This window comes from Bradyrhizobium viridifuturi (assembly GCF_001238275.1).
GTDB lineage: Bacteria > Pseudomonadota > Alphaproteobacteria > Rhizobiales > Xanthobacteraceae > Bradyrhizobium > Bradyrhizobium viridifuturi.
In genome coordinates this window covers 57,441-112,307 of the sequence record NZ_LGTB01000035.1, presented here as the reverse complement: position 1 = coordinate 112,307, position 54,867 = coordinate 57,441, and the positions used below count along the sequence as shown (strand labels likewise).

Here is a 54,867-nt window from a genome sequence, read left to right as displayed (position 1 = left end):
ATCCTTCGAGACTCGCTCCGCTCGCACCTCAGGATGACGGGAACGAGTCAACCGCGACACTAGTGATCGGCGACAAACTGTCGCTGATTGCGATCAGCTTCACGCCACACGCTTCGGCGTAGCTCCAACAGGGACTCGTCGCCAGATAGAAAAGCGGCCGGAGTTCCACATCATCAGACCCAATATTCCCGGTCCCCGGAAATTTTAATGGTCAGGTGTCATCCGAATTGCCAATCCCCGCACGGCCCTCGCTGGTTGCCCGGCGGTCTCACCGTGGTATCGTCGATGCCAATCGGCCATTGAGACCGACTTTGGGAGGGGACCATGCGGAGCGTGCAAGCGCTGGCCGTCGCGGTGTTGTCTGTGCTGACCATCAGCGACGTTTCACGCGCAGCCGAGCCGAAATCCGGCGGCATTTTCAGGATCTACCACCGCGACAGTCCCGGCAGCGCCTCGATCCACGAGGGCGCGACCTACTCGGTGAACATTCCGTTCATGCCGATCTTCAACAACCTCGTTATCTTCGATCAGCATATCGCGCAGAACAGCGCCAGCACGATCCGACCCGAGTTGGCGGAGAGCTGGGCCTGGAGCGGCGACCACAAGACGCTGACCTTCAAGTTGCGCAAGGACGTGAAATGGCACGACGGCAAGCCCTTCACCGCGGCCGACGTCAAATGCACCTTCGACATGCTGATGGGCAAGTCGCAGCAGAAGTTCCGGCAGAACCCGCGCAAGTCCTGGTACGAGCAAGTCGACGAGGTCACGACCAACGGCGACTATGAGGCGTCGTTCAAGCTGAAGCGGCCGCAGCCCGCGTTGTTGTCGCTGCTCGCCTCGGGCTATTCGCCGGTCTATCCCTGCCACGTCTCTCCGGCGGAAATGCGCACCAAGCCTGTTGGCACAGGTCCGTTCAAGTTCGTCGAGTTCAAGGCCAACGAATCGATCAAGCTGACCAAGAACCCTGACTACTTCAAGAAGGGCTTGCCCTATCTCGACGGCATCGAGTTCACCATCATCCCGAACCGTTCGACCGCGATCCTCGGATTCGTCTCGGGCAAGTTCGACATGACGTTCCCGACGGAGGTCTCGATCCCCCTGCTCAAGGACGTCAAGTCGCAGGACCCGACAGCGGTCTGCGTGGTGGAACCGAACAACGTCTCCACCAACATCATCATCAATTCGAGCGCACCGCCGTTCGACAATCTCGACGTCCGCCGCGCGCTGGCGCTGGCGCTCGATCGCAAGGCGTTCATCCAGATCATGTTCGAGGGCCAAGGCGACATCGGCGGTACCATGGAGCCGGCGCCCGACGGCCTGTGGGCGATGCCGAAGGAGATGCTTGAGTCGATTCCAGGCTATGGGCCCGATATCGAGAAGAACCGCGAGGAAGCCCGCAAGTTGATGCAGAAGGCGGGCTATGGCCCGGACAAGCATCTGCAGATCAAGGTATCGACCCGCAACATCGCGGTCTACCGCGATCCCGCGATCATCCTGATCGACCAGATCAAGAGCATCTACGTCGACGCCGAGCTCGACGTCGTCGACACCGCGCAATGGTTCCCGAAGATCGCGCGCAAGGATTATTCGCTCGGCCTCAACCTCACCGGCAATGCCGTCGACGAGCCCGACCAGTCCTTCTACGAGAACTATGCCTGCGGCTCGGAGCGGAACTACACCAATTATTGCAACAAGGACATCGAGAAGCTGTTCGACCAGCAATCCGAAGAGACCGATGTCGAGAAGCGCAAGAAGCTGGTCTGGGAGATCGACAAGAAGCTGCAGGAAGACGTCGCGCGGCCGATCATCTTCCATGCCCGCACCGGCACCTGCTGGAAGCCCTACGTGAAGAATGTCACGATCATGTCCAACAGCTCCTATAACGGCTATCGCTACGAAGACGTCTGGCTGGATAAATAAGCCACAAGCGAGATCAGGGAGAGAGCCAGGGTGTTTGCCTATATCGTGCGGCGGCTGTTCCTGATGCTCGTGACCCTGTTCGGGATCTCGGTGATCATCTTCGTGCTGCTGCGCGTCGTTCCCGGCAACATCGTGGACATCCTGTTCGATGCCGCGGGCTTCGTCGATCCCGCCGACAAGGCCAATCTGGAACGCGAGCTCGGGTTGAGCCAGCCGATCGTGATCCAATATCTGCACTGGATCGGCGGCCTTCTGCACGGCGACCTCGGCTATTCCTACGTCTCGGAAAAGCCGGCCCTGGAGGAGATCCTGCCGCGGATCCCGATCACCGCACGGCTCGCGGGACTGGCTTTGCTGTTCTCCGCCTCGATCGGCATCCCGCTCGGGGTGATCAGCGCCGTGCACCAGGGCTCGAAGCTCGACTATGCGCTGCGCGTCGTCAGCCTCAGCGGCCTGTCGCTGCCGTCGTTCTGGCTCGGCCTGTTGATCCTGATGGCCTCGGTCTCGCTGTTCGGCACCATGCCGATCTTCAATCCGAATCCGAAGACCTGGCTCGAGGCGCTGTCCATCTATGCGGTGCCGGCGATGGCGGTCGGCTTCCGCAGCGCGGCTCTGACCATGCGCATCACCCGCTCCTCGATGCTGGAGATCCTGCGCCAGGACTATATCCGCACCGCGCGCGCCAAGGGCGCGTCCGAAGCCTCGGTGAACTATCACCACGCGCTGAAGAATGCGGTGCTGCCGGTCATCACCGTGATCGGCATCGAGGCTGCGTTCCTGATCGGCGGATTGATCGTAACCGAGACCGTGTTCAATATTCCCGGCATCGCCCGCTTCCTGGTCGAGGCGCTGCGCTGGCGCGATTACCCGATCGTGCAGAACCTCGTGATGTTCATCGCCGTCGTCGTCGTGGTCGTGAATTTCATCGTCGACATGCTGTATGCAGCGATCGATCCGCGCATCCGGTTTGGAGACTGACTAGATGGCGACGATCAATTTCGACAGCGAACTGCGGCGCGCCGGAGCCAATGCCACCGGCGGTTGGGGACGGCTGGCCTTCCTGGCGCAGCGCCATGTGCTCGGCACAGTCGGCCTGACCATCATGCTGCTGTTCGTGCTGACGGCAATCTTCGCCGACCTGATCAGCCGTTATGATCCGCTCACGGTCGATTCGGCGCATCGCCTGGCCGCGCCCTCTGCTCTGCACTGGTTCGGCACCGATTCCTTCGGCCGCGATGTCTGGAGCCGCATCATCCACGGCGCGCGGATCTCGCTTGCCGTCGGCATCGGCTCCACAACGCTCGGCGCCACGCTCGGCGTCATCGTCGGTCTCGCCTCCGGCTATCTATCCGGCTGGGTCGACCTCGTGTTCCAGCGGGTCACCGACATCCTGCAATCGCTGCCGCTATTGGTGCTTGCGCTCGTGATGACCGCGGCGCTCGGCCCGTCGCTGCCGAATGTGATCCTCGCGATCGCGATTCCCTTGATCCCGACCGTCGCCCGCGTGATCCGCGCCAACACGCTGGCGCTGCGCGAGCAGCCGTTCGTCGAGGCCGCCAAATCGATCGGCATGAGCGAGGTACGCATCGCGCTGCGCCACGTGCTGCCGAACACCATCGCCCCCTTGATCGTGCTGGCCACCGCGCAGCTCGGCTCGACCATCCTGACCGAGGCGTCGCTGTCGTTCCTCGGCCTCGGTATCCCCGAGCCCTATCCGTCCTGGGGCCGGATGCTGTCGGAATCCGCCGCCGAATATGTCCGCACCGCGCCGTGGCTGGTGATCTTCCCCGGCATTGCGATCAGCCTTGCCGTGTTCGGCACCAATCTGTTCGGCGACGCCTTGCGCGACATCCTCGATCCGAGGCAGCGCGGCTGATGAGCGAGGCACTTCCGGCAGAGACGGTTCTCGACGTGAAGAACCTGCAGACGGTGTTCTTCACCAACTCCGGCCTGTTCCGCGCGGTTGACGATGTCTCGTTCACGGTCCGCCGCGGCGAGACCTTGGCGATCGTCGGCGAATCCGGCTGCGGCAAGAGCGTCAGCGCGCTGTCGATCATGCGGCTGGTGCCCGATCCGCCGGGCCGTATCGTCGGCGGCTCGGTGACGCTCGAGGGCACCGACCTCCTGAAGCTCGATGATGCCGCGATGCGCGACATCAGGGGCAACCGCATCTCGATGATCTTCCAGGAGCCGATGACCTCGCTCAACCCGGTGATTCGGATCGGCGACCAGATCATCGAGGCGGTGCGGCTGCATCAGAAGGTGAGCAGCAAGGAGGCCTGGAAACAGGCGGTCGACATGCTGCGGCTGGTGCGCATTCCAGAGCCCGAGCGCCGCGCCCGTGAATATCCGCACCAGCTCTCCGGCGGCATGCGCCAGCGCGCCATGATCGCGATGGCGCTGGCGTGCAGGCCCGCGTTGTTGATCGCGGACGAGCCGACCACCGCGCTCGACGTCACCATTCAGGCGCAGATCCTGGCGCTGATCGTCGATCTGCAGCAGCGGCTCGGCACCGGGCTGATCCTGATCACCCACGACCTCGGCGTCGTGGCGCAGACCGCGCAGCGCGTGATCGTGATGTATGCCGGCAAGAAGGTCGAGGAGGCGACGGTCGAGTCGCTGTTCGAGACGCCGTTGCATCCCTACACCAGAGGCCTGATGGCCTCGATCCCCGCAGTGCCCTCGCCCGACGCCAGGGAGGACGTGCGGCTGATCGAAATCCCCGGCATGGTGCCGTCACTGACCAAGCTGCCGCCCGGCTGCGCCTTCGCGCCGCGCTGCAAGCTCGCGGTCGATCGCTGCCGTCAGGAGTATCCGCCGCTCGACGAGGTCAAGAGCAATCACTGGGCCGCGTGCTGGCGCGCCGGCGAGATGGCGGAGGCGTCATGACCGAGCAGCGTCCGCTCCTCGAGGTCACCGACCTGGTCAAGCACTACCCGGTGCGCGGCGGCGTGCTGCGCCGGCAGGTCGGCACCGTGCATGCGGTCGACGGCGTCAGCTTCGCGCTCGGCACCGGCGAGACGCTCGGCCTGGTCGGCGAATCCGGCTGCGGCAAGTCGACGGTCGCGCGCACCGTGCTGCGGCTGGTCGAGCCGACCAGCGGCGCGATCAGGCTCGACGGCGAGGATATCGCGCCGCTCAGCAAGACGGCGCTGCGGCCATACCGCCGCTCGATGCAGATCGTGTTCCAGGATCCGTTCGCCTCGCTCAACCCGCGCATGACGGCCGGCGACATCGTGGGCGAGCCCTTGAGCGTGCACGGTATCGCGACCGGTGCGAAGAAGCAGGAGCGGGTCGCGGAGCTGTTCCAGCAGGTCGGGCTGCGCGCCGATCAGATGAGGAATTTTCCGCACCAGTTCTCCGGCGGCCAGCGCCAGCGCATCTGTATTGCACGCGCGCTGTCGCTTGGGCCACGGCTGATCGTCTGCGACGAACCGGTCTCCGCGCTCGACGTTTCGATCCAGGCGCAGGTGATCAATCTCTTGATCGACCTGCAGCGCAAGCAGAACTTCTCCTACCTCTTCATCGCGCACGATCTCGCTGTTGTCGCCCATATCAGCCACCGCGTCGCCGTGATGTATCTCGGCCGCATTGTCGAGATCGCCGACAAGCACGAGCTGTTCGCCAATCCGCGTCACCCTTATACGCAGGCCCTGCTCGCCTCAGTGCCGATCGCCGACCCCAAGGCCAAGCGCTCCGCACCGCTGATCGACGGCGACGTCCCGAGTCCGATCAATCCGCCATCGGGTTGCGCCTTCCACACCCGCTGCCGCTACGCGATCGATCGCTGCAAGTCGGAACGCCCAGCGCTGCAGGCCGCCGGCTCCAGGCATCAGGTCGCGTGCTGGCTGAACGACGGGACAGGGCGAGACGAATAATCCGCTGTCGTCCCTGCGAAAGCAGGGACCCATAACCACCGTCGTTCGCCGTCTCGCGGCGCTGTGGCTCCAGCGCGCTTCAACAGTCAAGATCGGTGGTTATGGTCCCGGGTCGCGCTGCGCTTGCCCGGGACGACAGACTTTAAGCGGCAGCCTCGATCTCCACGACAATCTTCCCCGTCGTCACCTGCTCACCCTCGGCAACGTCGATCGACGACACGGTGCCCGTGACCCCGGCGGTGTGCACGTGCTCCATCTTCATCGCCTCGAGCGTCATCACCGGCTGGCCGGCCGCGACCTTGTCGCCGGCCTTCACCAACACGGCGACGACCCGGCCGTTCATGGCGGCGCGGACCTTGCCGTCGCCGCCCGCGCCCGTCGCGCTCTCCGGCGGCGTGAGCGTGAGGTCGCGGGCCGAAAGCGTGACGCCGCGATGCAGGACAAAGAGCCGATCGCCATCGCGCATGAACCTGGCCTGCTCCATCAAGCCATCATGGTGGAAACGAATACCGTCCTGGTCCAGCTCGTCGATCACGAAGCTGAAGCGATCGCCGTTGCGGGTTACGAGATAGCTGCCGTCGCGTTCGCGGACGATTTCGATCTCCTGCACGCCGTGGCCGAGATCGATCCGCAGCCCGAGCGGGAATGTTGCTGACAGCGACCGGCCGCGCTGCCACGGCGGGGCATGCGGATGGGTGACGTAGAGCAGCAGCGCGGCGAGCGCGAGATCGCTGCCGCGATCGGCTCGCGGCGCCAGCAGCACGTCGCGGTTGTTGCCGATGAAGGCCGTGGTTGCGTCGCCCTTGGCGAAGACTGGATGGCGCAGGCAGTCGATCAGGAACCCCTGATTGGTGGTGATGCCGAACGCCGTGACCTGCTCCAGCGCAGAGATCAGCTTGCCGCGCGCCTCCTCGCGGGTGGCGCCGTGGCTAATGACCTTGGCGATCATCGAATCATAGAACGGCGGGATCTCCGAGCCGGACTGCAGCGCATGCTCGACGCGGATACCGTCAGGCATCTGCCAGCGCGCCATCGTGCCGGATTGCGGCATGAAGTCGTGCCCGGCGTCCTCCGAGCACAGCCGCACCTCGATGGCGTGACCGGAGAAGGTGACGTCCTCCTGCCTGACACCGAGGGGGTCGCCGCGGGCGACACGCAACTGCAATTCGACCAGATCGAGCCCGGTGATCGCCTCGGTGACGGGATGCTCGACCTGGAGCCGCGTGTTCATCTCCATGAAGTAGAAATTGCCGGCCCGGTCGAGCAGGAATTCGAGCGTACCGGCGCCCTCGTATCTAATCGTCTTGACCGCCTGGACCGCGACCGCACCCATGCGCGCGCGCAGTTCCGGCGTCACCGCCGGCGACGGCGCCTCCTCGATCAGCTTCTGGTGCCGCCGCTGCACCGAGCAATCACGCTCGCCGAGATGGATCGCGTTGCCATGGCGGTCGCCGAACACCTGGACCTCGATGTGGCGGGGATCGACGATCGCGCGCTCGAGGATAACAGTGGGATCGCCGAACGCGCCTTGCGCTTCCGATCGTGCGCTGCGCAGCGCATCGGGAAACGCCGCGGCATCCGCAACCAGCCGCATGCCACGGCCGCCACCGCCGGCGACCGCCTTGATCATAACGGGAAAGCCGATCTTCTTGGCTTCCGCCAGCATCGCCGCATCGCCCTGGTCGGCGCCCTGATAGCCGGGCACGCAGGGTACGCCGGCCTTCTGCATGATGTCCTTAGCGCCGGCCTTGTTGCCCATCGCAAGGATCGCCTCCGGCGACGGACCGATGAACACGAGCCCCGCATCGCGGCACGCCTGCGCAAGGTCCTCGTTCTCCGCGAGAAAGCCGTAGCCGGGATGCACCGCGCCGGCGCCGCTTGCCTTGGCAGCGGCGACGATGGCGTCGATCTTCAGATAGGACTGTGCCGGCAACGCCTCGCCGATCCGCACCGCCTGGTCGGCCTCGCGCACATGCAGCGCGTCGCGGTCGGCGTCGGAATAGACCGCGACCACGCCATAGCCGAGCCGCCGCGCCGTGCGCATGATGCGTAGCGCGATCTCGCCGCGGTTGGCGACCAGGATCTTGAAGAACGGCGTCCGCTTCACGATGGAACCGCTCATGGCCGCGCCACCGAGAACTGCATGCGCTGCGGGGTCCGCGCCTCGGCCTCGCGGCAGATCGAAAGCACCTCCGACAGCACCGTCCGCGTATCGCGCGGATCGATCACGCCGTCGTCGAGCACGCGGGCGCTGGTCGAGAACACGTCCATCTGGCTGTCGAACACGCCGGTGATCTGCGCCTTCATCGCCTCCAGCTTCTCCTTCTCGATCGGCTTGCCGCGACGCGCCGCAGCAGCTTCAGTCACGATCGCCATGGTTTCGGCGGCCTGCTCGCCGCCCATCACAGCCGTCTTGGCGTTCGGCCAGGAAAAGCAGAACCGCGGATGGAAGCCGCGGCCGCACATGCCGTAATTGCCGGCGCCGAACGAGGCGCCGCAATACAGCGTGATCTGCGGCACCGTCGCCGAGGTCACCGCCTGGATCATCTTGGAGCCGTGCTTGATCATGCCGGCCTCTTCATAGGCCTTGCCCACCATGTAGCCGGTGGTGTTGTTCATATAGAGGATCGGCGTGCGCGACTGGCAGCAGGCCTGAATGAAATGCGTCGCCTTGTTGGCGCCGGGCACGTCGAGCGGGCCGTTGTTGGTGATGATACCGATCGCTTGCCCCTGGATGCGGGCATGGCCGCAGACCGTGGCAGGTCCGTAATTGGCACCGAACTCGGTGAAATCGGAATCATCGATGAAGCGCGCGATCGCCTGGCGCATGTCGACGGGTCGCTTGTGATCCATCGGCATGATGCCGAGTAGTTCCTCTGCGTCGTAGCGCGGTGGCTTGAATGCGGCAGGTTCCGGGCTCGGACGATCCCAGGGGAGCTTGGCCATGATCTCGCGCGCGATGCGCAGCGCATCGCGATCGTCCTCGGCGAGATAATCGCCGAGGCCGGAGACCTGGGTGTGCATCTCGGCGCCGCCGAGTTCCTCCTCGGTCGCGATCTCGCCGGTGGCGGCCTTGAGCAGAGGCGGCCCGGCGAGGAAGGCGCGGGTGCGGCCGCGCACCATCACGATGTAGTCGGAGAGCCCGGTCTGGTACGCACCGCCCGCAGTGGAGGAGCCGTGCGTCACGGTGACGACAGGCAGCCCGGCGGCCGACAGCCGCGCCAGATTACGGAAGATATTGCCGCCGCGGACGAAATCCTCGACGCGGTAGCGCAGCAGATTGGCGCCGGCGCTCTCGACCAGCTGCACATAGGGCAGCTTGTTCTCCAGCGCGAGCTCCTGCACCCGCAGCGTCTTGTCGAGACCGTAGGGTTGCAGCGCGCCGGCATCGATGCCGGCATCATTGGCGCTGACAATGCAGCGGATGCCGGAGACGAAGCCGATGCCGGCGACCAGCCCGCCGCCGGGCACGCTCTTGTCCGCATCTGCCACATCGAACATGTAGCCGGCGAGCGTCGATAATTCGAGGAACGGCGAGCCGGGATCGAGCACCAGCGCGACGCGCTCGCGCGGCAGCAGCTGTCCGCGCTTGTGGAAGCGATCCTTGGCGGCGGCGGAAGCCGTGCGTGTCCGTTCCTCCAGCCCGCGCATTCGTGCGATCAGCGCCAGCATGCCGTCGCGATTGCCCCGGAAGCCGGCGCTGCCGGTGGAAATCGTGTTCTCGATGATGGCCACTAGGCGCGCTCCACAAAATGCCCGTTGTATTGCTGCCGCAGTTCGACCTTGCGCAGCTTGCCGGTCGCGGTCATCGGCATCTCCTCGAGAATACGCACCAGCTTCGGCACCTGGAAGCCGCCGAGGTGCTTTCTGCAATGTGCCTCGATGCCGGCCTCGTCGGCGACCGCGCCGGGCTTCAGCTTGACGAAGGCGGAGACCGCCTCGCCCCATTGCGGATGCGGCAGGCCGACCACGGCGGCGTTCTGCACGGCAGGGTGCGCCAGCAGCGTCTCCTCGATCTTGACCGAAGCGACGTTCTCGCCGCCCGACTTGATCATGTCCTTCTTGCGATCGAGGAACAGCACCTCGCCATTGGCGTCGATCAGGGCAAGATCGCCGGTATGATGCCAGCCGAACTTGCGCGCCTCCTCGGTCGACTTCGGGTCCTTATAGTAGCCCATCATCACATTGGGCCCGCGATGCACGAGCTCGCCGATCTCGCCGCGCGGCAACAGATTGCCGCTGTCGTCCATGATCGCGGTCTCGTTGACGATCAGCGATTCGCCCCAGTAATTGCCGAACCGGTCGAGCTGCAGCTCCGGGCGCGACATCGTCGTCGCCGGATACATCTCGGTCTGGCCGCTGGTCAGCACGAAGTTCGGACACATGTCCGCCATCGCGCGTTCGAGCAGCGGCTTGCCCATCGGGGCCATGGTGTAGATGCAGCAGCGCAGGACCGACAGGTCATACTCACGCGCGTGGATGATCGAGGATCGCCTGGTACATCAGCGACAGGCCGACGAACACCGTGAGCCTGTCGCGGACGATCGCCTCCATGCAAGCGACCGGATCGAAGCCGCGCATCAGTGCCATCCGGCCGCCGACCGAGAGATAGCTGAGCAGCAGCACATGGCCGGCGCAGTGGAACAGCGGAAATTGGCCGGTGATGCCGTCGTCGCGCGACAGCTGCATCTCGATGCAGTTGCTCATCACGGCCATGACCACGGCGAGGTGGCAATGCATCGCGCCCTTCGGCCGCGACGTCGTGCCTGACGTGTAGATGATCATGGCGAGATCGCGGTCGTTGATCTCGATCTCCGGCTCGATGTCGGACTGCCCTTCCAGCAGGCCGTTGAATTCCTGCAGTCCGGTCTTGCCGGCATTGCCGGCCAGGTCGACCGCGATCATCTGCATGCCACGCGCTTCCAGCGCCGCGCGCCGGTCGGCCTGGGCGTGGAGGTTGTCGTCGATGATGGCAAAGCGCACCTCGCATGGCCGAGGATGTAATCCATGTCCGCCGCTCCGAGCATGGTGTTGATCGGCACCCAGACCAGGCCGGCGCGGTGGATACCGAACAGCGCTTTGACGAACTCGACGGAGTTGTTGCAGATGGTCGAGATCTTCTCGCCCGGCTTCAGCCCGCGCTGCACCAGATGGTTGGCGAAGCGATTGGCGTCGCGCTCGAGTTCGGTGAAGGTGACCTGCCGGCTGCCATCGGTCAGCGCGACGCGGTCGGGAAACCGCCGCGCGGCGCGCTTCAGGAGGTCGCCGATCGCGACGCGCCCGATGCGGCCCGGGCCCGTGACGCCGCCGGTTGCCAAGAGGTTGTCCATCTGTTTCCTCCTCCTCGTCATTCCGGGGCAGCCCGAAGGGCTGAGCCCGGAATCCACAACCACGATCGTGAGTATGGATTCCCCGATGCGCAATTGCGGGTCTGAGGCTCGCGCCAAGAGGCGCGCCCCGGAATGACGGGGTTAGTGCCTGACCCCAAAGATCTGCCGCGCCTCGGCCGGGCCCGCGATCTCGCGTCCCGCGCGCCGCGCGCAGGCGGCGAGCGCTTCGACGAGTTGCCCGTTCGACGTCACCTTGGCGCCGTCGTCGAGATAGAACGTATCTTCCAGCCCGCTGCGCAGATGACCACCGAGATCAGCAGCCCGCTGGTGCAGCGGCCAGATCTCGGCGCGGCCGATCGCGGTGACCTGCCAATGCGCTTCCGGCACCTTCAGCTTCAACAGGATCGGCAACAGCTCCGGATCGGCCGGCATGCCCGAGGCAACACCCATGACGAAATTGTATTCGAGCGGTCCGGAATACATCCCGGTCTGCCGATACATCCCGACGCAGCGCACGATGCCGACATCGAAGCATTCGAATTCGGGGATCGTGCCGGCCACCTTCATCACGTCGAGATAGTCCTGCACTTTCTCGACCGCGTTATCGAACATCATGGGCGGCCACGCCCAGGTGTTGTCGGCCTTGACTTTGAGATAGTTCAGCGAGCCCGCATTGCATGCGGCGATCTCCGGCCTGGTCTCGCGCACGCAGTCGAGCGCGCCCTGATAGTTCGGGCCCGAGGTGCCAGTGGTATGGTTGATGATCACGCCGGGGCAGGCCTCGCGGATCGCTTGCTGGATCTCCTTGCTGACGCCAACGTCCCATGACGGCAGATGGCCCTTGTTCGGCTCCTGCTGACGCAGATGGATATGCATGATGCTGGCGCCGGCGTTGAACGCTGCCTTGGCCTCGCGCGCCATCTGTTCCGGCGTCACCGGGACATTGTGCTGCTTCGGGTCGGTAAGCACGCCGTTCAGCGCGCAGGTGATGACGGCCTTGTCGCTCATGGGTCTCTTGTCCGCTTTGCAGTGCACATGCGCTGCTGATTTTCCCATGATGAGAAATTTGCCTTCGCGCCATCTTGCGTTGACTGGCTAAGTGGATGCGATCACGCCGTAATACGCCGCCAGCCGGTTAACACAAGACGCGACGCCCACCTGTCGCGTAGCCTTGCCGCAAAGCAAAGCGGCGCAACAAGCCGGCATCACGGGGAGAACGTCATGGTCTCGATCAACCGGCGCACATGGCTCACCGGCGCGGCAGGCGCGGGGCTCGCCGCAGTCGCGGGCCTCAAGCCTTCCCTGGCGGAAGACACACCCGGGGTTACCGCGACCGAGATCAGGATCGGCAGCACCACCTCCCTGAGCGGACCGGTGTCGGCGCTCGGCGTGCAGGCGCGCTGCCAGGAAGCCTATTTCAAGATGCTGAACGAGCAGGGCGGCATCGCCGGCCGCCAGATCAAGTACATCTATTACGACGACGCGTTCAATCCGGCGAAGACGGTCGAGCAGGTGCGTCGCCTGATCGAGAGCGACAACGTCGCCTTCCTGTTCAACATGCTCGGCACCGCGCCGAATTCGGCCGTCGTCAAATATATCAACGCCGCCAAGGTGCCGCATCTGTTCCTGTCGGTGAACGGCGACAAATGGGGCGACTACAAATCCTATCCCTGGACCATGGGCTTTGCGCCGAGCGCGCGGACCGAAGCGCAGGTATTCGTCAAATATGCGCTGAGCCAGCACAAGGACGCGAAGATCGCGGTGCTCTACCAGAACGACGATCTCGGTAAGGATTTCGTCGCCGGCACCAAGGACGTGCTGGGCGAGCGGTTCGCGACATCGGCCGTGGTGGCGTCACACGAGGTCACCGATCCCACGATCGATTCCCAGATCGTCGTGTTGCGCGGCGCCAATCCGGACGTGCTGATCTCGGGCACCACGGCAAAGTTCTGCGCGCAGTCGATCCGCAAGATCTATGAGCTCGGCTGGAAGCCGATGCATTTCATCGCCAGCGGCGCTGCGTCGCTGTCTTCGACCATCATCCCGGTCGGCCTCGACAAGGCGCAGGGCACGATCTCGTCAGCCTATATCAAGGACGTCGCCGATCCGGCCTGGGCCAATGACCAAGGTGTGAAGGATTTCCTCGCCTTCATGGAAAAATACTTCCCCGACGGCAATCCGAAGGAAGGCTACAACCTCTACGCCTATATGGTGGCAAACGTGCTCAAGATCGTCCTCGAGCAATGCAAGGGCAACTTTACCCGCGACAACATCATGGCGCAGGCGAATAATCTCAGGGATGTCTATGTCCCGACGCTGTTACCCGGCATCAAGGTCAACACCAGTCCGACCAATCATCATCCCTTGCAGCAGCTTCAGCTGCAGCGGATCGAAGGGCCCGGCTGGCTGCGATTCGGCGAGGTGATCCAGGGCGCGAATTTGTAGCGGAGGTGCACCCCAAGTGTCGTCCCGGCGAAGGCCGGGACCCATAACCACCAATGCCCGTTGCTTCAGGTAGGTCTCTGCCATCCCGCTTCATCGATGAATCACGCGGTATGGGTCCCGGCTTTCGCCGGGACGACAGCGAAGGTTACGTCAGCGCGCGCTCCTGCCCGGTGCGGTAGATCGCAAGATCGCGCGAGCCGGAGAAGATCGCGCGCGGCTTGAGGCCATAGAAGCGGCGGATCGAGTGGCTGAAATGGGTGCTATCGGGATAACCGATATCCTGCGCGAGATGTGCGAGGTTGATGTCCTGATTGGCGAAATGCAGCAGATGCCGCGCCCGCTTCCAGGCGCGGAAGGAGCGGAACGAGATCCCGGTCTCCTCCTTGAACAGATGCAGGAAGCGCGACGGCGACAGCCCGGCCTCGGCGGCACAGCTTGCCGCGGTCACCGGCTCGCCGGAGAATTGCCCGATCCGGGCGATCGCGCGCACTACGCGCGGATCGAGCACCCGCTGCGGCAGTGCGTCGCCGAAGCACATCGTGTCGAACTCGGCATTCGCGATCGTGTCGCGATGCTGCATCTCGGCCAGCGTCGCATAGGCGTTGCGAATGCGGTTCGCGAACAGATGAGAGTCGGGTCCCTGCAAACGGCGGGCAACCGCTTCGAGCGTGCCGTCAGGCACGCTTTCCGGCTCGATCGCGACGCAGATCGCCGAACGATATTCGCTGGTGATGGTGTGGCGGAGGTTCGGCATCGTCACCGCGAGCTCGCCATGGGACTCGCGGCCCTCGCTGGTTGACAGATGCAAGCCGTCGCGGATCGCGACATAGACATGGAATGCGCCGGGACAACGCTCGCGCGGCCGGCCGAGCAGCCCGGCATAGAACACCCGCTCCGGCGTGATCAGCATCCGGTGGCCGGACTGCTGCTGGCCGGACTTCTGGCACTTCGCGTCCACGATCGCGTCCATGGCGGTTCCTCCTCGCGCGGCTCTTTGGGCCGCTGCGGCGGAGCTACCATAGCGCAAATTCGCAAGCTGTCACCGACGCGCTGGATCAAATCCGGGACACATCGTCTCGGGCACGATCAAGGCCGCGCCCGCGGCGTAACGTTCTGTTCCAGCCCGGCTTTCTGCTCGGACGCCACCGCGCGCTTGTAACCGTCGCGCTGCTGCAGCCGCGCCCAATAGGCCGCGACATTCGGCCCGAAATCCTTGGCAAGGCCGATATTGCTGGCGAGCCGGAGCGCGTAGCCGTTCGTGATGTCGGCGGCCGTGAAGCGTTCCGCGCAGAGGAATTCCGATTTGGCGGCGGCGGCTTCGACCGCGCGGAGGCGGCCCAGGAACCATTTTGCATAGTCGCCCGAGACCTGCGGGTTGCGCCGCTCCTCCGGCTCGAGCTGGCTGTAGCGGAGCACCAATGTCTGCGGAAAGGTCAGCGTCGCATCTGAAAAATACATCCAGTTCAGGAACGCGCCATAAGCCGGCTCGTCGACACCGACGATCAGCGGCGTCGGGCCGTATTTGGTGCCGAGGTAATGGCAGATGCCGGAGGACTCCGTCATCTTCGTCTCGCCATCGACCATGAACGGGATGGTGCCGAGTGGGTTGATGCCGAGATACTCCTTGGCGAACACGCGCGGCGGGAACGGCAGTATCTTCAGCTCATAGGGCAGCCCGAGCTCCTCCAGCATCCACAGCGGGCGGAACGAGCGCGCGGCGTCGCAGTGATAGAGCGTGATCATCAGGCGTTTCCCTTTTGCTTCATGCCGGGCAGCGTGCCCATCATCTTGCACAATACCATGAGCATCACCTCGTCGGCGCCGCCGCCGATCGAGGTCAGGCGGCTGTCGCGATAGGCCCGGCTGACCGGGGTCTCGTTGGTGAAACCCATGCCACCCCAATATTGCAGGCAGGCGTCGGTCAGCTCGCGGCCGAGCCTGCCGGCCTTCAGCTTGGCCATAGTCGCGAGCCGCGTCACGTCCTCGCCGGCGACCAGCGCCTCGCCGGCGCGATAGATCAGCGAGCGCAGCAGCTCGACCTCGGTCTGCATCTCCGCGAGCTTGAAGTGCACCACCTGATTATCGAGGATCGAGCCGCCGAACGCCTTGCGGTTGCGGGTGTAGTCGATGGTCTCGCTGATGATGAATTCATGCGCCTTCAGGCAGGCCGCGGCGCCCCACAGCCGCTCCTCCTGGAACTGGATCATCTGGTAGGTGAAGCCTTGGCCTTCCTCGCCGATCCGGTTGCACTTCGGCACCCGGACATTGTCGAAGAAGATCTGCGCGGTATCGGACGAGCGCATGCCGAGCTTGTCGAGCTTGCGCGCGACCTGCACGCCCTTGGTCTTCATCGGCACGCAGATCAGCGACTTGTTGCGATGGACTGGGCCATCGCTGGTGTTGGCGAGCAGGCAGATCCAGTCGGCCTGAGTGCCGTTGGTGATCCACATCTTGCCGCCATTGATGACGTAATCGTCACCGTCGGAGCGTGCGTTGGTCTTGATCGAGGCGACGTCGGAGCCGGCACCGGGCTCGGAGACGCCGATGCAAGCGACCTGGTTACCCGAAATCGCCGGCGCCAGGAATTCGCGCCGCACCTCGTCGGAGCCGAATCGCGCCAACGCCGGCGTTGCCATATCGGTCTGCACCCCGATCGCCATCGGCACGCCGCCGCAGGTGATGGCCCCGAGTTCCTCGGCCATCATCAGCGCGTAGGAGTAATCCAGCCCCTGGCCGCCGAACTCGACCGGCTTGTTGAGGCCGAGGAAGCCGAGATCTCCGAGCTTTTTAAACAGCTCATGCGCCGGGAAGATGTCGGCCTTCTCCCATTCGTCGACATGGGGATTGATCTCGGCCGCGATGAATTTTTGGAGCGCGCGGCGGGGTTCGTCGTGGTCGGCGGTGAAGAGCATGTATCGGTCTATCCCTTGTCATTCCGGGGCGGCCGCGAAGCGGACGAGCCCGGAATCCATTCAACCTCGAATCTGCGGCCCGATGGATTCCGGGCTCGCGCTACGCGCGCCTCGGAATGACGGTGGCGAATGAGAGGCATTCACAACCCCATCTGCCTCGACGCGAGATCCTTCATGATCTCCTCAGTCCCGCCGCCGATGGCGTTGACCTTGACCTCGCGGTAGATGCGCTCGACCTTGACGCCGCGCATGAAGCCGGCGCCGCCGAAGATCTGCACCGCCTCGGAAGCGCAATGCGCCATGGTTTGCGTCGCCTGGTTCTTCATCATGCAGATCTCGGCGACCGGGCTTTCGCCCTGGCCGAGCCGCCACGCCAACATCTCCAGCATCGCCTGCGAAACAGCGACCTTCTGCGCCATGTCGACGATCTTGTGCCTGATGACCTGGTGCTGGGCGATCGGCTTGCCGAAGGTCTTGCGCTCCTTGGCATAGGCGATCGCCTCGTCGAGGCAGACCCGCGCATAGGCCGTGCAGCTTGCCGCCATGCCCATGCGCTCGCTGTTGAAGTTGTACATAATCTGCTTGAAGCCCTGGCCCTCCTCGCCGATCAGGTTCTCGACCGGCACACGGCATTCGTCGAAATGCAACGTCGCGGTGTCGGAGGCCCACCAACCCATCTTCTTCAGCTTGGTGCGGGAGAGGCCAGGTGTAGCGCCCTCGATCAAGAGCAGGCTGACGCCGCCCGGCCCCTCGCCGCCGGTGCGCACCGCGACCGTGAGATAGTCGGCGCGCATGCCCGAGGTGATGAAGGTCTTCTCGCCGCTGACCACATAATGGTCGCCGTCGCGCCGTGCCTTGGTGCGTAGGTTCGCGACATCCGAGCCGCCGCTCGGCTCGGTGATCGCGAGCGCCGAGATCTTCTTGCCGGCAAGCACTTCGGGCAGCACCCGGGCCTTGACCTCGGGGCGGGCGGCGCGCGCGATCGGCGGCGAGCCGATGGTGTGGCTCATCAGGCTCGCGGAGACGCCGCCGGCACCGGCCCGCGCCAGCTCCTGCGAGACCACGATCTTCATGAACTGGTCGGTGGCGGTCCCGCCATATTCCTCGGGAAACCCGAGGCCGAGCAGGCCGATCTCGGATGCCTTGGCGTAGAGTTCGCGCGGAAACTCGCCCTCCTCGTCCCATTGATGGGCGTAAGGCTCGATTTCCCTGGCCACAAAGCGCCGCATCACCTCGCAGAAAGCTCATGCTCGCTGGTGTAGAACGGGTTTGCCATCCGCGTGCTCCGTTGATTCCCGAGTTGGACGATGTCGGGAATCACGTCACCAAACTTGCGTCCAGTAGTCGTGCAAGAGAGAACAGTGCAGCTAGCCGCGCGCCGCTTCTCTTTCTCGAAAGCCTTTATGATGTTGCTCGACCAGCAGGGGGTGCGGCCGATGCGAGCGATGTGCAGGCAAATCTAATGCAATTGCTGCATATGCCTCATATTCGGTCCCTCGAAGGTCCTTGGAAATGTCAAGTACCAGGCGGTCGTCTGAATAGCTAAACGAGAGCAGATGATTATCGAAGAGGGTATGAAGATCGTTTCGCAACGCTATCCCATTACACGGGATGTTCGTCTTCATGCCGTTATATCGACGGATGTGAGCAGCATCGAGTACGCATTGTATCGTGGTACGGGTCACTGCGCAGCGCCCTCTCCAAGCCCACATTACAACCGACCGAAACGCCCCGCTTCCCACGCGGCGAACGCTTTCGCATTCAACTCGGCGTCGCTCATCCATCACGTCTTCTGGATCGAAAGGCAATTCCGATTCCAATTCGTCACCCACAAATGGATGAAACGTCTCTTCGTCTAGGGCGTACCTCGCAACTAATGAAGGCAAAGGAACAACGCCGACGATCTCGCCGTGATCATCGCAATTCACCAAAATTTCTGGGGCCGACCGATTCAAAAGGAATTTGATGCATCCAGCATCCAAAGATCGAATTTCACCATTCGACGAATAAAACGCATACGGGACGGCTCGTCCGAGCCGCAAAAACATCCCTACCAAGGTTTGTTCAAAGAACTCCGTGCGAAGCGTTCTTCCCTCGACGCTATCAGTCAAAGCTCCAAGTTTGTGAAATTTCGGTGCACCTCGCGAGATCGGATGACTAGGAAAAGAACATTCCGGAATGAGGAACGGCAAAGTCTCTATCGACCGTCCTTGGATTCCTTTGGACGCATGGGAGCTAGCTGAAGCGCCTGCGGATTGCCTTTCCCAAGCTAGTCGAACTTTGCGGAATTCTTCCATCCACAGTTCATCCTGGTCTCGCGAATTGCGACCCAGCCTCTTGGCGAGTTTGAAAAAGCCGGCTCCGGGCCTTTTGTCATCCTGATGCACGACCACTACTGAAAGCATGCCTCTCCCGGCTGTGCTTTCAGTAGTGGAAATTTCGTCTAGCAGCTTTGCCAATCGATCGTCATCGGGACTTATCTGGAGGGTCGAAATTCTGGCCGCTAGCTCACCGTAGGAAATGAGAGGGTTATTCGACAAAACTCGTTGAGACAAAATTACCTGAATCTCACCCTTCGCTTTCGTCCAATCATCGTCCGTAAAGCCATTTGGCATGATCAGTCCTTTCGAAACGAAAATTCGTGCCGGGCATTAAATATGGCAAGCCAAAGCGGCGGCTCGGTCGGTTACTAAGGTCTCACTTAATCCGCCTCGATCTGGCCACAACCCAGCCACTAAACGCAAGACAGTATCCCGATACGCCCCCTCCACTGCCAATTCATGGCATCAATCGAGCCAGGGACAGGCGGCGCAAGACTGCCGTTCCAGAGGAGGGACATGTGCCGGTTCGTTACTACGACTGGATCGCGCATCATCGCCGGCGCACGCCGGACAAGATGGCGCTTGTCGATCTCGCAAGCGGACGCCGTTTTGGCTATGCGGAGCTCGATGCCCGCGTGTCGCGGCTCGCCGCCTATTTGCGCGACGGCCTGAAGGTTGCGCGCGGTGACCGCGTCGCGGTGCTGGCCCTGAACACGACGGATACGCTGGAGGTGCAGTTCGCCTGCTTCCGGATCGGCGCGGTCTTCCTGCCGCTCAACACCCGCCTCACCGTTCCCGAATTGCGGTACATCACCGGCGACGCTTCGCCCAAGGTGATGATCCATGACGACGACCTCGCCGAGACCGCGCTTGCGGTCGCCAAGCTCTGCGATGTCGCGTCGACCGTGAGGCTCGGCCCGGGCGGCGCCTATGAAGCCGGCATCGCGGCGGCGAAGCCGCTCGAACGGTTCGTGGAGGTCACGCTCGATGACATCTCGACCATCATGTACACCTCGGGCACCACGGGACAGCCCAAGGGCGCGATCATCACGCATGGGATGACGTTCTGGAATTGCGTCAATCTCGGCGGCCCCGCCTACATCTCGCCGGCCTCGGTGCTGCTGACGGTGCTGCCGCTGTTTCACACCGGCGGGCTGAATTGCTACACCAACCCGGTGCTGCATGCCGGCGGCACCGTGCTGATCATGCGCACGTTCGATCCCGGCGAGGCACTGAAGCTGATCGGCGATCCCGCACAGGGCATCAACGTGTTCTTCGGCGTGCCCGCGATCTACCAATTCATGGCGCAGCATCCTTCGTTCGCAACGGCGGATTTCAGCCGCCTGATGATTGGCGGCGTCGGCGGCGCACCGATGCCGGTGCCGTTGCTCAAGACCTGGGAGGCGCGCGGCGTCGCGCTGCAACAGGGCTACGGCATGACCGAGACTTCGCCGGCGGTGATGGTGCTCGACCGCGAGGACGCCGCGCGCAAGGCCGGCTCATCCGGCAAGCCGGTGCTGCACACGGAAGTTCGCATCGTGCGCCCCGACGGCAGCGATGCCGCGGTCGGCGAACTCGGCGAACTCTGGGTCAAGGGCCCGAACATCACGCCGGGCTACTGGAACCGGCCGGACGCCAATGCCTCCTCGTTCACCGACGGCTGGCTGCATACCGGCGACGCCACGCGGATCGACGAGGAGGGCTTCTACTACATCGTCGACCGCTGGAAGGACATGTACATTTCCGGTGGCGAAAACGTCTATCCGGCCGAGGTCGAGAGCGTGCTGCATCAACTCGCGGCCGTAGCCGAAGCCGCCGTGATCGGCATCCCGAACGAGCAATGGGGCGAGGTCGGGATGGCCGTGATCGCGGTGAAGCCGGGCCATTCGCTGACGCCGACCGAGATCCACGCACATTGCCAGGCCAATCTGGCGCGGTTTAAATGCCCGCGTCTGATCGAATTCATCGATGCCCTGCCGCGGAATGCGACGGGCAAAATTCATAAGCCGACGCTCCGGCAGCAATTTAGCCAGCCGAAGCCAACCGATACTGCCGCATGATCCCGGGCACGCACGTCGCGTCTCCTGGTCATGCCGAGAGTTGCCCGCGACCGTCTGCCGGGACCGGCCGCGGGTTCGTTGCGTAGTCCCCAACCAGAATCAATCGAGGAAATTGCCTTTATGAAAACTACAAAATTGTCGCTGCTGGCCGCCGCCACGGCGCTCTGCCTGCTCTCCACCCAGGCCGCCTTTGCCCAAAAGAAGTATGACACCGGCGCCCCCGACACCGAGATCAAGATCGGCAATGTCGAGGCCTATAGCGGCCCCGCATCCGCCTATGGCGTCATCGGCAAGACCGAGGAAGCCTATTTCAAGATGATCAACGATCAGGGCGGCATCAACGGCCGCAAGATCAACTGGATCTCCTATGACGACGCTACTCGCCGCCGAAGACCGTGGAGCAGATCCGCAAGCTGATCGAGAGCGATGAAGTCTTTTTGGTGTTCAACGCGCTGGGCACGCCGACCCAGACCGCGGTGCAGAAGTATCACAACGCCAAGAAGGTGCCGCAGCTGTTCCTCGCCACCGGCGCCAGCAAGTGGAATGATCCGAAGGAATTCCCGTGGACGATGGGCTTCCAGCCGAGCTACCGCGTCGAGGCGCGGATCTTCGGCAAGTACATCCTCAAGGCCAAGCCGGATGCCAAGGTCGCGATCTTCTATGCCAATGACGATTTCGGCAAGGACTACCTGATCGGGCTGAAGGAGGTGCTCGATAAATCGAGCGTCAAGATCGTCGCCGAGGAAAGCTACGAGACCACGGAGCCGTCGATCGATTCCCATATCGTCAAGTTGAAGGACACCGGCGCCGATGTATTCGTCAACATCTCGACGCCGAAATTCGCCGCGCAGGCGATCAAGAAGATCGCCGAGCTCGGCTGGAAGCCGATGCAGGTGATGACCGACGTCTCGATCTCGATCGGCGCCGTGATGAAGCCCGCCGGCCTCGAGGCCTCCGAAGGCGTGCTGTCGGCCGGCTATCTCAAGGACGCCTCCGATCCGCAGTGGAAGAATGACGAGGGCATGAAGAAGTTCATGGCCTTCGCCGAGAAGTACCTGCCGGGCGCCAATCTGTCCGACGCCAACCTGGTCTATGGCTACGCCGCGGCGCAGACCATGGTGCAGGTGCTGAAGCAGGCCGGTGACAACCTGACCCGTGAGAACGTGATGAAGCAGGCCGCCAGCCTGAAGGACTTCACGCCCGACACGCTGATCCCCGGCATCCGGATCAACACCAGCGCGACCGACTTCGCTCCGGTCGAGCAGCTCAAGATGATGCAGTTCAAGAACGGACAGTGGGAGCTGTTCGGCGACATCATCAGCGCCGAGACCGGCGGCTAGCGCCAGCCGCTCGACGGGTAACGAGTACCGCGAAGCCGCCCACCCGGGCGGCTTCGCTTTTTGGCGTGTATGTGGCTCTCTCACCGTCATTCCCGCGCAACGGTTTCGCCGTTGTGCGGGGGTGACCGGACTCCTGCTTGTGATCCCATCCAAAATTCCTACCTGATCAGAGGGGCCGCGCCGAACCGGACTGCCGAACCGATGTATTCCAACGTTCATTATCTGCCGCTGACGCCGGGATTTTTCTCGATCCTGGTATTCGCGGCCGTGGCGCTGGTGGTCCTGATCCAGCTTCGCATCCTGCGCTACGCCTATATGCGGCTCGGCATCGGTCCCGGCGTCGCGTTGCTGCTGCTGTTCGGTTCGTTGATTGGCAGCTATTTCAACATCCCGATCACCGTGTTGCCCGGAGCGCCGGTGCGATCCGGGCAGATCGTCGACTTTTTCGGCATGCGCTACGTCGTGCCCTATCTCGCATCGCCGAGCACGATCCTTGCCGTGAATGTCGGCGGCGCGGTGATTCCGGCCCTGATGTCCGCTTATTTGATGCTGCGCTACCAGCTCTGGCTAAGAGCCATGATCGCGACGGTGGTCATCGCCGCCATCGTCCATGCCAGCGCCACGCCTGTGCAGGGAATGGGGATCGCTGTTCCCGTGTTCGTTCCGGTCGTGGCGACCGCCATCCTTGCGCTGCTGCTGTCCCGCGAATATGCGGCACCGCTCGCCTATATCGGCGGCTCGATGGGAACGCTGCTCGGTGCCGACCTGCTCAACCTCGACAAGATCGGCAGCCTTGGCGCGCCGATCGCATCGATTGGTGGTGCCGGCACGTTCGACGGCATTTTCCTGACCGGCATTCTAGCCGTGCTGATCGCCGGCGTAGCCGCGCCGCCGCGTCCGAGACCGGCGTAATCCTGTCGGGACTTATCCCGGCAGGAAGATCGCGAACGGCTCGTCGATCGTGCGGCGCAGATGCTCGCGATAGACGGCGAAGTTGGCATCGTCTGCCGATACCCGGCCAAGGCTCGGCTTGGCCACGTTCTTCACCGGCAGGAATGCGATCGGCGCGGCGACCGGGGTCAGCAGCGAGCCGCGACCAGCGAGCAAGGTCGTGATGATGCCGTACATTTCGCCGGAATTGCGCGGGCGCGAGACCGTGATGACGCGATGCTGGCCGTGCCGGTTGGTCACGAGATAGACGAAGCCCGATTCATTGGGCACCGCCACCTCGCCATACTGGGTGTAGTCGGAATCCTGTCGCTCGCCTTCGCGGAAGCCGAGCGATGACGTCGCCTCGTCCCAAGTGATCTCGGTGCGGTAGGCATAGAGCGCGCCCTGCTCGCCGAACGATGGACGCACCGTGATGTAGGTGCCCTCGATCCGCGCCACCGACCGGCGCGAGTAGGATCCGAGGCTGTCGGGCGCGATCCCGCCATTGGCGGGTGCTGTCACCGTGATCGCCTCCGGCAGCTTGCGCAAGGAAACGCCGAGCGCCTGCTCCAGCCGCACGGTGGTTGCGAGCGTGAACGGGCGGCGGCCGCCGAGCACCTTCTCCAATGTCGACAGGCTGAGCTTGGCCTGCTCCGCCAGCGTCTGCCGCGAGATTCGGCGGCGTGCGATCTCCTCGCGGATGGTCTCCGCGACCTGCTGGCTCTGCTCGGCGGAAAGCTGCTTGTCCGGCGTCGGCATTCTGATTCCTGCCCGGTTCCCCTTGATTCCGCGCAGTCTAGCAGACCGGACAATCCATCACAAAACCGCACAAACCCGCCTTGGCCGGCGGCGGGCGGCGCCGGACGGCGGCCAATCATTGCCGATCATTCTGCTCGCGCCAAAACCGCCGCTCTCCATGATTGCGAAGCAGCGAAAGGCTCGCTCGGGAGTGACGACAATGACGATTTACGATGCATGTGAGAGCAGTCCGCAGATACGCATGTCGCGCAGGATGCGCATAGCGCTGTTCTTCCTGGTGGAAGGTGTCGCCGCGCTGGTGATCGGCTTTGCGGCGCTGTTCCTGAGTTTCGATCCGGTGTGGTCGGCCGAACTGCAGCACCAGACGCTGTTGCGGCCGAGTGATGCGCGCTCCGGCTCGCTGCTGTTCAAGACCGACGACGGCTATAGGGAAGCGTTGAGGCTCGGCGTCGATGTCGACCTTACCGTGTCGGGTCCGACCGTCCGCGCTCGCGTCACCCAGATCTTCCGCAACCCGACCAAGGACTGGGTAGAAGCAACCTACGTCTATCCGCTGCCGGCCGGCGGCGCGGTCGACACGCTGAAGATGGTGGTCGGCGATCGCATCGTGGTCGGCGACATCAAGGAGCGGCAGCAGGCCCGCGCCATCTATGAGCAGGCCAAGCAGAACGGCCAGAAGGCCGCGCTCACCGAGCAGGAGCGGCCCAACATCTTCACCAACTCCGTCGCCAATATCGGCCCCGGCGAAACCGTGCTGGTGCAGATCGAATATCAGGAGCCGGTGCAGCAGAACGGCAACGAATTCTCACTGCGGGTGCCGATGGTGGTCGGCCCGCGCTACAATCCGCGTCCCGTCGTGCAGAGCGTCGACCTCCGTGCCGACGGCAACGGCTGGGGCGCCACCACGACCGATCCGGTGCCGGATCGCAACCGCATCACGTCTGAGGTGCTCGATCCAGCCGCAAATGCGCCGATCAACCCGACCAACATCACGGTGCATCTCAACGCCGGCTTCCCGCTCGGCGAGGTGAAGAGCCATTTCCATCAGGTCAGGATCGACAGCCCCGACAGCACCACGCGCGTCGTCAAGCTTGCCGAAGGCCCAGTGCCGGCCGATCGCGACTTTGAGCTGACCTGGAAGCCGGCCGCCGAGAAGGCGCCGTCGGTCGGGCTATTCCGCGAGCATGTCGGCAATTCCGACTATTTGCTCGCCTTCGTCACCCCGCCATCGGTGGAGCAGGCGCAACAGAAGCCGTTGCCGCGCGAGGTGATCTTCGTGATCGACAATTCCGGCTCGATGGGCGGCACCTCGATCATCCAGGCCAAGGCGAGCCTCACTTACGCGCTCGGCCGCCTGCAGCCCGGCGATCGCTTCAACGTGATCCGCTTCGACGACACCATGGACACCCTGTTTCCGTCACCGGTCGCGGCCAACAACGCCAATATCGGCAATGCGATGGCGTTCGTCAGCGCGATACAAGCGCGCGGCGGCACCGAGATGGTGCCGGCAATGCGGGCCGCGCTCTCCGACACCAACCACGACGACGCTGACCATGTCCGCCAGGTCGTATTCCTGACCGACGGCGCGATCGGCAACGAGCAGCAATTGTTCGAGACCATCAGCGCGCTGCGCGGCCGCTCGCGGATCTTCATGGTCGGCATCGGTTCGGCGCCGAACACCTATCTGATGACGCGCGCCGCCGAACTCGGCCGCGGCACCTTCACCCATATCGGCTCGGTCGAGCAGGTCGACGAGCGGATGCGCGACCTGTTCGCCAAGCTGGAGAATCCCGCGGTGACCACGCTCTCCGCAAAGTTCTCCGAGGCCGCAGCCGACCTGACGCCGTCGGCGCTGCCCGACATCTATCGCGACGAGCCGATGGTGTTGGCCGCAAAACTCGACAAGCTCGCCGGCTCGGTCGAAATCAAGGGCCGCATCGGCGACCGCCCGTGGAGCGTGACGCTGCCGCTCGCGAATGCCGCCGAAGGCAAGGGCCTGTCGAAACTGTGGGCGCGCCGCAAGATCGCCGATGCCGAAGTCGCACGCACCACGCGGCAGCAAAGTCCCGAAGACGCCGACAAGACCATCCTGGCGCTGGCGCTGGAGCATCAGCTCGTCACGCGGCTGACCAGCCTCGTTGCGGTCGACAAGACGCCAAGCCGCCCGGAAGGCGAGCCGCTGAAGCTCTCGGAACTGCCGCTCAACCTGCCGGCCGGCTGGGACTTTGCAAAGGTGTTCGGCGAGCGCCCGGGCCTGCCGGCCACGCCGACCGAACGCCGCGCCGACGCAGGCAACGGCAAGATGCAGCTCGCTGCGCTGAAGCGCTCACCGGTCGCAACGCAAGGTCCCGGCACCATCCAGCTGCCGAAGACCGCGACCGATGCGGAGCTGAAGATGATCGCGGGTGTGATCCTGCTCACGGTCAGCCTGCTGCTTCTGGTGTTCAACCGTCGTCAGACGTCGCCCCAATGACGTCGGATGAGAGGAGAAGGTGCCCCCCGACCTTCTCCTTTCCAAGAGCGCGCGCGGCCTTCCCACCCGTCCCCCAGGGGCCGCGCGCGTCACTTCTTCCTCAGCCGTCATCGCGAGCGCACGAGCAATGACGAGGAAAAATGAAGATGCGTCGCTTCATCCTGCTCGCCTTCGCCCTCATCGGCCTGATCCTGTTCGGCCAGGGCGCCTACATCCACGCCAAGGCACTGCTCGCGCAGGTGCTGCTGGAGCGCGCGTTTGCAAAGAGCATCGCAACCGGCCAGCCCGTGAAACCATGGCGCTGGGCCGATACCTGGCCGGTGGCCCGGATCGAGATCAAGCACCTGCACGCCTCCGCGATCGTGCTCGCCGGCAGCAGCGGCCAGGCGCTGGCGTTCGGCCCCGGCCATGTCGAGCGGAGCGTCGATGCCGGCGAGCGGGGCGTCGCGGTTTATTCCGCGCATCGCGACACGCATTTCCGGTTTCTGAAAGATGTCACAATCGGCGACGAGATCGACGTCACGAGGAGCGACGGCAGGATGTTTCGCTACCGGGCCGATCGCAGCGCGGTCGTCCGCTTCGATCAATCCGGTATCGACCCGTTGACCGGCCGGTATGAGCTCGTGCTGTCGACCTGCTGGCCGTTCGACGCGCTGACATCGGGTCCCGAGCGCTATGTGTTGCACGCGACCATGATCGAACCGGATTCGCGGGTCCCCGAATCGGGTTCCTGACGCGCATCGATTTTGCGCCTGCCGGGATATTGCAAGCGACGGCCTGACTTGCGCCAGCGTGAGTTGCTACCCCCTTTCCCTCGCCGTAAAAACAATGAAAAATCATCTCCTGCGGTGATGCGCCGTGGGCCAGAGGAAACAAGCAGAACAAGGATAAAGGTCAGGCTCCATGGAAGCTTTCGCAAGCACCGCGTCTCATGTGTCCCACAAATGGGCGCCGCCCGCTGACGCCGGTGACATCGTCAAGAGCATCCATGCGATGCTGCACCCGCGCAACATCGTGTTGGTCGGCGCCACCGACAAGCCCGGCAACTACGCCGAGCGGATCTGGAACAACCTGGTCAAGTACAAATATGCCGGCGGCCTTTATCCGATCAACGCCAAGCGCGAAGCCATCTGGGGCGTCACCTGCTACAAGGATTTCGCCAGCCTCCCCGAAAAGCCCGATCACGTGCTGGTGCTGGTGCCGGCCCGCTTTGCCGTGCAGGTAATCCGCGACGCGGCGGCCGCCGGCGCGCGCTCCGCAACCATCGTCACCTCGGGTTTCAGTGAGCTGCAAGACGAGGAAAGCCAGCGACTCGCGGTCGAGCTGAAGCAGGCGATCAAGGAGACCGGGCTCGCCGTCACCGGCCCGAATTGTCTCGGCAATCTCAGTGCCGGCGAGAACCTGTTCACCAATATCGACGACCGCATCGTCACCATGGAGCCGGGCGCGGTCGCGATCGCCGGCCAGTCCGGCGCGATCGTGATGGCGATCCGCCAGGCACTGGAGGATCGCGGCGTCGGCGTCGGGTACATGGTCACGACCGGCAACGAGTCCGGTCTCGAGACCCCGGACCTGATGAGCTATTTCGCCGCCGATCCGAGCATCCGCGTCATCGTGGTCTATCTCGAAGGCGTCAGGAACACGAAGGTGTTCCGCGATGCCTGCAAGGCCGCGCGCGCGGCGGGCAAGCCGGTCATCGCGCTCAAGCTCGGCGCCTCCGAAGGCGGCCGCGCCGCGGCGATGGCGCATACCGGCGCACTCGCCGGCTCGATCGAGACATTCGATGCGATCTCGACCCGCGAAGGCGTGATCCGGGTGCGCGGACTGGATGAATTGATCGAAACCACCGAGTGTTTCGTCCATGCCGATCCGCCGAAGGGCAATCGGCTGGCGGCTGTGTCGCTTTCGGGCGGCAAGCGTGGGCTGCTGATCGACGCATTCTATTCCGCCGGGCTGAACTTCGCGCCGCTGAGCCCGAACGCGTCCGAGCAGCTGGCGAAGATGCTCGGCCCCGGCAGCATCGTCGGTAATCCGCTCGACGCCGGCTTCGCCGCGGTGGTCGATCCCTCCGTCTACATGAAGTCGATCAAGATCATGATCGACGATCCCGACACCGACATCGTCATCATCGATGCCGAGCTGCCGAAGGCGCCGCACGAGCTGCGCGAGCGCAATCTGCGTATCGTCGACGAGATGGCCGGCCAGGCCAACAAGCCGGTGATCTATATCAGCGCAATGTCGATCGGCTTCACCGAATTCACCAAGGGACTGCGCAAGTCCCTGCCCAATATCGCAGTCATGCAAGGCCTCGACCGCGCGGTCGGCGCGATCAAGTCGCTGATCGAATATGCCGGCCTGCGCAAGGAAGTGCCCGACATCACGTCGAGCTCGAAGGCGTCGGCGCGCGCCGTGCTGGAGAAGACGCTGAAGGCCGCCAATGGCGCCGCCGCGCTCGACGAGGTCGCTTCCAAGCAGCTGCTCAAGGCCTACGGCATCCCGATCTCGAAAGAAGCGGTCGCGCAGACCGCGGCCGAGGCCGTGAATATCGCGAAGACAATCGGCTTTCCGGTGGTCGCCAAGGTGGTCAGCCCCGACATCCTGCACAAATCCGACATCGGCGGCGTCGTGCTGAACCTTGCCACCGCGGCCGAGGTGAAGAAGGCGTTCAACGACATCACGGCGCGGGTAAAGAAGCTGAAGGGCAAGCCGAAGCTTGAAGGCATCCTGATTGCGCAACAGGTCAAGGCCGACCTCGAGCTCGTGGTCGCGCCTCGCTCGATGCCGAGATGGGCCCCGTGGTGCTGTTCGGCACCGGCGGCGTCGATATCGAGCTGATGAAGGACGTCGCGCTGGCCGGCGCGCCGCTCGATGCCGCCGAGGCAAAGCAGCTGATCGGCAAGACCAAGGCCGGCGTCAAGATGAAGGGCTATCGCGGCAAACCCGCGCTGCACGAGCCGTCGGCGGTGAAGGCGCTGGTCGGGCTCTCCAACCTGATGGCCGACGCCAACGGCCGCATCGCCTCGATCGACGTCAACCCGTTCCTGATCAACAGCAAGCTCGGCGTCGCCGTCGACGGCCTGATCGTGCTGAACAACGCCGCCGCGAACAAAGCGGCGGGGCATTAGGTTACGGCGCGCAACCAATGCCATCATCCCTCCACCCCCGCGCAATGGCGTAGCCATTGCGCTGGAGGTGGCCGCTTCTTCAGCAGCCCTCGAAGGGCGACGGCCCGGCTGGTGGCCGCTCATCCTTCGAGGCGCGCAAGAGCGCGCACTTCAGGATGACGGATTACGAGCGCAAGGCCGGCTCGAAACGCGCTGTAATCTAGAAGCTCGCGCCCCACTGCAGCGCGGTCTGCATCACCCAGTCGCGATAGAGCGTGAGCGGCGTCACGCCGGTGATGCCGCCGCAGCCGGCACTGCCGTTCGGGCCGGTGGACCAGCTCACCACGCCGACGATGACCGGCCCGCCTGGCTTGTCCTCGAACACCGGCGCGCCGGAATCGCCGGTGCAGGCGCCGAGCCCGTCGCGCACGCCCTGCCCGACCGGGTCGACGAGACGGATCTGCAGCGTGCCGGGCTTGCCGCTTGCGATCAGCCCGGCGACGCGAATGCTGCCGCCGCTCTTGCCGTCGCCGCGCACGGTGACGCCGACGCCCGCCACGGTGAAGCGGCCGCCGACCTGGATCGGAATGTTGGGCATGCCGAGCACGGCCGGCGCCTTGCCTGCGGCGGGCGCCGCGAGTTGCAGGAGCGCGACATCGGCGGTCGCGACATGGTTGGTCATCGCCTGCATCCGGAAGCCGGGATGGATCGCGACCGTCCTGACGTCCTGCAGCTTCGGCTGCCGGTCCGCGCCGTAATCGACAATCTTGTAATCGGCGCCGGGCTGCACGCAATGCGCTGCGGTCAGCACCACCTTCGGCGCGATCAGCGCACCGGTGCAGAAATTGCCGCGCGAACCGACGATGGTGACCACGGAGCGCGCGACACCATCGGTCGACGGCGCGCCGCCACCGACGATGGCCAGGGCCGGTGTTGCCATCAACAGGGTCAGAAAGGCTGCCGCTCGAATCAAGCTCGTCATAGAACCCCGTCGGTCTGCATTGGGATTGAGCACATCCGAGGCGCGGCATTGCGTCGCTCGCACCCGGCCTCGGAGAACACGCAATCTTGTACAGAGCATCCGCGCCAGCACGCGTCAATTATCTAAATATCTAGCCGTTTATCTAAATATCTAGCCGTCGCTGACTACGGCGTTGAAGTCACCGCCAGATTTTCCTGCAGCGCCGTGCTGCGCTCACGCTTCCTGGCGCAGTTCTGCCGCGATATCCGGGACATCGTACCGTGCATCGCGCTGTCGGCACGACGTCCGAATGTGAACTGCATCTCTTGATCCTGCGTGGATGGGGGCCGTAATTTCAACGTGATAATAATACAACCTCTGGCAGCACACCGCATACTTACCTTCATGACTTTCTGGATGCCGGTGCCGTCGACCACCAGACGGCTTTTCATCCGCCATTTCGTTGAGTTCGAGGATAATGATGAGGATCGCGGTCGTTACGCCGATCAGGCTGTTCAGCGAGGGGCTTACCTCGAGTTTCCAGAATCATGCCGAGTTTGCCGTCGAGGCGGCGGTTTCCGATCTTGCCGGTCTGCGTGCGGCGCTCGCGACCGGCCGTGTGAACGTCATCCTGATCGACGTCACTCAGGGCATCGATCTCGATGAGGTGCGCGTGATTGCGAGCGAGCATGTCGACATCGCCCTGGTCGCGCTCGGCCTCAACGAGGATCGGCGTGACGTGGTTCGCTGCGGCCGGGCCGGGTTCAGCGGCTACATTTCCCGCAATGCCAGCTTCGACGAGCTCTGCCGCGCGTTGTCGGACGTCGAATCGGGGCGACTAGCTTGCAGCGCCGAGATTTCCGGCGGCCTGCTGCGCGCGCTGTTTTGCATGGAGCGTCAGAGCGATACGATCGACGCGGACCAGGGACTGACGCGCCGCGAAAGCGAGGTCCTCAGGCTCATCGGACAGGGCATGTCGAACAAGGAGATCGCGCGCGATCTCAACCTCAGCCTTGCGACCGTCAAGCACCACGTCCATCACGTGCTGCAGAAGCTCGGCCTGCCGCGCCGGGCTCAGGCGATGCGGCGAGTACGCGAGGCGCCGTGGATCGCATCATCTGCGCCGGCTCCCGACCGTCGCCGCGAGCTCGACTGACACAAATCACCTGAATTCCGCATTCGGCTGACAACAGCACGCGCATGCATTGGGCGCGCGCACGCGTGCGCATCACGCCGTCAGGCCGATCCCGACTAAACCCTTTGATCGATCTTTCGACGCGCAGGGTCGATCTCCTGGATCGACCGATCCGCATCATCGGCTCGATCCTTTTTGAGCCACCGCGGCGAATAGGCCTTTCGCCGCACGCCTGTCACAACAGCACCAACGCAGCGACAGACCGCCGGTTTCGTGCGCTGCGTGAAAAAGCAAATTGCCGTGGAAGACGGATCGGCTGCGTGAACTCGCGGCTGATCGGTCAGGACTGATTTCATGAATCCAGTTGCCGACATCGCTGGTCTGACTGCCTTGTGGCAGAAAACGTCGGGTGGCGACCCCGCGGTGAAGATCGCGATCATCGACGGTCCCGTCGATCTCAATCATCCCTCGCTCCGACAGGCCCGCGTCGCCATGGGCGGCCAGTTCGTCGCACCGTCCTCGCCGATAATCCAGTCCGAGCACGGCACCCATGTCACAAGCGTGCTGATGGGCACGCCCGGCAGCCCGGTGCTCGGCGTCGCGCCGAATTGCAGCGCCACCGTGTTCTCGATCTATCGCGAGAATGCCGCCGGGCAGATCGAGTCGTCCTCGCAGAGCACCCTGGCGCTCGCGATCAACCAGGCGCTCGCCGTGGGCGCCGACGTCATCAACATCAGCAGCGGCCAGCAATCCGCGACAGGACAGGCCGACCGCATCCTCGTCGACGCGGTCCGCGCCTGCGAGCGCGCCGGCAAGCTGATCGTCGCCGCGGCCGGCAATGACGGCTGCCGCTGCGTCCAGGTGCCGGGCAGCCTCGCTTCGGTGCTGGCGGTCGGCGCGTGCGACCTGGCCGGCAATCCGCTGCCGTTCAGCAATTTCGGCGATGCCTATCTCGAGAACGGCATCCTGGCGCCGGGCGAGAACGTCGCGGGTGCCTCACCGGTCCGCAACGTCATTCTCCGGTCCGGAACGAGCTTCGCTGCACCGATCGTCACAGGTGTCGTCGCATTGTTGCTCTCATGCCTGCGCCAGAACGGACGCAAGGCCGATCCGCAAGCCGTCCGTGCCGCGCTGCTCGAGAGCGCGGCGCCCTGCAGCAGCGAAGGCAGCGCCTCGCGCTGTCTCGCCGGTCGGCTCGATATTCCCGCGGCTGTCGCCGCCCTGCTTGGCGAGCAGGCGGACGCCGTCATGCCGTCGGGTGCTACGGCCGCGGCTCCCCGTTTTTGGGGAGTGTCCGCGCGCCCTTTCGTCCAACCGTCATCCGCCGCTCAGCCAACTGCAACCAGAGAGGATTCCATGGGAGATCTATCAGCAATGTCTGCACCATCGGCTCCGCGCATATTCGGGCCGGACGGCTCGGTCCTGCGAAGCAGCGCCGGGATCATGCCAAGTGAGGCGCAGCCCGCCGCGCCGGCGGCACCTGCGGTAATGGCCGTCCCCGTTGATCACGGTGTCGTCGCCGCGCCGATCGCAGCGCCCGCGCCGCATCCGTACCACGCTCCTCATCCGGGCGGCGACATGGTCTGGATGCCGGCGCCGGCTCCGCAGATGGTCATGCCGCAGATGGCGATGCCGGCTGCCGGCATGATGCCGCAAACCTGGCTGCAGCCGCAGCAATTGCCCGCGCTGATGCCGAGCAACGCGCTTCCCCTCGCAATGCCGCAGGCGCTGCCATTGTACGAAGCACCCGCGGTGCGAACCAGCGAGAAGAGCTGCGGCTGCGGCGGCGGCATGCGTCCGCGAGGCGCTGCGGCCGAGCCCACCAGTCAACTCGCCTTCCCGATCGGCCGGCTGTTCTACGATTTCGGCAAGGAAGCTCGCCTCGACTACTTCGTGCAGGCGATCGCCAACTGGCGCGACAGCCTGATCGGACGCGGCGATCCGGCGTTCGGAACAGATCGCGACCGCTCCGGCGATACTTCGGCGCCGTACAATCCGGCGATCATGGCGCGCTATCTGCTGAACCAGGCCGAGGGCGAGACCGCGACACCGGCCGGCGCGGGCAACAACTTCCCCGACGCCGACGCCATCACCTGGACGATGACGATCGATTCGATCCCGATCTACGCGATCAAGCCGCTCGATGTGTTCGGCCTCGGGTTCTTCGCCGCGCTGATCTTGGCGCTGTGGCACCAGGAGGTCTCGCGCGACGACCCCGCGACGGCCCGTACTGTGGTGAAGGCGACAGCGGCCCTGGCCGACGCCGACGCACGACCGACGGCAAACCCGCCATTCCCGCCGCCCGGCGGCGTCGCGCGGGTCTCGATGGCCGGCTGGGTCGACAGCAGCAGCACGACCAAGTTGCTCAACGGCACCGTCGTGCCAACGCTGGTGACCGATTGGCGCGGCTTCTACCAATGGGATTTGTTCACGCTGTTCGGACCACTCCCCTGGCCAGACGGCGCGGAAGGCTTCCTCGAGCGGATCTACAACGAGTTCCGCAACGTCGGTATCTCGCCGCAGGACCGCGCGCTGAATTATTCCGCGATGAATGCCTACAACACACGGAAGATCTTCATTGATGCCGCCAAGAAGGGTCTGCGGCTCGACACAGTCGAGGTCGACCAGAGCGTCATCTGCCGACCGGACTCGGACTGCCATGACGTGACCTACCGCTTCTTCAACCCGACGCAGGTCCTGACCCAGGCGCGCGAAGTCTATCAGTACACGATCGACGTCAGCGACGTGGTGCCGGTGGCAGTCGGGCCGCTGCGGTACTGGCAGGTCTATTGACGCGATTGCTCCTCCGCGTCCGGAGGAGATCAGAACGTGGCGCGAATGAGCGTCACGTGGTCCAGGGGATCGACGCGATGAGCGTGCCCCTGGGCGACGTCCAGCGACGGCTGCTCCGGTCGGTGCCCACCTCCCGTAGCCGCCGTCAATTCAAACCGAAAGAAGGAGCTGAACATGTACGCAAGGAACGACTTTGAGACCTTCGGCAGCGTGCGTAGCCCGATCCAGTGTGAGGGCATCGAGCGCGGTCCGAAGCGGATTGCCGAAGTTGCGGTCAACGGGTCCGTCAACCCGCAGGGCTGGGGCGACATCCTCGGCGGGATCGCAAAGGTCGCGATCCCCGCCCTCAGCGGCGTCCTCGGCATCTGATCGCCAAACTCGGGGCCCGGCGCTGTCGGGCCCCACCCCATCCTCGAGGAGGCCGATATGATGCAGAAGTCCACAGCCAGGAGCCCGCAGCAACAGCAGCAGAACGGTCGCCGGATCGAGCCCTCCGGTAAGATCGTCGTGTCGTCAGTCGTGACCCACGCCTCGCTGCTCGCCGCGATCAGCGACCGCAACCCGATCATCGCCAAACGCACCACATCCGACGAGGACAAATCCTGACGTCCAAATCCTGAAATCATCGTGATCACCGAACCTATGGAGCCGATGCCATGGCAAGAACGCCCGCCAATCCGGATCTGGCAATGCAGCCCCGCCGCCGGCGGAAGCAACAGCCTCAGCCTCAGCCGTTGCCGAGGCACGCGCCCGCTTGAAGCGGCCGTTGTCGCCCGTCCGAAGATCGCCACCACGCCTGCTCCGCCGACAACGTCGGCCTACATGGCACCGCCGCAGGGCCCCGGCGCCCCCCAGCAGATGCGCCATGACGGCTCGCCGAGTTCGGAGGAGAGACTCAACACCGCGATGAAGATCCTGCTCGATCCGGCGGCGCGTGCGCTGCCGAGCAAGGTCTATTCCGGACAGGCGCGAAATTGGACCCGCCGATCGTGACCGGTTTTGCACGCTGAGGCTCGCTTCGATTCGTTACCAGCGCAACGGCCCGCCCGATCCGGTGGCGCGGCCGTTGCCGTTCGCCGGAGAGAGAGATGGACGAGAACGGTAATCATCCGACCATCAATTTGCGCGGCGCCGTCTTCACGTGCGTGGGCCTCGGAACGCTCCTGTTTCTCACGGCCGGCACCATGCGCTGGACCGGCGCCTGGCTGTTCCTTCTCGAGATCACGATCGGTGGACTGATCACTGAGGCCTGGCTCGCCAGACATGATCCGGGGCTGCTGGCGGAGCGGCGCAGCGTGCGCGGCCAGGCCGAATGGGATCGCGTCATCACGACGATCATGCCGCTGTTGTGGCTGACATGGCTGCCGCTGATGGCGCTCGACGCGGTGCGGTACCAGGCATCGCTCGTCCCGCTCTGGCTGCAATGCGCCGGCGCGCTGATGATCGCCGCATCGTTCTACATCGTCTACCGGACCTATCGCGAAAACAGCTACGCCGCGCCGGTGGTGAAGATCCAGCGCGAGCGCGGACATGCCGCGGTGACCACGGGGCCATATGCCTACGTGCGACACCCGATCTATGCCAGCGGCCTGTTGACCTATGTCGGCACCCCGTTGCTGCTCGGATCCTGGTATGGCCTTGCCATCGTGCCGGTGATGGCGGCGTTGCTCGGCCTGAGGTCGATGATGGAGGAGCGGATGCTCGCCGCCGAGCTCGACGGTTACGCCGAATATCTCGGGCGTGTGCGCTATCGCCTGGTTCCGATGGTCTGGTGAGCCCGTTCCGCGCGGCGGAGTTTGCCGCGAACTGGCGGCTTGCCTGATCGGCGGCAATTCCAATAAAGAAGGCGTGACGCGCGTTTCCCTGTCTTCGGTCAAGCGGCCGGACGACCCGAGGCGAAGCCGCCGCTTTGCAACGGGCAGGATTATGATGATCGAGGCAGTGATCTGGGATTTCGGCGGCGTCTTGACCACCTCGCCGTTCGAGGCATTCGCACGCTATGAGACCGAGCGCGGCCTGCCGATCGATATCATCCGCCGCACCAACGCCGCCAACCATCTCGAAAACGCGTGGGCCAAGTTCGAGCGCGCCGAGATCGGGATCGACGCGTTCGACGAGCTGTTCGCGACTGAGTCGAAGGCGCTCGGCGCCGAGGTGCGCGGAAAGGACGTGCTGCCGCTGCTCTCCGGTGACCTGCGCCCCGAGATGGTCGAGACGCTGAAGCGTATCAAGGCCCAGTTCAAGACCGGCTGCATCACCAACAATCTGCCGTCGAACGCAATCGGTAGCCACAGCGGACGCACGCTCTACGTCGCCGAGGTGATGGCGCTGTTCGATCACGTCATCGAGTCCGCCAAGATCGGCCTGCGCAAGCCCGACCCGCGCATCTACCAAATGATGGTGGAGACGCTCGAGGTGAATCCTGCGAACTGCGTCTATCTCGACGATCTCGGCGTCAATTTGAAGCCGGCACGCGAGATGGGCATGACCACGATCAAGGTCGCGAATGCCGCGCAGGCGATCGGCGAGCTTGAGGCCGCAACCGGCCTCACGCTGAGGTGAAGCGGTTCACGCGCCTATTCACGCCGCATTCAGGCGGCGGCGCCTAATTGTCGGCCTCCCCGTGGATCACGGCGCGATCGCAAGATCGCATCTTGATCCTTCCCTGGTCCGAGCATGACGTTCCGGAAAACCGATATCCACTTCTCCGGATCATGCCCGCGGAGGCACATCCCATGAAACGTCTTGTCGTCGCCCTTTTCTCGGCCGGCTCGCTGCTGGTCTCAGTCGCAGCATTCGCGCAGTCAACCTCGACCCCCGCGGCGGCGCCGGCAGCAGCTCCCGCACAGGAGAGCACGGCGGCGGCGCCCGTGCCTGGTGCGAAGCGCGCGGCCTGCCAGAGCGCGGCGAAGGCGCTGAAGGGGCAGGAACGGCACGACCAGATGCAGCTCTGCATAGCGCAGGCGCATCTCGACTGCCTGAAGCAGGCGATCGACCAGAAGATCGTCGGCCCGCAGCGCAAGGATTTCGTGAAGAGCTGCGCGGGCTGACGGCAGTCGCCTCCTGGGTATTGCGCTCGGCGGAATACCCCGGAACCATGCGCTAACCCCAGCCTTGAAGCTGTGCCGTTGCAGGCCAAACGAGCCTTGTGCTTTGGCCGCAACGAGCGCAGAACAGGTCCGAGTTCAAGGCAAATTCGGAGCTGATCCTCGTGGCTGACACCAGGCCCACCGCCTCGATCGAGGCCGTGGAAAGCGGCCTCGCCGCACAAGGCTATATTGCGAGCCGGCAGATCGCGACCGCGGTCTATCTGTCGCAACAGATCGAGAAGCCGATCCTGGTCGAAGGCCCCGCCGGTGTCGGCAAGACCGAGCTGGCAAAGGCGATCGCCGCCTGGCGCGGCATGAAGATGATCCGCCTGCAGTGCTATGAGGGCCTCGACGAGGCCAAGGCGCTGTATGAGTGGAAATACGCCAAGCAGCTGCTCTACACCCAGATCCTGAAGGACAAGCTCGGCGAGGTGCTCGGCGGCGCGCAGTCATTGGCCGCAGCGCTCGACCAGCTTCACACCTTCGGTGACGTGTTCTTCTCCAAGGAATTCGTCGAGCCGCGGCCGCTGCTGCAGGCGTTGGAGCAGCCCGCCGGCTGCGTGCTGCTGATTGACGAGATCGACAAGTCGGACGCCGAATTCGAATCGCTGCTCCTGGAGATCCTCTCCGACTTCCAGGTCACGATCCCCGAGCTCGGCACCGTCTCCGCGGTGGCGCCCCCGACCGTGATCCTGACCTCGAACAGCGAACGCGATCTCGGCGATGCCTTGAAGCGGCGCTGCCTGCATCTGCACATCGGCTTCCCCGAGCAGAAGCTGGAGGAGCGCATTGTCGAGAGCCGGGTGCCCGGCATCTCGCAGACGCTGCGCAAGCAGATGGTCGGCTTCATCCACGAGATCCGCTCGCTGGATCTGAAGAAGCTGCCGTCGGTCAGCGAGGCGATCGACTGGGCGCGCGTGCTGGTGCTGCTGCAAGCCAGTGAGCTCGACCATGAGATCGTCAAGGACACGCTCAACGTGCTCCTGAAATACGAGGCCGATATCGAGGCCGCGACGCCGCAGATCTCGTCCTTCATCGCCAAGGCGTCGCGCCAGGGCGTGTTCAGCTAGACCAACATGCGCGAGAACCTGCATCGCTTCTTTCGTGCGGCGCGGGGAGCCGGGGTCCGGGTCTCGCCCGCCGAAAGCATTGACGCGATGCGGGCGGTCGCGCAGGTCGGCTTCAACGACCGCGACATCCTGCGCAACACCTTCCTGCTGACGCTTGCCAAGACCCAGGACGAGAAGCGCGCGCTCGGCGAATGCTTCGACCTGTTCTTCAGCCAGCCCGAGCCGCAGCAGGAGAATGCCGAGCAGAACAAGACCGACGACAACAGCGCATCCGGCGCCAATCCGTCGGCGGATGAGCACGGCGATAACGCGGGCGGCGCCGCCAACGAGAATGTCGGGCCGCTGGCGCAGATGCTGCTGTCGCAGGATCGCTCTGCGATATCGACCGCGATCGCCAACGCCTCCGGCGCCGCCTCGTTGCCGGATATCCGCTACTTCACCCAGCGCGGCATCTTCCAGACCCGCATCCTCGACGCGATGGGCATCCAGCGCCTGCGCGACGACATCGACGAACAGACCACGCGCAATCCGGCTCTTGCCGAGCGGCTGCAGGAGGCGCTCAACGGCCTGCGCGGCACCGTTCGCGACGCCGTCTCGCAGGCCCTGCTGCTCTACGGCCGCGAAGAGGCCGAAAACCTGCGCAACGAGATCCTGCGCAACGCGCCGCTGGCGCGGATCGAGCCGAGGCAGGTCGAGCAGATGCGCGCCCTGATCCGCCAGATCGCACGGCGGCTGCGCGAGCGCTATTCCAAGCCGCGCAAGCGCCAGCGCCGCGGCCATCTCGACGTCCGCCGCACGCTGCGCCGAAACGCGGCCTGGGGCGGCGTGCCGTTCCTCACCGCGTGGAAGCGCAAGCATCGCGACCGGCCGAAGATCGTGGCGCTGTGCGATGTCTCAGGCTCGGTCGCGCGCGTCTCGGACTTCTTCCTGCTCCTGATCCACAGCCTGCACGAAGTGGTCGACGACGTCCGCTCCTTCGCCTTCTCCGGCCATTTGATCGAGGTCAGCGACATCCTGGAATCGAAGTCGCCGGAAGAGGCGATGAAGGAGATCATGTCCAAGGTCGGCTTCGGCTCCTCCGACTACGGCAATTCCTTCGCCGATTTCGAGGACAATTGGATGAGCGCGATCACGCCGCAGACCACGGTGATCGTGCTCGGCGACGCCCGCAGCAACAATCTCGATCCGCGCGCCGACATCCTGCGCCGCATCGGCGAGCGCTCCAAGCGCCTCGTGTGGCTCAACCCCGAGGGCCGCATGGTCTGGGGTTTTGGCGATTCCGAGATGCCGCGCTACGCGACCTTTTGCACCGTGGTGCGCCAGTGCGCGACCGCCCAGCAGCTCGAGCGCGCCGTCTCCGACATCGTGGCGACCTATCAATAGGCCAGTCGGCCGAGCTGCCCTATAGCGCGAGCGATTCGCTGTGGAACAGCCATCCGACGAATGCGATCAGTGTCAGCGCGATCGACGCAGAGACACTGATGAGCTTGATCGTCGTGATCGCCTTCAAAGCCGAGACGGATCGCGCCGCCGCGTCCGGGTCGCCGCGCAGCAAGAGCCATGCCAGCAGGCAATCCTCGATCAGATCGCTGAGCAGATACACCGCCGGCACGACCAGGCCGAGCCACGCCGCCGACGGATAGGTATGGGTGAGCCAGTGCGATGACGCTGCGCCCATCGCGCCCGCCAGCGCCAGCATGACGACGAGATCGAGCGGGAACAGGATCGGGAACACATACTTCAGCCGCAGATCGGACTGCACCAGCGCGCCGAGCTGGTCGCCGCTGTAGCTCAGCGTCTTCTCCGGAAAGCGGGTGCGGAATCGGCTGGCAAAAACGCGATCGGAATAGCTGCCGACCCACCGGAAAAGTCCGAACGCACTCACCACAAGTCCCGCGAGAATGATCGTCACGAGAGCTTGAGTGCTCATGCCGATCCATTCCTGATGATGAGAAAACTGCGGCAACCCGCAGGCAAAATGATCGCGCGCACCGGCGAAGTCCCCGAACGGGAGAAAATGTCAACGTACCGCAGCAATAATCGATCTTCAGATTCCCATCTTTTCCCTGGTGTTGCAATTGAATTCTACCGAGCGCCAGGAGCGAGTATCAGCCGATGCCAATGGCGGCGATGGGATCGGGGAAGGCACGACGTCGCCGGCGCTCGCACCGCGTACACCAAATCGTCTTCAATTGGAGATTGAATCTTCCTCGCATCCTGCCGTACATTGAGGCCACGAATTTCACGGCGACCGCAGGGGCTACGGATGCCGAAGGATATTTTGATCTTGTGCGACGGCACCGGCAACGAGATCGGCGCCAATATTTCCAACGTCCTGAAGCTGTTTCGCGTCTCCGACAAGGCGACCGGCAGCGGATCTACTATCATCCGGGGCTCGGCACCATCGGCCTGCAGAACAGCTGGGGGCGATTCAAGCAGGAGGCGTGGGGCCTGTTCGGACTGGCCTTCGGCGCCGGCCTCGACAAGGATACGCTCGACGCCTACCGGTTTCTCTGCCGGCTCTGGGAGCCAGGCGACCGGGTCTGGATGTTCGGCTTCAGCCGCGGCGCCTACACGGTGCGCGTGCTCGCCGCCTTCGTTCACGTGATGGGCCTGTTGCCGGTCGACCAGCTCGACCTCGCCGGCTATGCCTTCGGCACCTACAAGAAGGCGAGCTCCGACGCCCAGAAGTCCGATGGCACGTTCGACGATGCGCCGCTGAAGGAAGCCTGGCACTTCAGCCAGATCGCCGGCGGCCGCAACATCGACATCGAGTTCGTCGGCGTGTGGGACACGGTGGCCTCGATCATCGTGCCGCGGCAGGACAATTTCCTGTTCGACATACAGACGCTGCTGTTCACGCGCACCAATTCGAGTGTGAAGCGCTTCCGCCAGGCGATCTCGATCGACGAGCGCAGGCGCATGTTCCGCCTCAACCAGTGGAAGGAGGGGCAGCTTTACCGGTCGAATCCGTTCGACCCGGCGACCGAGGTGCCGCAGGACATCCGCCAGGTCTGGTTCGCCGGCGTGCACTCCGACGTCGGCGGCGGCTATCCGGAGGACCAGAGCGGGCCGTCGAAATTTCCGCTGATCTGGATGCTCGGACAGGCCGGGGCCGCCGGGCTGCAGATGGACCAGGCACTGATCGATCATCTCGCCTGGGGCACACCGTTGCCGCCGCACACCCACGAATATGCGCCGCCGAGCGCGACGGACCCGCTGCACAACTCGCTGACCGCCGCCTGGGAAATCCTGGAGTGGATTCCCAAGAGCGACAAGTGGAAGGAATGGCCGGAACGAAAATCCTTCCTCGGCTTCTACCTGCCGCGCGGCGAACCACGGCCGATACCGGAAGGCGCGACCATCCATGCCTCGGTGCTGGAGCGGATGCAGAACGATCCGGCCTACAAGCCGATCAACATGCCCAGGACCTACACGATCGAGCCGATGCCGACGCCGCCTGCGCCACCCGCGCCGACGGTTTGAGATTTATGCGTCAATCGCATCCTTGATCCGCTTGCGGCTCAGCGGCAGGTCGCGCAGCCGCTTGCCGGTCGCGTCCGCTATGGCATTGGCGAGCGATGCCGCCGCCGGACCCTGCCCGGTCTCGCCGCTGCCGAGGAACGGCTGGCCCGGGCGGTTGATGATGTGGACGGCGATGCTGTCGGGCACGGCGTCAAAGCGCAGGATCGGATAAGTCTGCCAGTCGATGCTGGTGATCCTGGTGTCGTCGAACGTGACGCTCTCATAGAGTGTCCAACTCGTCGACTGCACGATCGCGCCCTCGATCTGGTTGGTGATGCCGTCGGGATTGACGACCTGGCCGGCGTCGACGGCAGCGACCGCGCGCACCAGACGGGCCCGGCCGGTTTCGCGATCGACCTCCACCTCTGTCGCAATGGCGCAATAGGCGGCAAGGTTCTTGTAGCGCGCGAACGCAAAGCCATAGCCGCGATTCTGCGGCGGCTTTTGCCCGCGCGTCCAGCCGAACTCCCGGGCAGCGGTCTCCACCACCGCGCGGCCGCGCGCATCGTCGAGATGCTTCAAGCGAAACGCGACCGGATCATCGCCGGCGAGACCGGCCAGCTCATCCATGAAGCTCTCGATCGAGAATACGTTGTGATAGGCGCCGAGCGCGCGCATCGCGGAAATCCGCAGCGGCATCGTCGGGATGAAGTGATGCATCACATGCGCATTCGGGAAGTTGTAGATCGGGATCGCGTTGCGGTCGCCGCCGCCCTCCGGCAACGGCAGCGGCTTTGGCGCGGGCACCGCGAACGACCGCGCCATGTGCTGGGCCGCGAGCAACGAGCCGGCGCCGCCCGGCCGCATCGAATGCGTATTGCTCCATACCGCAAAATTCCAGTCAGCGATCCTTCCGTCCTCGGTCAGCGACGCGCTCAGCTTGGTCACCATCGCCGGACCATACGGCTCCCAGCCGTGCTCCTGCTCGCGCATCCACTGCACCCGAATTGGGCGACCGGGCAGCGCACGGGCAATCAGCGCGGCATCGGCCGCGGCATCGTCGGCGCCGTTATGGCCGTAGCAGCCGGAGCCTTCGACATGGATCAGGCGAACGCTCGACTGCGGCATGCCGAGCATCTCGGCAATCGCCTGCCGGTCCGGATAGACGCCTTGCGTATGCGTCCACACCGTCATCGCGCCATCGACGAACTGCGCGACAGCGCAGGATGGCCCGATCGAGCCATGCGACTGATAGGGCCGCGTGTAGGTGGCTTCGAGCGATCTCGCTCCATTCACCGCGGGATCGCTGCGCTCGAAAATCGCGAAATCCTGCGAAGGCAATGCCGTCAACGCATTTGCCAGATCCTGCTGGTTCGGCAGCTTCGCGCTCTCCCGCCACTTCGCCGCGGCTGACAGCGCCTTCATCGCCTTGACCGCGGAAAACTCCTTCTCCGCCACGACTGCGAGAAAATTGCCGTCCCGCACGATTCCGATCACGCCGGGCATCTTCTCGATCGCGGCGGTGTCGCATTCGGAGAGCTGCGCGCCGTAGCTCGGCGGGCGCACCACGCGTGCATGCACCATGCCGGGCAGCCGCATGTCCTGCACATAGGCCGCGCCGCCGGTGACCTTGGCCGGAATATCGACGCGCGGCACCGGCTGTCCCATCACTTTGAAGCTCGCGGGATCCTTGAGGTGCGACGTCGGCTGCGCCTCGACATGCAGCAAGTCCGAGGCGACGAGCTCGCCGTAGCTCAGGCGGCGACCATCAGGGGCGATGACGACCGCGCTCTCGGTTCGCAACCCGTCGGGCGGCAGGTCGAACTGCCGCGCCGCCTCCGCGACCAGCAGCGCGCGCGCCTGCGCCGCGGCGTGCAGGATCGCGGTGCCGCTATCCTGCATCGAGTGGCTGCCGGAGGTGTAGCCCTCGTTCGCCGTGAGTTTCGTATCGGCAGTGATCACCTTCAGCGCATCGAAGGGAATGTCGAGCTGCTCGGCCGCGATCTGCTGGAACGCAGTCCGGAAGCCCTGGCCAAGCTCGGCCTTGCCCGTGAAAGCCGTGATCTGGCCGTCGGCATCGATGCGGATCCAGGAATCCAGATTGGGCGAGGTCGCAAGGCTGCCCGGCAGTTTCGGACCCTGCGCAGCCTTCTCCTGTGCCCCCGCACGGCGCAGCGAGAAGCTGACGATCAGCGCGCCGCCACCGGCCAGCACGCTGCGGCGATCGAGCACCACGGGAGCGGTCATCGGACGCTCCTGTCACTTGCGTCGGCCGTATCCATCAGCCGGGCGGCGCGATGCACCGCGCGCAGGATACGCATGTGGGTGCCGCAGCGGCACAGATGCGGCTCGAGCTCGGCGCGGATCTGCGCATCCGACGGCTTCGGATTGCGCATCAACAGCGCCTGCGCCCGCATCATCATCCCGGCGATGCAATAGCCGCATTGCGCCGCCTGCTCCTCCATGAAGGCGCGCTGGATCGGCGCCGGAGCCGCCACCGTGCCGAGCCCTTCCAGCGTCGTCACCTGCTTGCCCTCGACCAGCAGCAGCGGCGTGACGCAGGACAGCACCGCCTTGTTGTCGACGATGACGGTGCAGGCACCGCATTGGCCGAGCCCGCAGCCGAACTTGGCGGCATTGAGCGCAAGATCATCGCGCAGCACATAGAGCAGCGGCGTATCCGGATCGGCGTCGACCTGATGATCCCGGCCATTGACCTTCAATGCCATCATGGCTTGCCTCGTTGTCTGGAGTCCGCAGGCGCGTCGGCCGCCGCAAGCGAAGCGGCCTGCACGGCGCGCGCATCGCGCACCGCCTTGTCGAGATCGCTCCATGCCGGCCGCTTGCCGAAGCGGGCGCGGAGATAGGCCGCGAGCGCAACCATCTGCGCGTCATCGATGCTGGCGGCGAAGCCCGGCATGATTGGACTGCGCTCGCCGGCGACGGCGCCTACGCCCGATAGCACGATGTTGAGAAGGTTGCGCGGATCGGAGCCTGCGATCGCCGTGCTGAGCGCGAGGTTGACACCACCGTATGGCAGTGCACGGCCGCCCTCATGGCAGCTCGCGCAGGCCGCGGTATAGATCGCGGCGCCTGCGGCGTTGGCTTGCGTTGCATCCGCCGCGGCCGATTGCGCCGCTGCATCATTGGGCGACTTGCGATCCGGCGTGGGCGCGCCCGAGACATCGGCCATGTACGCTGCGATGGCGCGCACGTCGCGGTCGGGCACCGTCGCGAGGTTACCGACCACCTCAGCCATCGGTCCGCGCGCGGTGCCGTGATCGGCGTGCCAGCCGCGGCGCAGATAGGCGTACAGCGCATCGGCGGTCCAGCGCACCGGGGCGTGCGAGGTGTCGTTCAGCGCGTAGGCGTGCCAATTGTCGACGTCGCCGCCGGAGAACTGCGCATTGACCTGCTCGGCGCCGAGCGCATTGCGCGGCGTGTGGCAGGCTCCGCAATGCGCGAGCCCCTCGACCAGATAGGCGCCGCGGTTCCATTCCGCCCCCTTCGCGGCGTTGGAAGGAACGTCGCCGCTGCGAAGATACAGCAGCTTCCAGCCTGCAATCAGCGGCCGGTAGTTCAACGGGAACGACAGCTGATTCGCCGGCGATGACGCATGCACCGGCTGCCGCGTCATCAGGAACGCATAGAGGGCCCGGTCGTCCGCGTCAGATACATTGGTGAAATGGTCATAGGGAAAGGTTGGATAGAGGTGCCGGCCGTCGCGGCCGACGCCCGCGCGCATCGCGCGGACGAACGCCTCCTCAGGCCAGCTGCCGATGCCGGTCTCGGCGTCCGGCGTGATGTTCGACGAGAAGATGGTGCCGAAAGGCGTCGGAACCGGAAGCCCGCCGGCGTAATTTCCACCGCCCTGCACGGTATGGCAGGTGTTGCAATTGCCGATCGCCGCGAGATCGCGGCCGCGTTTGACGATCTCGGGATCGAACGTATCGGGCCGCGGCGGCGCCATGGCCGCAATCTGCGGCCGCCAGGCGACCGCAAAGCCCACCGCCGCCCCCGCGACCAGCACGATCGCCGCAATGCCTGTGATGATCCGCAGTTGACCGGCCATGCGTCAATTGAGTTTGTTGTTGGGACGTGTATTAACACGTTTCGTTCCGGTATCGTTCGCCCAGACGACCTCGATCACCGCCTGTTGACCCCAAGGACATCCGGGGAAATCCCAAGGGATCAAGCAAGGGATCATGACCGCCCAGACCGCCCTCGATCACGCATCCGCTCCGCGCCGCGACGCGCGATCCGTGCTCAGTTCCGTGTTCGGCCTGTCGGGATTCCGCGGCGCGCAGGAAAAGATCGTCCGCCACGTCACCGAGGGCGGCAATTGCCTGGTGCTGATGCCGACCGGCGGCGGCAAGTCGCTGTGCTACCAGCTGCCGTCGCTGCTGCGCGACGGTTGCGGCATCGTGGTGTCACCGCTGATCGCACTGATGCGCGACCAGGTCGCGGGCCTCACCGAGGCCGGCGTCAACGCCGCGGTGCTGAACTCGACGCTGTCCTATGAGGAAGCGTCCGAGGTCGAGCGGCGGCTGCTCGCCGGCGATCTCGATCTGCTCTATGTCGCGCCGGAACGACTGCTCACGCCGCGCTGCCTCAACCTGCTCAGCCAGGCGCAGATCGCGCTGTTTGCGATCGACGAGGCGCATTGCGTCTCGCAATGGGGCCATGACTTCCGCCCGGAATATATCGGCCTGTCCGCACTCGCCGAGCGCTTCCCCAAGGTGCCGCGCATCGCGCTGACTGCGACCGCGGATGCATTGACGCGCAAGGAGATCGCCGAGCGGCTGTCCCTCACCGACGCGCCGGAGTTCGTCGCCAGCTTCGACCGGCCCAACATCCGCTACGAGATCGTCGACAAGCAGAATGCGACGACGCAGCTGAAGAACTTCATCAGGGAGCGCCATGCCGGCGACGCCGGCGTGGTCTATTGCCTGTCCCGCGCCAAGGTCGAAGACGTCGCGGCGGCGCTCAGCGAGGCCGGCATTCCCGCGCTGCCCTATCATGCCGGGCTCGATGCCGGCGTGCGTGCCCGGCATCAGGACCGTTTCCTCAATGAGGACGGAATCGTGATCGTCGCCACGATCGCGTTCGGCATGGGCATCGACAAGCCGGATGTGCGCTTCGTCGCGCATCTCGATCTGCCGAAGAGCATCGAGGCCTATTATCAGGAGACCGGACGCGCCGGCCGCGACGGCAAGCCGTCGGCGGCGTGGATGGCCTACGGCCTCTCCGACATCGTGCAGCAGCGCCGCATGATCGACGAATCGACCGGTTCAGATGCCTTCAAGCGCGTGTCGATAGGTAAGCTCGACGCGCTGGTCGCTTTAGCTGAAACTGTGCATTGCCGGCGGCAGCGCCTGCTCGGCTATTTCGGCGAGACCCGCAGCGATGAAAGCTGCGGCAATTGCGACAACTGCCTGACGCCGCCGCGCGTCCGCGACGGCAAGGTACTCGCACAGAAACTGCTGTCGTGCGTCTATCGCACCGGGCAGCGATTTGGCGCCATGCACCTGATCGACGTGCTGGTCGGACGGCTGACCGAGCGGGTCAAGCAGTTCAGCCACGACCAATTGTCGGTGTTCGGCATCGGCCGCGAGCTCAACGAAAAGCAATGGCGCGCAGTGCTGCGCCAACTGGTGGCGATGGGTCATCTGCGCGCCGACAGCGACGCTTTTGGCGCCCTGAAGCTGACCGACAGCGCCCGCGGCGTGCTGAAGGGCGAGACCGCGGTGATGCTGCGCGAACAGCCGGAGGGCGCGCGCAACCGCGCAGTCCGCAGCAAGTCGCGCCGTGGCGACCTCGCACCCGCACCCGACAGCCCCGGCGGGGTCGCCAGCCCCGCGCTGCATGCGGCGCTGCGCGCCTGGCGCTCGGACGTGGCGCGGGCGCGCGGCGTGCCGGCCTATGTGGTGCTGCACGATTCGACCATCGACGGCATCGCCGCGATGCGGCCGGATACGTTGAACGATCTGCGCAACATCGCCGGGATCGGCGACAAGAAGCTCGAGCATTACGGCGACGAGTTGATCCGGATCGTGAAGGCCAATGAGGGCTGAAAAATCGGGCTTTGCTCTCGCCCTGTCTTGGTGACGACATCGTGACACAGACGCGATGCAGCCACGGTTTGTCTCGTTGACGGCTGCCGGACGTCCGCTCATCCTGATCGCGTTTCCTAGCCCATCCACCGGAGGAGCCGAGCATGAGCAAGCCGACGATCATTCTGGTTCACGGATTCTGGGGAGGCGCGGCGCACTGGAGCAAGGTGATCGTCGCGCTCTCGCGCAAGGGGCACACCGGCCTGCAAGCGGTCGAGATGCCGCTGACCTCGCTCGCTGACGACGCCGAACGGCTGCGCAAGATGGTCAAGCAGCAGGCCGGCCCGACCCTGCTGGTCGGCCATTCCTATGGCGGCGCTGTGATCACCGAGGCCGGCGATCTTCCGAACGTGGCCGGCCTCGTTTACATCGCGGCCTTTGCGCCCGACGCCGGCGAGAGCCCTGGCGGCATCACCGCGGGACTCCCGCCAGCGGCGATTGCCAATGTCGCACCTGATAGCGACGGGTATCTCTGGATCAAGCCTGACAAGTTTCACGAAAGCTTCTGCCAGGACCTGCCTGCCGACGAAGCGCTGGTGATGGCGGTCACCCAGAAGGCGCCGCTTGCCGGCACATTCGGCGACAATATCACCGCGCCGGCGTGGCGAAAGAAGCCGGTCTGGTATCAGATCTCCAGTGAAGACCGGATGATCAACCCCGACAACCAGAGGCGGATGTCGGAACGGATGAAGCCCCGCAAGATCATCACGCTCGCTGCCGGCCACGCCTCGCTGGCCTCGAAGCCGAACGAGGTGAGTGCCTTCATCGACGAGGCTGCGACCAGCCTGGCCGAAGCGTAGCACAACGCATCCGATCCGCTCGGCGGCTGGAGTGAGGCAGCGCCCGGATACCGCAGTGATCGCCACAGCATAGGAGCCATACCCCGCGCGGCACCGCATGCGCTTGCGGGCCGCGCCGCAACAGCCCTAATCTTTTGCCGCTGCGTCCAACGAGGCGCGGCCAAGGCATAACGATATAGGGAAGAGACGGACCATGGCTCAGGAGAGCACCGCGCGCACGACTGCGCGCCCTGCGGAAAATGGAACGTTCGATGCCGTGGTGATCGGCGCTGGATTCGCCGGCATGTACATGCTGCACCGGCTGCGCGGGCTCGGCTTCACTGCGCGGGTCTATGAGGCCGGTGGCGGGGTCGGCGGCACCTGGTACTGGAATCGCTATCCCGGCGCGCGCTGCGACGTCGAGAGCCTGCAATATTCCTTCTCGTTCTCTGAGGAACTTGATCAAGACTGGAGCTGGTCGGAGAAATATTCTCCGCAGCCCGAAATTCTCGCTTACGCCAACCATGTCGCCGACCGCTTCGACCTGCGCAGCCAGATCGTGTTCGACACCCGCGTCACCGCGGCGACCTTCGACGAGCAGGCAGGAACATGGTCGATCGAAACCGACCGTGGCGACAAGGTCACCGCGAAATTCTGCATCATGGCGGTCGGATGCCTTTCGGCGCCGAACCGTCCGGCTTTCACCGGCATGGCGGATTTCCGCGGGCCGATCTATCACACCGGCGAATGGCCGCATGAGGGTGTCGATTTCACGGGCCTGCGCGTCGGCGTCATCGGCACCGGCTCGTCGGCGATCCAGTCGATCCCGATCATCGCCCAGCAGGCCTCCGAGCTCACCGTATTCCAGCGCACCGCGACCTGGTCAGTGCCGGCGTGGAACGAGCGGCTGTCAGCGGAGTATCTCAGGGAAGCCAAGGCGCATTATCCGGAGCTGCGCGCGAAAGCGCGCGCGCGCCCAACCGGCTTCTATTTCCAGTTCAATGCCCAGCCCGCGCTGCAGGCGAGCGAGGATGAACGCGAGCAGCTGTATGAGGAAGCCTGGCAGCGCGGCGGCCTGCCCTTCCTCGGCGCGTTCGGCGACCTCCTGTTCGAGAAGGCAGCCAACGACACCATCGCCGATTTCGCGCGCGAGAAGATCCGCGGCATCGTCAAGGATCCCGCCACCGCCGAACTGCTGTGTCCGCAAAATGTGTTCGGCTGCAAGCGGCTCTGCGTCGATACCAATTATTTCGAGACCTACAATCTGCCGCATGTGAAGCTGGTCGACGTCTCGAAGACGCCGATCGAACGCTTTACCACCGACGGCATCGTGGTCGACGGCACCGAATACGAGTTCGACGCCATCGTTTCCGCCACTGGCTTTGCCGCCATGACCGGCTCGTTCGACAAGATCGCGATCACCGGCCGCGGCGGGCAGACGCTCGCCGAGAAATGGCGGGCAGGCCCGCGCGCCTATCTCGGTCTCGCCTCGGAAGGATTTCCGAACCTGTTCATGATCACCGGGCCCGGTAGCCCATCAGTGCTCGCGAGCATGATCCAGGCGATCGAGCAGCATGTCGACTGGCTGGCGGATTGCCTTGGCCACATGCGCGACATCGGCGCCGGCACGATCGAGGCGGTCCGCGACGACGAGGATGCCTGGGTCGCCCATGTCAACGACGTCTCCACGGTCTCGCTGCGCTCGACCTGCAGCTCCTGGTATGTCGGCGCCAATATCCCGGGCCGTCCCCGCGTGTTCATGCCCTATATCGGCGGCTTCCCGATCTATGTGCAGAAGTGCAATGAAGTGATGAATTCGGGCTATGACGGCTTCGTGCTGCAGGGCGGACGCAACGGCAATGCACCGCCACAGGTCCGCTTCACCGGACGCTGGCAGGTTCCGCTCGACATCGAGGTGATCTCGCCGGCTGCCGTTGCCGCAAGGCGCGTCCCCGTGGTCTGAGCCGCGATGAGATTGGGTCGAATTGTTATCGCGCTTTAGCTTCTTGCTTGAGCATGATCTCCGCGCAAACGCGTCCCGCGTTTGTCGCGAGGGAAAACCGCTGCGCGCTTTTCCGGATCATGCTTTGGCATCAGCGGTATCCGCATCGGGATCGCGCATGATAGTGTCGCGCCGGTCCGCGTCGTATCGCGGGCCGCACGGGGGACGATGGCCGACACGGCATTGCAGGGACTGGTCGAGCGGATCGGCGCAGATCACGTCGTGCGCCGGCTTGGGATCGAGTCCGCGCACGAGAAGCAGCTGATCGGCCAGGGTACGCTGGTGTTCAACGTCGAGAACTGGCGCCTCGCGCCGTGGATCGTCACGACCGCGCTCAAGCTGACCGGCCTCCATGGCCGGGCGCGGCGCAACGCCGACCGGGTCGAGGTGCGGCGCAATCTGGTGACGTCGACGCGCCTGCCTGCGGCCTTCGACGGCTTCACCATCCTACATCTCAGCGATCTCCACGCCGACATCAGCCAGGGCGCGATGCGGCATCTGGCTGATGTCGTGCGCCATGTCGCCTGCGACATCTGCGTCCTGACCGGCGACTATCGCGGCAGGACGTTCGGCCCGTTCGAGACCAGCCTCACGCTGATGAAGGATCTCTGCGCGCGCATCAAGCTGCCGCTCTACGGCGTCCTCGGCAATCACGACAGCATCCGCATGACGCCGGCGCTCGAAGCAATGGGGATCAGGATGCTGTTCAACGAGCAGGAGCCGATCACGCGCGATGGCGCAACGATCCACCTCGCCGGAATCGACGACGCGCATTTCTACCGCACCGACGACATCGCAAAGGCCGCCGCGGCGATCCCGCACGAGGCGTTCTCGATCCTGCTTGCGCACACGCCGGAATCCTATCGCGAGGCGGCAGCGGCCGACTTCGACCTGATGCTGAGCGGCCATACCCATGGCGGCCAGCTCTGCCTGCCCGGCGGCATCGCGATCAAGCTGGAGGCGCGGCTGCCGCGGCGCATGGGCAGGGGCGCCTGGCGCTTCGGCGAGCTCGCCGGCTACACGTCAACCGGCGCCGGCACCAGCCTCGCGCCGGTGCGGCTGAATTGTCCGGCCGAAATCACGGTGCACACGCTGCAGCGGCTGACGTAACTGGCGAGCTGCCCGAGCTGGGAAGATGCGTAGGATGGGTAGAGCACAGCAAGACCCATCGTTCTCAGCGCGGAACGATGATGGGTTTCGCTGTGCTCTACCCATCCTACGAGCCACTACTTCGTGTCGCCGCGCTTGCCCGCGGCTTGTTCATTCACCTTGCAAACGATCAGGAGCGTGTAGCCGCGCGCGTCCGTGGCGATCTCCGGCGTCTCGCGCTTTGTAGAGTCACGCCACTCGGCGGTCTGGTACTGCACCGCGCTGTTGTCGAGGAAGTCGCGCAACGCCCCGGTCTTGATCGCGAAATTGATGTTCTCCGGGATGGTTCCCGTTGCCCGTGCGACCGTGACAGCATCGAGCTTGGCCGCCACGACGCCGACCACGCTGCCGCCGAGATCGAACAGCGGGCCGCCGCTGTTGCCCGGCTGCACCGCGGCACTGATCTGCAGGAAACGGGTGTCGTTGAGAATACCGCTCAGCGACGAGACGATGCCCGTGGTGACGGTGAAATCGGACGTCAGCAGCCCGTGATAAGGGTAGCCGATCGCCACCACAGCATTGCCGACCGGAATCGGATTTTGCCTGATCTTGGCGACATCCTTGAACGCGCCGGCGCCTGCAGCAGCGCGAGATCATTGGTTTCGTCGCCGGACACCAGCCGCAATTTCACCGGCGCCTCGCCGCTCAGATTGCCGGTGATCTCGCTGCAACCATTGATGACATGATGGTTGGTGACGATGTGCCCGCTGCTGCTGACCACAAAGCCGGTCCCGGTCCCGGACTTCGCCTGCTTCTGCGGCGAGCTCGGAGCAGCCTGCTGCGGCGGCGCTGCCGCGGGCTTCGCCGCGACCGCGAATTCACCGGCATTGGCAACACCGTTCTTCTTCACCGAGACCACGCAATTGAGCAACGCCGGCAGTAGCTGGGCAGTCTGATTGAGGTTGAACTGAAACAACTGTCCCTGCGCGAACGCCGTCATCTGGTGCGCCTTGCGGAACTGATTAATCAGGTTGGAAGTCACCGGCATCTCGACATTGACGAGCTGGGTGCCGAACGGCATGCCGTAGACATTGATCGCAGGCTGGCCGTCGAAGGTCAGCGCAAGCGGAAAGGCCTCGCCCGGAGTCAGATGCCAGCTCTCATGGGCAAAGCCCAGCCGCCAGCTGCCATTCGCGGTAATCGCCACCACGAAGTAGATGCCGCTCTGATAAACCGTCCCCGCCGAGCAATGCGTGAACGCGCCGTCCTTGTCGTTGGTGAAGGCGCCACCCTTCCAATTGCCGACCCGTGATCGAGCCGTAGGGACCGCGGGCGCTTGATGGAGTTGCAGACACAAGCAACCATGCGGCCGCAACGACCGCCCAGACCACAACTCTCATGACGCGCACTCCCCAACCACAACCCATCATAGGAGGCGGAGAAATTCATCCGCAAGTGGTGCGCGGCTTGGCCTTCGGTCCTGCGGCCGCGCAATGCCGCCGCGGATGAGGCAATCGCCACACCCTCAGGTTACAAGCGGCATGTTCCTATTTTGTTCCTAGAATGTCAACTCAGACATAATCGGCCGCGCAAGGCGGGCGCTATTGCGGCTCCCGAGCCGAAGACTGCGCGGGCGGGTTTGGTTCGCGGAACCAGTAGCGGGATGCGAGGGCATGGACGCCGACGCCGATCAGGAAGATGCCGCCATACAGCTCGACTGCGTGATTCATCGCCAGCAGACGGGCGCGCAGCACGGCGCCCTGGCCCGGATAGGCCCAGAACCAATGCCCCACGGCGACGATGCCAACGCCGAGCGCGGCGAAGGCCCGGCCGGCCGCATTCATCATCTTCACCCGAAGGTCTCCCGACTCGCCCGGCGCGATGAAAATACCGGACGAAACTGACGCGGACCTGACGCGGCAGCCCGCAGGAGCCCTTGGAGGTCCCTTGGCCGGCCTCAGCCGTTGCGGAACGCGTAGGCGTAGCCGTTGAGCGCCGGCGCGCCGCCGAGATGGGCGTAAAGCACCTTCGATCCGGCCGGGAAGAAGCCCTTCTGCACCAGGTCGATCATGCCCTGCATCGACTTCCCCTCATAGACGGGGTCGGTGATCATGCCTTCGAGCCGCGCGCTGAGGCGGATCGCCTCCTTGGTCTCCTCCGACGGCACGCCATAGGCGGGATAGGCGTAGTCTTCGATCAGCACGACGTCATCCTCGACGATGTCGCGGCCGAGCTCGACCAGCTCAGCGGTGTTCTGCGCGATCGACAGCACCTGCGCCTTGGTCTGCGCGGGCGTGAAGGAACCGTCGATGCCGATCACGTTGCGCGCGCGCCCATCGGCGGCGAAGCCGACCAGCATGCCCGCATGGGTCGAGCCGGTCACCGTGCAGACCACGATGTAGTCGAACTTGACACCGAGCTGACGCTCCTGCGCGCGCACCTCTTCGGCAAAGCCGACATAGCCGAGGCCGCCATATTTGTGCACGGAGGCGCCGGCGGGAATGGCGTAAGGCTTGCCGCCGGCGGCCTTCACCTCCTCGATCGCCTGCTCCCAGCTCTTGCGGATGCCGATATCGAAGCCTTCGTCGACCAGGCGCACGTCGGCGCCCATCACCCGCGACAGCAGGATGTTGCCGACGCGGTCGTAGACTGCGTCCTCATGCGGCACCCAGCTTTCCTGCACCAGCCGGCACTTCATGCCGATCTTGGCCGCGACCGCCGCAACCATGCGGGTGTGATTCGACTGCACGCCGCCGATCGAGACCAGCGTGTCCGCGTTGGAGGCGATCGCGTCGGGGATGATGTATTCGAGCTTGCGCAGCTTGTTGCCGCCGTAGGCGAGTCCGGAGTTGCAATCCTCGCGCTTGGCATAGAGCTCGACCTTGCCGCCGAGATGCTT

44 protein-coding genes and 4 pseudogenes (1 of these 48 cut by a window edge) are annotated in these 54,867 nt (G+C 64.5%); 28 read left to right on the top strand and 20 right to left on the bottom strand.

Features of this window, described 5'->3' with window-relative positions:
• Positions 1–324: 324 nt before the first annotated feature.
• The 5 genes from ALC15_RS28675 to ALC15_RS28655 are packed head-to-tail and all read left to right on the top strand — an operon-like array spanning position 325 to position 5,798.
• Positions 325–1,920, top strand: a complete 1,596-nt coding sequence (locus ALC15_RS28675) for an ABC transporter substrate-binding protein (RefSeq protein ID WP_050630178.1) — start codon at positions 325–327, stop codon at positions 1,918–1,920.
• Positions 1,921–1,950: 30 nt separating this feature from the next.
• Positions 1,951–2,898, top strand: a complete 948-nt coding sequence (locus ALC15_RS28670; protein ID WP_050630177.1) for an ABC transporter permease — start codon at positions 1,951–1,953, stop codon at positions 2,896–2,898.
• Positions 2,899–2,902: 4 nt separating this feature from the next.
• Positions 2,903–3,796, top strand: coding sequence for an ABC transporter permease (locus ALC15_RS28665; protein WP_050630176.1), 894 nt, complete (start codon positions 2,903–2,905; stop codon positions 3,794–3,796).
• The gene (locus tag ALC15_RS28660) at positions 3,796–4,809 is read left to right on the top strand and encodes an ABC transporter ATP-binding protein (RefSeq protein WP_050630175.1); all 1,014 of its coding nucleotides are present in this window, start codon (positions 3,796–3,798) and stop codon (positions 4,807–4,809) included. The genes ALC15_RS28665 and ALC15_RS28660 overlap by 1 nt, the downstream gene beginning before the upstream one ends.
• Entirely contained in the window at positions 4,806–5,798 is a 993-nt protein-coding gene (locus ALC15_RS28655) for an ABC transporter ATP-binding protein (protein WP_050630174.1), read from the top strand. The genes ALC15_RS28660 and ALC15_RS28655 overlap by 4 nt, the downstream gene beginning before the upstream one ends.
• A 142-nt stretch (positions 5,799–5,940) precedes the next feature.
• Here ALC15_RS28655 and ALC15_RS28650 read toward each other — a convergent pair whose 3' ends face one another.
• The 4 genes and pseudogenes from ALC15_RS28650 to ALC15_RS28635 all read right to left on the bottom strand — a co-directional run bounded on the left by ALC15_RS28650 (position 5,941) and on the right by ALC15_RS28635 (position 12,136).
• Positions 5,941–7,920 carry an acetyl/propionyl/methylcrotonyl-CoA carboxylase subunit alpha gene (locus ALC15_RS28650; protein WP_050630173.1) on the bottom strand — a complete coding sequence of 660 codons (1,980 nt, stop codon included), beginning with the start codon at positions 7,918–7,920 and terminating at the stop codon, positions 5,941–5,943.
• Positions 7,917–9,533, bottom strand: a complete 1,617-nt coding sequence (locus tag ALC15_RS28645; RefSeq protein ID WP_050630172.1) for an acyl-CoA carboxylase subunit beta — start codon at positions 9,531–9,533, stop codon at positions 7,917–7,919. The genes ALC15_RS28650 and ALC15_RS28645 overlap by 4 nt, the downstream gene beginning before the upstream one ends.
• Positions 9,533–11,128 (bottom strand): annotated as a pseudogene (locus ALC15_RS28640) (AMP-binding protein). The gene ALC15_RS28645 and the pseudogene ALC15_RS28640 overlap by 1 nt, the downstream one beginning before the upstream one ends.
• Positions 11,129–11,269: 141 nt before the next feature.
• Positions 11,270–12,136, bottom strand: coding sequence for a beta-keto acid cleavage family enzyme (locus tag ALC15_RS28635; protein ID WP_050630171.1), 867 nt, complete (start codon positions 12,134–12,136; stop codon positions 11,270–11,272).
• Positions 12,137–12,349: 213 nt separating this feature from the next.
• On the opposite strand from ALC15_RS28635, the gene ALC15_RS28630 reads away from it, so the two are divergent.
• Positions 12,350–13,573, top strand: a complete 1,224-nt coding sequence (locus ALC15_RS28630) for an ABC transporter substrate-binding protein (RefSeq protein WP_050630170.1) — start codon at positions 12,350–12,352, stop codon at positions 13,571–13,573.
• A gap of 145 nt (positions 13,574–13,718) precedes the next feature.
• Here the strand turns inward: ALC15_RS28630 and ALC15_RS28625 are convergent, their stop codons facing one another.
• The 5 genes and pseudogenes from ALC15_RS28625 to ALC15_RS42260 form a co-directional block, all read right to left on the bottom strand.
• The gene (locus tag ALC15_RS28625) at positions 13,719–14,543 is read right to left on the bottom strand and encodes a helix-turn-helix domain-containing protein (protein WP_050630169.1); all 825 of its coding nucleotides are present in this window, start codon (positions 14,541–14,543) and stop codon (positions 13,719–13,721) included.
• A 116-nt stretch (positions 14,544–14,659) separates the two neighbouring features.
• Positions 14,660–15,316: a glutathione S-transferase family protein gene (locus ALC15_RS28620; protein WP_050630168.1), complete on the bottom strand. Its 657-nt coding sequence runs from the start codon at positions 15,314–15,316 to the stop codon at positions 14,660–14,662.
• The gene (locus ALC15_RS28615; protein ID WP_050630167.1) at positions 15,316–16,485 is read right to left on the bottom strand and encodes an acyl-CoA dehydrogenase family protein; all 1,170 of its coding nucleotides are present in this window, start codon (positions 16,483–16,485) and stop codon (positions 15,316–15,318) included. Before ALC15_RS28615 ends, ALC15_RS28620 begins: the two co-directional genes overlap by 1 nt.
• Positions 16,486–16,625: 140 nt before the next feature.
• Positions 16,626–17,761, bottom strand: a pseudogene (locus tag ALC15_RS28610) (acyl-CoA dehydrogenase family protein).
• Positions 17,762–17,852: 91 nt separating this feature from the next.
• Entirely contained in the window at positions 17,853–19,100 is a 1,248-nt protein-coding gene (locus ALC15_RS42260; protein ID WP_094194162.1) for an HNH endonuclease, read from the bottom strand.
• A 224-nt stretch (positions 19,101–19,324) separates the two neighbouring features.
• Here ALC15_RS42260 and ALC15_RS28605 point away from each other — a divergent pair, with 224 nt between their 5' ends.
• The 3 genes and pseudogenes from ALC15_RS28605 (at position 19,325) to ALC15_RS28595 (ending at position 23,118) form a co-directional block, all read left to right on the top strand.
• Positions 19,325–20,866 (top strand): acyl-CoA synthetase, encoded by a 1,542-nt coding sequence (locus tag ALC15_RS28605; RefSeq protein ID WP_050630166.1) that lies wholly within the window; start codon positions 19,325–19,327, stop codon positions 20,864–20,866.
• Positions 20,867–20,986: 120 nt separating this feature from the next.
• Positions 20,987–22,206, top strand: a pseudogene (locus ALC15_RS28600) (ABC transporter substrate-binding protein).
• A 201-nt stretch (positions 22,207–22,407) separates the two neighbouring features.
• Positions 22,408–23,118, top strand: coding sequence for a DUF1614 domain-containing protein (locus ALC15_RS28595; RefSeq protein ID WP_050630165.1), 711 nt, complete (start codon positions 22,408–22,410; stop codon positions 23,116–23,118).
• A 12-nt stretch (positions 23,119–23,130) separates the two neighbouring features.
• On the opposite strand, the gene ALC15_RS28590 is transcribed toward ALC15_RS28595, so the two are convergent.
• Positions 23,131–23,895: a helix-turn-helix domain-containing protein gene (locus ALC15_RS28590; RefSeq protein WP_050630164.1), complete on the bottom strand. Its 765-nt coding sequence runs from the start codon at positions 23,893–23,895 to the stop codon at positions 23,131–23,133.
• A gap of 253 nt (positions 23,896–24,148) precedes the next feature.
• Here ALC15_RS28590 and ALC15_RS28585 point away from each other — a divergent pair, with 253 nt between their 5' ends.
• The 3 genes and pseudogenes from ALC15_RS28585 to ALC15_RS28575 all read left to right on the top strand — a co-directional run bounded on the left by ALC15_RS28585 (position 24,149) and on the right by ALC15_RS28575 (position 29,493).
• Complete coding sequence (locus tag ALC15_RS28585) at positions 24,149–26,368, top strand: marine proteobacterial sortase target protein (RefSeq protein ID WP_430649201.1); 2,220 nt, start codon at positions 24,149–24,151, stop codon at positions 26,366–26,368.
• Between the two features lie 146 nt (positions 26,369–26,514).
• On the top strand, positions 26,515–27,102 hold the full coding sequence (locus ALC15_RS28580; RefSeq protein WP_050630187.1) for a class GN sortase: 588 nt from the start codon (positions 26,515–26,517) through the stop codon (positions 27,100–27,102).
• A 169-nt stretch (positions 27,103–27,271) separates the two neighbouring features.
• Positions 27,272–29,493 (top strand): annotated as a pseudogene (locus ALC15_RS28575) (acetate--CoA ligase family protein).
• 199 nt (positions 29,494–29,692) lie between these two features.
• Here ALC15_RS28575 and ALC15_RS28570 read toward each other — a convergent pair.
• Both ALC15_RS28570 and ALC15_RS28565 read right to left on the bottom strand, forming a co-directional pair.
• Positions 29,693–30,412 carry a S1 family peptidase gene (locus tag ALC15_RS28570; RefSeq protein ID WP_430649200.1) on the bottom strand — a complete coding sequence of 240 codons (720 nt, stop codon included), beginning with the start codon at positions 30,410–30,412 and terminating at the stop codon, positions 29,693–29,695.
• Positions 30,413–30,618: 206 nt separating this feature from the next.
• Complete coding sequence (locus tag ALC15_RS28565; RefSeq protein ID WP_050630161.1) at positions 30,619–30,885, bottom strand: hypothetical protein; 267 nt, start codon at positions 30,883–30,885, stop codon at positions 30,619–30,621.
• A gap of 29 nt (positions 30,886–30,914) precedes the next feature.
• Between ALC15_RS28565 and ALC15_RS28560 the strand changes: the two genes are divergently transcribed.
• From ALC15_RS28560 to ALC15_RS28515, 11 genes are all read left to right on the top strand, one after another.
• On the top strand, positions 30,915–31,589 hold the full coding sequence (locus ALC15_RS28560; RefSeq protein WP_050630186.1) for a LuxR C-terminal-related transcriptional regulator: 675 nt from the start codon (positions 30,915–30,917) through the stop codon (positions 31,587–31,589).
• A 104-nt stretch (positions 31,590–31,693) separates the two neighbouring features.
• Positions 31,694–31,918, top strand: a complete 225-nt coding sequence (locus ALC15_RS45555; protein WP_128089615.1) for a hypothetical protein — start codon at positions 31,694–31,696, stop codon at positions 31,916–31,918.
• 4 nt (positions 31,919–31,922) lie between these two features.
• Positions 31,923–34,361, top strand: coding sequence for a cyanobactin maturation protease PatG family protein (locus ALC15_RS28555; protein WP_050630160.1), 2,439 nt, complete (start codon positions 31,923–31,925; stop codon positions 34,359–34,361).
• A gap of 174 nt (positions 34,362–34,535) precedes the next feature.
• The gene (locus ALC15_RS28550; RefSeq protein WP_050419847.1) at positions 34,536–34,730 is read left to right on the top strand and encodes a hypothetical protein; all 195 of its coding nucleotides are present in this window, start codon (positions 34,536–34,538) and stop codon (positions 34,728–34,730) included.
• Positions 34,731–34,790: 60 nt separating this feature from the next.
• Positions 34,791–34,967 carry a hypothetical protein gene (locus ALC15_RS28545; protein WP_244486307.1) on the top strand — a complete coding sequence of 59 codons (177 nt, stop codon included), beginning with the start codon at positions 34,791–34,793 and terminating at the stop codon, positions 34,965–34,967.
• Between the two features lie 21 nt (positions 34,968–34,988).
• Positions 34,989–35,354, top strand: coding sequence for a hypothetical protein (locus ALC15_RS28540; RefSeq protein ID WP_128089614.1), 366 nt, complete (start codon positions 34,989–34,991; stop codon positions 35,352–35,354).
• A gap of 95 nt (positions 35,355–35,449) precedes the next feature.
• Positions 35,450–36,136, top strand: a complete 687-nt coding sequence (locus ALC15_RS28535; RefSeq protein ID WP_050630157.1) for a methyltransferase family protein — start codon at positions 35,450–35,452, stop codon at positions 36,134–36,136.
• A 151-nt stretch (positions 36,137–36,287) separates the two neighbouring features.
• Entirely contained in the window at positions 36,288–36,923 is a 636-nt protein-coding gene (locus ALC15_RS28530) for an HAD-IA family hydrolase (protein ID WP_050630156.1), read from the top strand.
• Positions 36,924–37,096: 173 nt separating this feature from the next.
• Complete coding sequence (locus tag ALC15_RS28525) at positions 37,097–37,411, top strand: hypothetical protein (RefSeq protein WP_050630155.1); 315 nt, start codon at positions 37,097–37,099, stop codon at positions 37,409–37,411.
• A 161-nt stretch (positions 37,412–37,572) separates the two neighbouring features.
• Positions 37,573–38,520 (top strand): AAA family ATPase, encoded by a 948-nt coding sequence (locus ALC15_RS28520; protein WP_021078095.1) that lies wholly within the window; start codon positions 37,573–37,575, stop codon positions 38,518–38,520.
• A gap of 6 nt (positions 38,521–38,526) precedes the next feature.
• Positions 38,527–39,903: a vWA domain-containing protein gene (locus ALC15_RS28515; RefSeq protein ID WP_050630154.1), complete on the top strand. Its 1,377-nt coding sequence runs from the start codon at positions 38,527–38,529 to the stop codon at positions 39,901–39,903.
• Positions 39,904–39,922: 19 nt separating this feature from the next.
• On the opposite strand, the gene ALC15_RS28510 is transcribed toward ALC15_RS28515, so the two are convergent.
• The gene (locus ALC15_RS28510; protein ID WP_244486306.1) at positions 39,923–40,450 is read right to left on the bottom strand and encodes a hypothetical protein; all 528 of its coding nucleotides are present in this window, start codon (positions 40,448–40,450) and stop codon (positions 39,923–39,925) included.
• Between the two features lie 359 nt (positions 40,451–40,809).
• Between ALC15_RS28510 and ALC15_RS28505 the strand changes: the two genes are divergently transcribed.
• Positions 40,810–42,006, top strand: coding sequence for a T6SS phospholipase effector Tle1-like catalytic domain-containing protein (locus ALC15_RS28505; RefSeq protein WP_347336323.1), 1,197 nt, complete (start codon positions 40,810–40,812; stop codon positions 42,004–42,006).
• A gap of 3 nt (positions 42,007–42,009) precedes the next feature.
• Here ALC15_RS28505 and ALC15_RS28500 read toward each other — a convergent pair whose 3' ends face one another.
• The 3 genes from ALC15_RS28500 to ALC15_RS28490 are packed head-to-tail and all read right to left on the bottom strand — an operon-like array spanning position 42,010 to position 46,057.
• Complete coding sequence (locus ALC15_RS28500; RefSeq protein ID WP_050630153.1) at positions 42,010–44,232, bottom strand: xanthine dehydrogenase family protein molybdopterin-binding subunit; 2,223 nt, start codon at positions 44,230–44,232, stop codon at positions 42,010–42,012.
• The gene (locus tag ALC15_RS28495; RefSeq protein WP_050630152.1) at positions 44,229–44,717 is read right to left on the bottom strand and encodes a (2Fe-2S)-binding protein; all 489 of its coding nucleotides are present in this window, start codon (positions 44,715–44,717) and stop codon (positions 44,229–44,231) included. Before ALC15_RS28495 ends, ALC15_RS28500 begins: the two co-directional genes overlap by 4 nt.
• Complete coding sequence (locus tag ALC15_RS28490) at positions 44,714–46,057, bottom strand: cytochrome c (RefSeq protein WP_050630151.1); 1,344 nt, start codon at positions 46,055–46,057, stop codon at positions 44,714–44,716. The genes ALC15_RS28495 and ALC15_RS28490 overlap by 4 nt, the downstream gene beginning before the upstream one ends.
• Positions 46,058–46,190: 133 nt before the next feature.
• On the opposite strand from ALC15_RS28490, the gene recQ reads away from it, so the two are divergent.
• From recQ to ALC15_RS28470, 4 genes are all read left to right on the top strand, one after another.
• Positions 46,191–48,059, top strand: a complete 1,869-nt coding sequence (recQ, locus tag ALC15_RS28485) for a DNA helicase RecQ (RefSeq protein WP_050630150.1) — start codon at positions 46,191–46,193, stop codon at positions 48,057–48,059.
• A 143-nt stretch (positions 48,060–48,202) separates the two neighbouring features.
• The gene (locus tag ALC15_RS28480; protein WP_050630149.1) at positions 48,203–48,898 is read left to right on the top strand and encodes an alpha/beta hydrolase; all 696 of its coding nucleotides are present in this window, start codon (positions 48,203–48,205) and stop codon (positions 48,896–48,898) included.
• Between the two features lie 193 nt (positions 48,899–49,091).
• Positions 49,092–50,840, top strand: coding sequence for a flavin-containing monooxygenase (locus ALC15_RS28475; protein ID WP_050630148.1), 1,749 nt, complete (start codon positions 49,092–49,094; stop codon positions 50,838–50,840).
• 207 nt (positions 50,841–51,047) lie between these two features.
• Positions 51,048–51,989, top strand: coding sequence for a metallophosphoesterase (locus ALC15_RS28470; RefSeq protein WP_050630147.1), 942 nt, complete (start codon positions 51,048–51,050; stop codon positions 51,987–51,989).
• Between the two features lie 116 nt (positions 51,990–52,105).
• On the opposite strand, the gene ALC15_RS47685 is transcribed toward ALC15_RS28470, so the two are convergent.
• The 4 genes from ALC15_RS47685 to ALC15_RS28455 all read right to left on the bottom strand — a co-directional run.
• A complete protein-coding gene (locus tag ALC15_RS47685) occupies positions 52,106–52,540 on the bottom strand; it encodes a trypsin-like peptidase domain-containing protein (RefSeq protein ID WP_347336322.1) in 435 nt (144 codons plus the stop codon).
• Positions 52,507–53,325 carry a trypsin-like peptidase domain-containing protein gene (locus tag ALC15_RS47680; protein WP_347336321.1) on the bottom strand — a complete coding sequence of 273 codons (819 nt, stop codon included), beginning with the start codon at positions 53,323–53,325 and terminating at the stop codon, positions 52,507–52,509. The genes ALC15_RS47685 and ALC15_RS47680 overlap by 34 nt, the downstream gene beginning before the upstream one ends.
• Positions 53,326–53,569: 244 nt before the next feature.
• The gene (locus tag ALC15_RS28460; RefSeq protein ID WP_244486308.1) at positions 53,570–53,815 is read right to left on the bottom strand and encodes a hypothetical protein; all 246 of its coding nucleotides are present in this window, start codon (positions 53,813–53,815) and stop codon (positions 53,570–53,572) included.
• 110 nt (positions 53,816–53,925) lie between these two features.
• Positions 53,926–54,867, bottom strand: the 3' portion of a protein-coding gene (locus tag ALC15_RS28455; RefSeq protein ID WP_050630146.1) for a 1-aminocyclopropane-1-carboxylate deaminase. The gene runs 72 nt beyond the window's last position; 942 of the gene's 1,014 nt are visible here — the last part of the coding sequence; its start codon lies beyond the right edge, outside the window — the gene reads right to left on this strand; the stop codon is at positions 53,926–53,928.

Coding starts and splice junctions, on each gene's coding strand:
- ALC15_RS28675 (WP_050630178.1), top strand. CDS start 325: ATGCGGAGCGTGCAAGCGCTGGCCGTCGCGGTGTTGTCTGTGCTGACC.
- ALC15_RS28665 (WP_050630176.1), top strand. CDS start 2,903: ATGGCGACGATCAATTTCGACAGCGAACTGCGGCGCGCCGGAGCCAAT.
- ALC15_RS28660 (WP_050630175.1), top strand. CDS start 3,796: ATGAGCGAGGCACTTCCGGCAGAGACGGTTCTCGACGTGAAGAACCTG.
- ALC15_RS28655 (WP_050630174.1), top strand. CDS start 4,806: ATGACCGAGCAGCGTCCGCTCCTCGAGGTCACCGACCTGGTCAAGCAC.
- ALC15_RS28650 (WP_050630173.1), bottom strand. CDS start 7,920: ATGAGCGGTTCCATCGTGAAGCGGACGCCGTTCTTCAAGATCCTGGTC.
- ALC15_RS28635 (WP_050630171.1), bottom strand. CDS start 12,136: ATGAGCGACAAGGCCGTCATCACCTGCGCGCTGAACGGCGTGCTTACC.
- ALC15_RS28630 (WP_050630170.1), top strand. CDS start 12,350: ATGGTCTCGATCAACCGGCGCACATGGCTCACCGGCGCGGCAGGCGCG.
- ALC15_RS28625 (WP_050630169.1), bottom strand. CDS start 14,543: ATGGACGCGATCGTGGACGCGAAGTGCCAGAAGTCCGGCCAGCAGCAG.
- ALC15_RS28620 (WP_050630168.1), bottom strand. CDS start 15,316: ATGATCACGCTCTATCACTGCGACGCCGCGCGCTCGTTCCGCCCGCTG.
- ALC15_RS28615 (WP_050630167.1), bottom strand. CDS start 16,485: ATGCTCTTCACCGCCGACCACGACGAACCCCGCCGCGCGCTCCAAAAA.
- ALC15_RS42260 (WP_094194162.1), bottom strand. CDS start 19,100: ATGCCAAATGGCTTTACGGACGATGATTGGACGAAAGCGAAGGGTGAG.
- ALC15_RS28595 (WP_050630165.1), top strand. CDS start 22,408: ATGTATTCCAACGTTCATTATCTGCCGCTGACGCCGGGATTTTTCTCG.
- ALC15_RS28590 (WP_050630164.1), bottom strand. CDS start 23,895: ATGCCGACGCCGGACAAGCAGCTTTCCGCCGAGCAGAGCCAGCAGGTC.
- ALC15_RS28585 (WP_430649201.1), top strand. CDS start 24,149: ATGCGCATAGCGCTGTTCTTCCTGGTGGAAGGTGTCGCCGCGCTGGTG.
- ALC15_RS28580 (WP_050630187.1), top strand. CDS start 26,515: ATGCGTCGCTTCATCCTGCTCGCCTTCGCCCTCATCGGCCTGATCCTG.
- ALC15_RS28570 (WP_430649200.1), bottom strand. CDS start 30,412: ATGGCAACACCGGCCCTGGCCATCGTCGGTGGCGGCGCGCCGTCGACC.
- ALC15_RS28565 (WP_050630161.1), bottom strand. CDS start 30,885: ATGAAAAGCCGTCTGGTGGTCGACGGCACCGGCATCCAGAAAGTCATG.
- ALC15_RS28560 (WP_050630186.1), top strand. CDS start 30,915: ATGAGGATCGCGGTCGTTACGCCGATCAGGCTGTTCAGCGAGGGGCTT.
- ALC15_RS28555 (WP_050630160.1), top strand. CDS start 31,923: ATGAATCCAGTTGCCGACATCGCTGGTCTGACTGCCTTGTGGCAGAAA.
- ALC15_RS28550 (WP_050419847.1), top strand. CDS start 34,536: ATGTACGCAAGGAACGACTTTGAGACCTTCGGCAGCGTGCGTAGCCCG.
- ALC15_RS28545 (WP_244486307.1), top strand. CDS start 34,791: ATGCAGAAGTCCACAGCCAGGAGCCCGCAGCAACAGCAGCAGAACGGT.
- ALC15_RS28535 (WP_050630157.1), top strand. CDS start 35,450: ATGGACGAGAACGGTAATCATCCGACCATCAATTTGCGCGGCGCCGTC.
- ALC15_RS28530 (WP_050630156.1), top strand. CDS start 36,288: ATGATGATCGAGGCAGTGATCTGGGATTTCGGCGGCGTCTTGACCACC.
- ALC15_RS28525 (WP_050630155.1), top strand. CDS start 37,097: ATGAAACGTCTTGTCGTCGCCCTTTTCTCGGCCGGCTCGCTGCTGGTC.
- ALC15_RS28515 (WP_050630154.1), top strand. CDS start 38,527: ATGCGCGAGAACCTGCATCGCTTCTTTCGTGCGGCGCGGGGAGCCGGG.
- ALC15_RS28510 (WP_244486306.1), bottom strand. CDS start 40,450: ATGAGCACTCAAGCTCTCGTGACGATCATTCTCGCGGGACTTGTGGTG.
- ALC15_RS28500 (WP_050630153.1), bottom strand. CDS start 44,232: ATGACCGCTCCCGTGGTGCTCGATCGCCGCAGCGTGCTGGCCGGTGGC.
- ALC15_RS28495 (WP_050630152.1), bottom strand. CDS start 44,717: ATGATGGCATTGAAGGTCAATGGCCGGGATCATCAGGTCGACGCCGAT.
- ALC15_RS28490 (WP_050630151.1), bottom strand. CDS start 46,057: ATGGCCGGTCAACTGCGGATCATCACAGGCATTGCGGCGATCGTGCTG.
- recQ (WP_050630150.1), top strand. CDS start 46,191: ATGACCGCCCAGACCGCCCTCGATCACGCATCCGCTCCGCGCCGCGAC.
- ALC15_RS28480 (WP_050630149.1), top strand. CDS start 48,203: ATGAGCAAGCCGACGATCATTCTGGTTCACGGATTCTGGGGAGGCGCG.
- ALC15_RS28475 (WP_050630148.1), top strand. CDS start 49,092: ATGGCTCAGGAGAGCACCGCGCGCACGACTGCGCGCCCTGCGGAAAAT.
- ALC15_RS28470 (WP_050630147.1), top strand. CDS start 51,048: ATGGCCGACACGGCATTGCAGGGACTGGTCGAGCGGATCGGCGCAGAT.
- ALC15_RS28460 (WP_244486308.1), bottom strand. CDS start 53,815: ATGATGAATGCGGCCGGCCGGGCCTTCGCCGCGCTCGGCGTTGGCATC.